Below are 57,671 nucleotides of genomic sequence, written 5' to 3'. Positions count from 1 at the left end.
ATTAAAATTCACTGAAATAGAATTTGAATATGGATATGGATCAGCTTCTGTCTCTACATCTGCGTCTGCATCAGCATCAACGTCTGCGACTGTTAAATAATGGGCTTCATCAATAATGGTCGCATTAGGAAATTGTTTTACAAACTCTCTTATTGGGGAACCAATAGGCCCACAAACAGCAATTACGTGCATAATTAAGCCTCTTAGACTAAAAGGATGGCAATTATACCGAGATATCAGGAAAAATAAACAACTGACTGCTTTCTGATCTAAACGGATCTGGGATTGATTTCCTCATTGTATAAGTATATCCTTTCGCGCTTGTAGGAGAGATGGCCGAGCGGCTGAAGGCGCACGCCTGGAAAGTGTGTATACGGCAACGTATCGAGGGTTCGAATCCCTCTCTCTCCGCCAACTTTAATTTAAATATCAAGTCTCGATGAAAAATGGCGAAATATTGCTGGGAAAAAGCGAGCCATTACCAACCCAAAACGTTCCTTAGGTCCTGCAACAATTAACTGTGGTTTCTCATGTTCAATAGCATAGATAATTTTCTGTGCGCAGAGCTGTGGAGCAATCCCCTTGATATGAAGGGCATCACTCTGACCATAAGATCTTCCATCTGCCACTAAGGCATTTTTGCTGATTTTGGTATTAATATATCCCGGATAAATCAACGTAATCTTGATCTTGGTTTTGAATAACTCATTACGCAGACTTTCAAAATATCCCCTAAGCGCGTGTTTACTGGCACTATAAGCAGCCCTTGTTTGTACGCCATAAAGCCCTAGCATGCTTGACGTTACTGCCAAATGTCCACTTTGTCTTTCCAGCATTTTTTTTAAAATTGGACGGGTAAGGGCAATTGTCCCCCAAAAATTGGTATCCATGATTTTTTCATCTAAATCCAGTTTGGATTCAACAACGAGATAACGCTGTGAAACACCGGCGTTGCAGATCAGTACGTCGATAGGCCCATGCTCTTCCCAAACCTTATTCGCAGTTGTTTCTAACAAATGATATTTTTCAAGATCAATAGGAACAATAGTATGACTTTCAGAAGCTAGGCAGGCTTCCTTAACTCTTTGCAGCTCCGCTTCATTGCGGGCTGATAAAATCAATCTTGCGCCTGCTTTGGCAAGTTCGTAAGCCAACGATTCGCCTATCCCTGAGGAAGCCCCAGTGATCCAAACGGTTTTATCCTTAAATGTCATCATCGCAGCTCCCTAAACTTCCAAATTGTAATAGGTCACCCCTTCTCCAGTATCGAATTCCCGCAGGTTGACCCATAGGTATCTACACAAGTGTCTGTAATAGGTCATGTCCCTCCTGGTCTCAACACTACGTCATCCTGAGCGCAGCGAAGGATCTCCTGAATGTGGCACCGTGCTAATCCCGAAGATCCTTCGCTGCGCTCAGGATGACGTGGCGTTGGGTAACAGGGCGTTCAATTACAGACACTTGTGTAGATACCTATGGGGGTGACCTATTACCCCAAATTTCATCCGAATCGGGCTTATCACCTAAACGACGGTTAGGCTGTTTCCTCTTTCATTATACTCCTCAGGCTCATCATCACTTGAGTCCTCGTTGGTGAGGTTATCAATAGTTGCCTGAATTGCATACCATACTCGTTTAACTAAGGGCTTCTGAGTATTCTCTTTATCTTCATCGTCCTCTGTAGGCATATCAACAATAATTGACCCAGGAGTCGCTTGATGTGACTGAAAAAAAGTATCCTTGCTGCCCTTGAGGCTCGATCTTTTTTCCACTGGAGGCTCTGCCTCGGTTCCTTCATTTAGAATTTTAGCAATCTGAAGAGCCTGAGATGGGTCATCAAATAATAAATTCAGATTAGTCTGATCAAGCTTGTCCCCTAACAAAGAGCATGCTTCAAATAGGGGTGTAAAAAACTCAGTGTGCACAGCAAATCGATCAAAAGTTTCCTGCTCAAAGAGACCTGCGGCCACCAAAGACCTTGTAAGAGTGACAAATTCAGTGCAAACAAAATAATTAGTATAAAGAAGTTTCAGATTAGCTAAACTCTTAGGATTACCTCGTTTAAACAGGTTGTGTTGGCTCATCTGCTCCAGAATTAAAGCAGCCTGTGCTGCATTTTCGGGCTGACTTAATAGTAATTCTCTGGTTTCAATGGTATTAAACCCAGCTAGTACCAATTGATTAAAGGCCAAGGCTAAGTCGTCCGCATGGTCTGGGTACCTGTCCATAAAGCTAGTAATACAATCTCTAGCTCCTTCATTAATCCCTGAGAAACTTCTTTGAATCACTATCGCTTTTGCCAACTTTTTAGCATAGCGAGGCGCTCGAAGTATGGCGCTATATTCATTATCTTCTATCCCCTCTCCCGCTAAAGTCTCAAAGGCCTCAGCAACGTCCTTAGAAAAGGCTGGCTGCGCGAAAAAATTGTTTAGCAGTTGCTGCACGCGATTGGGAGGAAACTCTAATTTTTTGACTCTTATGCAAGCGTCTAAGATTGCCGTTCCTCTAGATCCGCTGGCGAATATCACTGTAAGATTATTCTCAAGATCCCAGCCAGACTCTCTAAAATGAGCCAGCAGGCCAGCAATTGCTTTACCCTCTTCAAGTCTTGCAACCTGAGTAAAAAGCGAGGTGAGACTTGATTGTGTTAATTTTTTAGCAGCATCTAACTCACTAATAACCTCTGAAAACCTAGCTAGGAGGTTGGCGTTTCCTAAAAGAGCAGATACATTGCTTTGTAACATCAAAACCTGATCTTGTGTCGCATCAAAGATAACTAAAATTTTTCTTAATAATTGCAGTTGCTGGGCTGTAGCTGGCAACAGGGCTATATTGTTTTCTTTACAAAGACCATGACGTTTTAACAACAGCAGGATTTGTACCATTTCCTGCGAATCTTCAGCGACAAGGGTCGCAAAATAAGCTTCTCTTCTCTCAATTTTGCCAGCAGCAAGGCTCGCAATGTCTTCTCGTCTGTTTATTAATATTTGCCTATCTGTTTTATCAAAAAAACCTGAAGGGATAATTTCTGCTGCAGGTAAAGCAGCGCTTAACGACAGGATATAGTCTGCAATCAAATCACCATGAGCTTCTATTGCCTCTCGAGTTATCTGTTGTGGCAGTACCCTTTTCCTTTCCATTTGATGGTAGTAATCGAGTACAACTAAATTATCTGCATTGATTTGATTATTTTGCTTTAGGCGATCAAGTGCTTTTTTGCCACCCATTCGATTTGCCAACATGCTTAGGGTAATGCATGCTTCTGAGACTTCCCAGGTCGTTTTTGAGAGAATTATCTCAGCTACCCGCACTAATTCTGCGCCTGTTAGCTCTCTATCCTTTTCTGACTTCAATTCCGTATACAATGCGCGGAAAACTCGAATATGAGATTCATCAATCCAGGGACGCAGAAGAGATCCTTTATATGAATCATAGGAGTTAAGACAAACCTCAAGATCTGAAATTCTCATTTATACGCCCCATCCCTGTTTTAGATACAAAAATCTACCATTATCTTTTACAAGAGTAAATCTGGAATCAAAGTATAATTCTAAAACAGATAGACCCTTGAAAGCCCTCTTCCCTTGCAATAATAGTTTTGATATTATACAAAAATATCAAATTTAACCCATAAAGGCTGATCGCCATCATGAACAATTAATCTCAGTAAATTTTTAAGCTGCCGGAATTTTCCTGGCCTTTGCATTCAAATTTGAGATTAATATCATGCATAAACCCTTCCGTATTTCAAACCTAGCCTTAGGCTTTGCTCACAAACTCTGCTTTCAAGATTTCAATGCTGAAATAAGCTATGGTGAGCGAATTGCAATTATTGGCAATAATGGTAGTGGGAAATCAAGCTTGCTAAAACTATTAATGGGCAAGCTTGATTCCTTAGAGGGGCGAATAGTACAGCCTGCTGACTGTACTTTTGGTTATGTGCCACAAATTATTAATGACTTTGACAGCCAAAGTGGCGGTCAACGTTTCAATACAGCATTAACCAAGGCTCTGGCTCCTTCCCCCAATATTCTGCTACTTGATGAGCCTACAAATCATCTGGATCAGTATAATCGCAAAGCCTTATTCAGATTATTAGACGCTTATCCAGGAACGCTAATTATTGTTTCCCATGATCAAGAGCTATTACGTCGCTCTGTGAATACTTTATGGCATATAAAGAGCAATAAAATTAGTGTTTTCACAGGCAATTATGACGATTACTGCCAGGAATTAGCTATCCAATATCGTTCTGTGCATGAGGAATTAACCCGTCTAGCAACACAAAAGAAGGAAAGCCACAAAAAGCTGATGAAAGAGCAGGAACGAACGAAAAAACGCAAGACTTATGGGGAGAAAAAATATGGCGATGACAAGCTAGCGCTGCGTAGTGCGCAGGGGCGCGGTCAAGCCACAGCCAATAAAAACAGGAAAAATATTGCTGCAGAGAAAGAATCTATCCTAGAGCAACTCAAAGAACTGCAACAGCCTGAGATTATTAAAATTAAATTCTCTCTTAGCACCGGGCAATTAACAGCTAAAAACTTAATCACTATCAATAGTGGCCTTGCTGGCTACCACAACCCTATTCTAAGCCAGATTAATTTCTCACTCTCAGCAACTGAACGGCTTGCTATCGTCGGCTCCAATGGCTCAGGCAAAACGACTTTGATTAAGGCTATTCTGAGCCAGGCCTCATTAAGAATGGGTGGAGAATGGTTTACGCCAAAACCAGGTGATATTGGCTATCTTGATCAACATTATTCAACCCTGAGCAATGAGCAAACGGTCTTTGATGCAATTGCAGACTTAGGCCTCAATTGGCATCCTGCAGATATTCGCCGTCATTTAAATTATTTCTTATTTCGTAAAAATGAAGAAATTAACAAAAGGATTGCAGACTTATCTGGCGGAGAAAAAGCCCGGCTCTGTCTAGCGCAAATCGCTGCCAAGACACCGAGACTACTCATCTTGGATGAGATAACAAATAATCTTGATTTACAAACTAAAGAGCAGATCATTCAGGTTCTAAATGAATTTCCTGCGGCTATGATTGTTATTTCTCATGACAAAGATTTTTTAGAGGCAATAAAAATAAATAGACGTTACCTGATTGAGAAAGAATGCAAGCTGGCGTTATCATAATATTTTTTAACGTCAGTTATCGATAAGAGATATTTAAAATGAGCAATAAAGCTATTCAACCAGAAGATATTATCGCCGATGGCGCTGATTACATCTTGATTCAAGGCCAGAAAATCCGCAAAGGCAGTGTCGCGGCTTTTCTTGCGAATATCGCGATGCTTGAAAACCCCAAGTCAACCGCTGAGGAACGCGCAGATGCTTTACAGGCAATGAAAGAGCTCGCGCCCTCACTTGTTACAGTTGGTTTGCATCATCATGTGAACTTCAAAAACGAGGTAGCTGAGGAAATTATTCAACAAGCGGCTGAGGGTTGAGCTTCGAACTGCCCCCCTGATATTTGCCTTCAAAGACAAAATATAACCCATTGTTTTTCAATTAGAATTATTGAGTTATTAATCCAATCTGATTGGCTGAAAAAATAAATCTTGCCTTCTCGCGCTTTTTCTTATAAAAATCACTTCTTTGCTGAACGCCAGCATATAAAAATATGGACAAAATATAGAATTATTATACAATTTTACTAACCCATTAAATTATTTTTTAGAGAGACCAAACAGTTAGTGACTATTCATAAAAAAGACAGCAATGTGCCAATCAGCGATGGTGGCTACAGACGGGGATTAAAAGATCGCCATGTGCAACTGATCGCTTTGGGCGGAATTATCGGCTCCGGCTATTTCCTAGGTACAGGCGCGGTTGTTAATGATGTTGGCCCCTCCGTTTTTATTGCCTATATGTTCGGCGGATTGATCATCTATCTCACCATGCTATGTATGGGTGAGTTAGCAGTGGCAATTCCTATCTCTGGTTCCTTTATTACCTATACAGCAGATTTCATATCACCAACCGTTGCCTGTGGTGTGGGCTGGTCTTATTGGATAAGTTGGGTAGCCTATATTCCGGCGGAGTGTATAGCTGGTGGCATTATTATGCAGCATTTCACGGGCATTAATGGCTATGTCTGGGCTGTATGTTTTGGCTTGCTGATTACTTATATCAATATTGCCAAAGTGGGTACCTTCGGTGAGATTGAGTTTTGGTTAGCTATCGTTAAAATAGCCGCGCTTATGGGCTTTGTTGCGCTTGCTATCTTAATTTTCTTTGGGATAATCCATGGCCCGCAACCTAGCGGTATTATTGGTGCTCGCTTTATTTATGACCAAGGCGGCTTATTCCCAAATGGAGGGATGGCCTTGCTCACGGCCATGGTGCTGCTGCTAGTTAATTACCAGGGCTCGGAGATTATTGGACTAGCTGCCGGAGAGTCTATTAATCCAGCACGCATGATTCCACGCGCTGTTCGTAATGTTACTTTCAGGATTCTCTTTATATACATTATCCCAGTATTTTGTCTGGTTTTGATTTTCCCCTGGCAAAAAGCTGGCCTTGCAAACTCTGTCTTTGCCGATGCGCTTGATTTTTACGGTTTGCGCTGGGCAGGAGCTGCAACAAGTTTTGTGACGCTGACAGCGACCTTATCCTGTTCAAACTCTGGAGTATATGGCATCGTCAGATCGCTGAATGCTTTAGCACGTAATGGTATGGCTCCCCATGCTCTAAGTAAGCTTAACCGTAATGCAGTTCCACAAAACGCTGGAGTGGTTACTCTCGCTTCTATTTGGGTTTTGCTAGGAATATCCTATTTCTTTGGCCAATCCATGTTATATATCGCTCTCCTGCTTGTTTCTGGTTTTACTGGAGCAATTGCCTGGATTTCACTTTGCTGGGCGCAAATTAATTTTCGCAAGCGCCTCTACCAAGCCGGGTATACCACTGCTGATCTGAGTTATAAAACACCAGGATCACCCTATACAGGCATTCTCGCTATCACATTAATGGTTATTTGTTTGGTATTTCTTGCTTTCAACAAAGACCATAGTTATAAGGTCGCCTTTGTTATGGGCTTCCTGAGCCTTACCTTGCCAATGATCATCTATAAATTGGGTGGTTTTGTGAAAAATAGGCAAACGGCTATGGAGCTTAATAAGCATTTACGCTTCGATGATATATTTCCCGATCGGAATTCAAAATAAAGTAGCCTGGATCTCGCTTCGCTGCATCCAGGCTACGGTTCTATTTTTATTGATAATAACTATTGAGTATTGACTTTTTATTTTAATAATTGACTAATATTTAAGCTGTAAAATTATTCCAATTGTTCTTTAATTGGGTGTAAATTATGGCTGGTGATACTGATAAAGATAGCAAGGATTCGCTTGTAGATCCTTCAAGTGTTCGTCCCTCAAAAAGAAGTAGTTCTAGGAAAACTAATCAAAGACAGCGTTCATTTAGCGATCCAATTGTATTTTCACCTGCTTTTGCAGAGACAGTTTTATCTGCTGATATAAATTCAGGCGGCTCAAGTAGTTCGAGTAGTTCGAGTAGTTCGAGTAGCTCAAGCAGTTCAAGTAGTCCGTACCCTGTTGATGGCGAGATAATTCGGCCTAGATCACTTACTTTATTCAGCCATGTTCATCGTATGTCTAAAATGAAGCGCTTACTGACTCCCAGAGATCTTCGTTTAGTGCGGGAAGAGAAACAGCAATTAAAAGAATCTTTTTCAGTATTTGCAAGTAAAGCTTGCTGCGATCAAATCGTCAAAACCATTACCGGTGTTAATACTCATACATTTACTCAATACAGCAAAAAGCATTTAACCGCAGTCAATATTCATAACACAACTAGTGATTTATTAGATGAAATTGAGAAAATCATGCAAGTCTTAGAGCAATTAAAACACCCTGAGCCTCTATGGTCTTATAGCCGTTTAGAACCATCAATTCCAGGGGAAAAAGTTATTATAAAAATTGAACACAATGAGGAGCAGACCCCAGGGACAGCAATTATCGAGGATAAAAAGCGTTATTCTTTGGCTACAAGAAAATTAAGTGTTATCGCCGGAGTGCTTACTCTTCTTGACTCACCTTCATTTTTAACAACTGACCCAAGTGAAAAACAAGCTATCAGAGAGCATTTGGCCGCACTGACTAATCAGGTATTAGTTGATGCTGATTTGGCTAAGGGTCTGGATGATATAAATAAAAATATGAATAAATTTGTTGCAAAACTAAATCATGATATTGCCAAAATTACGGGTATTAAATCGAATAAAGTTTTTCACAAAAATATTGTTCGTCCAATTCGTGAAGCAGAGCGTTATTTCGTAGCTGAACATAATAAGAATAAGGTGCTAATCGTTATTACAAATCAACGAAATGGATCAAAAATAATTCAGGTTGACAATAGTTTAAATCATGAATTAACCGAGGAACAAAAATTAGAATACCTGAAAATTCACGGACCGGCGCAACCTTTATGGTTTATAAATCTTCATCAAGCTGAGCAAGAGTGGTATTTAGCCAGAATCCCTACAACAATTGATGCGCCTGAGTGGGAGAGTTTTACGAAACTCTTTAAGTCTTCTGCTATGCAACATACTCCTGGCTTAGCAAATGCCAGAGTCAATTATTTAATGACTCAATCAGCCGAAACTGGTTCCTTGCAACTAATATCCTCTAGTATTAAATCAGGGACTCCGGTCGCTTATGAAATGCAAAAATCCGATCGGGAGAACCAGACTGTTTTAAGCACATTCCAGGAAATTGAGAAACTACAAAAGGTTGCGGATCATCAGTTTAATAAAGTATGGGGAAACTTCTTTGAAGATCATGAACTCGCCCCACCACCTCGCCTAATTTTGATTCAATCGCTATTAAGCAGCAACGGCAGCCTATCCAGAGCCGATGAAGACTTAATCGAAGCTCAGAGAATAGCATTCGCAGAAGTACAAGGAAGTATTGACTCCTCATCTTACAGAGTTTTATATCATAACAATGCGACAAACTCTTTGAGGTATATAGAAGGGGGTGATGCCGAAAAACGAGCTGAAATCGAGCTAGCGGCATTACGTGCTATTGGTAATCATTTTTTAGGAACAGTTATCTCTTTATCAACGACTGAATCCCTATCCGATGTCTTTGACCCCTTGTTTAAAGGAGATAAACTAATATCTACATCACAAATGAGAGTGATAACTGATTTTATTGAGCGCTTAGAGCTAACAGATCCCCAAAAGTTAAATCTGCTAACTATGGTGAACATTGAGAATCAATTTAGAAATCACTATAAGGTTGCGTCAATGATGTTAGGTTCAGATAGACGTAACAAGGAAGAGTATCTCATTGCTTTGAAAAAAATGTATGTTGAAGCTATGGGTGGAGCTACTAAAAACAATTGTAAGAGTGGCAAAGACAGAACAGGCCAAAGTGAAGTATATCAACATGCACTCAGCATACACACAAATACACTTAATGGTAAAGTTCTCGCTTATGATGAGAATGGAATCAATCGCAAACAGTTCTGTTCAACAGCAGCAGTCTTGAATTGCTCAATGAAAATTCAAGAAGCAGCTGCCTTTAATACCCCAGGCTCTGCTGGTACAAAGGCACCCAAGATAGCAGATATTATTGATTCTCAGATTGTTGATAAGATGTCTGAACTGTTTAATGTAGGATGTACTATCTCTGAATTAAACAAATGTGAAGTGCATCAGGCTGATGAAAGAGATAAGCTAGAGACTATTAAAGATCAGGATCAAAAAATAAGCACGGTGGAAGATTATATTTATCAAGCTCCATAAGCCACTCCCCTTCTGTCATAGAGAAGGATCTCCGGGATTAGCACTGTGTCACATTCAGGAGATCCTTCGCTACGCTCTGGATGACGTACCCTAGGGGGGACAGAGCTGACCTATTACTCCCCATCATAAAACCTTATAAACTTTTCCTGTTTGCATGCCCTCAACACTTTTGCTGTAAGCAAGGGCAACTCGGTCTGCGCTAACTGATTCAAAGCCTCTAAAGTAATCCGCATAATTATCCATTGATTCAGTCAATACCGTAGGGCTCACACAGTTTATGCGCAAGCGCTTAGGCATCTCTATTGCTGCAGCGCCAACAAAGGCATTTAATGCACCATTTACCATTGAGGCAGCACTCCCATAACGTATTGGATCCTCGCTGAGAATACCGCTTGTCAGAGTGAAAGAACCACCTTCATTTAGATAGTTCCTACCAATCAAGACCGTATTGATTTGCCCCATTAGCTTATCCTGCAAGCCAACCTGATATTCTTTGTCATGCATTTGCAAGAAATCACCAAAATGCACTCTACCTGTTGTAAGAATCACGGCATCGATTTGCCCAGCTTTTTTAAACATCACCTCGACTGAATCTTGGTTAGTGATATCTACGTTGACATCCCCTGTGGTTAATCCCGCTTTAATAATTTCATGACGGCATTGTAGTTCCCTCACCACCGCTTGTCCGATAGTCCCTGTAGCTCCAATCACAATAATTCTCATCGTCCTATCCCTATAAATGTTTAAGAATAAAAAATATACCAATTTTCCTTAGTACCCTTTCCAAGGGGAAAAGAGTACTAGCACCTAAAAACCATTTTAACGACTCATTGTAGCCAACTCATGTTCACCAGTTTGAATATGCCAAAGATGGCGATAATAACTTGGGTAACTAATTAGCTCCTGATGCTTCCCACGCTCAATAATCTGGCCTTTATCAAGGACATAGATAAGATCTGCTCCAGTTACGGTTGATAAGCGATGAGCAATGATTATTGTCGTTTTGTTATGGGAAATAGTCGCCAAAGCCTGCTGAATGGCCAACTCTGTATCATTATCGACCGCCGAAGTTGCCTCATCCAATATAAGGATGGGAGCATTTTTTAAAACAGCACGAGCAATTGCTATGCGCTGCTTCTGTCCTCCTGATAAAAAGCCACCTCGTTGCCCAACTAGCGAATCATAGCCCTTGGGTAATTCATTAATAAATTTCTCAACCCCTGCAATTTTTGCGGCGTATTGGATTTCTTCCATACTAGCACCCAACTTTGCATAAGCGATATTTTCAGCAACTGTTCCTTCAAAGAGGAAAATATCCTGGCTAACTAGAGCAATTTGGCTTCGCCATTCTGAGAGCTCATAATGATTGATATTCGACTTATCCCAAGTAATTAAACCTGATTGGGGTTGATAAAACCGACAAAGTAATTTGATTAAGGAGCTTTTGCCCGAGCCGGATTCGCCCACAAAGGCTACAGTCTGATTTTTTCCAATAGAGGCATTAAAGTTCACAAATACCGGGTTTGCTGAGTTTGGATAGGCAAAGGATAAATCGACAAACTGAATTCCCTCTTCCAGCTTATCCGAGTCCCAGGAAGTCTCGGTAACAGCAAGCATGGACTCTTCTTTTTCCCAGGTTAATAAATTTAAAGCTCGCGTGGTTGATGCCATAGCTCTTTGGAAGTTGACTGTAACATCAGCTAAGGAACTAAAAGGCCATAATAATCTTTGTGACAAAAAGATAAGGAGGCTAAAAACCCCGACATTCATTTCGCTATGAATTGTTTGGTATCCCCCTATTAGCAAGGTGAATAAAAAGCCAGTCAGGATCAAGATACGAATCACTGGAGTAACCAGCGAACTAATTTTTATAGTCTCTTGATTTGCCTGTTGGTAATCAATGCTTAATTGCTCAATCCGCTTTGTTTCAAAGTCTTCTGCTGTATAACTTTTAATGGTCATCAAGCCGGTTAAATTATTCGCCAAGGCAGCTGCTATATCAGCCGCTTTTTCTCTGACTTTTAAAAATTTCGGCTCTAATTTATGTTGAAAATAAAAAGCGCCTAATAAAATAAAGGGCACAGGCAGAATGGCAAAAACAGTGATTAGGGGCGAGCAAAATAAAAAAATAATTCCGACTAAAATTGTCGAAGAAACAATTTGGATGATTTGGTTAATACCATCCTCCAGAAATCGCTCTAGCTGATTAATATCGTCATTAATCGTAGCAATTAGCTGGCCTAGGGCTGTTTTATCTATATCTTGCATACGAGCATCCTGAATATGCTGATAGGTATCCATACGCAAGCGATGCTCTACAGATTGCGCTAAATTACGCCATTTGACACTATAGAGATATTGAAACACTGACTCGAGACCCCAGGCAATAAAGGTCAGCATACCTAGCATAAAGAGCTGAAACAGCATATCAGGATTACCCAATAATTTAGCCAGCCAGGAATGTTTGCGATTGACTACCACATCCACTGCAGCACCAATCAATACTTCCGGAAAAATATCGAATAATTTATTGAGTACCGAATAGAGGGCGGCTGTTAAATAATCCTTCCGCTGCCCTTTCATATAACTTAACAAGCGCAATAAAGGGTAACGAGATTTTTCCAGATAGCTCTGTTCATTTATCATGATTACTTACCTTATAACGTCATTGCGAACGGAGTGAAGCAATGACGGCTGCTCTGTTTATCCACGCAACAACGACAAAGCCTTCAATTAGAAATCTAATGCAGTTTTTGCCCGTTTGGTATCTTAAATTCCGTTGTAATCAAACAAATTGCACCCGTCGCATCAGAAAAACCTACCAAAAGAAATTGCGAGACAAATCCAGCAATATTCTTTTCACCTAAGTTCACGCAACCGACCACAGTACGCCCTAATAATGATTCAGGCGTATAATGTGCCGTCACCTGTGCCGAAGTTTGTAGAACTCCAATTTCAGGGCCAAAATCAACCCAAATTTTATAGGCTGGCTTTTTTGCTTTAGGAAAGGGCTCCACCTTTGTGACAGTTCCTGAACGTAAATCGACTTGGGCGAAATCGTCGTAACTAATAATCATACTCTCCTCAATTAAGCGCTAATCAATCAACTCCAATTTCGTACTAAACTCTGGAACCAGATTTTTTAATATGAGATAAAGTTCGTCAATGCTATGCGAAGCACAAGCAGAATCTAATAAGCGAATCGCCTGGGTTAACTCAGACCATTCTAATTGGCGAAATTTAGCCTTAAACAACTTTTCATGCTCAGTAGGAGCTAACTGCTCCATATCATGAAAAAGCTCTTCATAAAGCTTTTCACCTGGTCTTAGGCCTATATATTCAATTGTCACATCCTTACCAGGCTCTTTACCCGCTAAACGAATCATTTGCTCGGCAAGATAACTGATCTTTATTGGTTCACCCATATCAAGAACAAAGATCTCTCCCCCGCTCCCAGTACTCATTGCTTGCAAGATTAACTGGCAAGCCTCTGGGATAGTCATAAAATAGCGCTGGATATCAGGATGAGTCACTGTGATAGGACCACCAGCTTGTAATTGCCTTTGAAATAAGGGCACAACCGAGCCAGCAGAATTTAAAACATTACCAAAACGCACTGTGATGAATTGAGTTTCTACCAATCTATCCATATTTTGACAGTAAATTTCAGCAACACGCTTTGTCGTTCCCATTACATTGGTAGGATTAACCGCTTTATCCGTTGAAATTAAAATAAATTTTTCAGCACCAATAGCAATACTCGCTTCAGCAACTATCTGTGTACCCAGTACATTATTCTGTACAGCACCTCTTACCTGCTCTTCAAGCATAGGTACATGTTTATAAGCAGCCGCGTGAAAGACAACTTGGGGTTGGAACTGATGGAAGAAATAATCAACAGCAACCTTGTCAGTTACTGACACTAAACCCAGTTCAAGAGTTATATCTGGAAATTTGCTTCTTAATTCCCCTTCAATTTTATATAAATTGAATTCACAATTTTCGATAATGAGTAATTTGCTTGGTTTAAGCGCCATAACCTGACGGCAAAGCTCGGAGCCAATAGACCCACCACCACCAGTTACTACAACTCGCTTTCCCTTAATAGATGCCGCAATCTTGTCCCATTCTAAACGAACCTGATCGCGCCCTAACAAATCCTCAATATTCACCTCCCTAAGCGCATTCACCTCCACACGCCCATCAGCTAATGCGGAGATGCTTGGCAAGGTACGGAAAGGGATATTGCAGCCCTCACATTGATCAACAATCCGCCGCATTAATGCTGAGCGTGCTGAAGGAATGGCAATTAAGATCAAATCGATCCGATGTCTTAAGGCAAGCTCGGTTAAATCATTGGTAGTCCCTAAAACCCTCACACCATGCACATCCATGCCTCGTTTGCTCAGACTATCATCAATGAGGCCAACGGGCAGATAAGATTGCGTTCGTTTTAAATCTCGGACCAGACTTTCACCCGCCTGACCAGCACCAATAATGAGTACTCGTTTTGAGGTTTTTAAAACACTTACCTTTGCGCGCTGTTCCCAGATTGATCGCATAACTAATCTTGCACTACAGAGCAAGATAATTAAAATCATCGCATAGAGAGGAAACACTGAACGCGGTATATGATGTAATAATGTACTGAGATAAAGCAGCGGAATAGCGATCATTGTTGCACTGAGCGTCGCTTTTATAATCCTCGCTACATCATTTAAGGATGAAAAACGCCAAAGGCCGCGATAAACCTTAAAATAATAATAAGAAACTATTTGTACTAGTGTTAGAACAGACAATGAGGCTAGAGAATAGCTAGTAACCAACATTGGCGGGAAGGGTTGCATGTTAAAACGTAGCCAATAGGCGCAATACCAAGCGAGAGGAATAGCAGCGAGATCATAGGCTAGAGCAGGCAATTTTTTATAAAATTTTTGAAAAAATGAATTAATCTTCAGCATAACTTTTTTGAAATCCTTTAAGAGGGTCCGGGTTGAAGCCAGCAAGTTGACTCATCCCCAAACTTCTTGGGCGTATATCTTACTACAGCTTTAATCCCTCGTATATCTGTGCTCAACACCGGCTGTTCTCCTAAATTCTAATAATCCTCCTTCAAGCCTAGCCTACTTGTACTCCTGTCCTACCTCTAAGCACATAAATCTCATACCTATATATAAACTCCACACTTTTTACTTCATAGGTTCGTTGGAACTTATAGATACTGTCATTTTTAAAGTGCTCTTTCAGGCAAGCATCTACAGGAGCATAGATGACATTACCATCGTTCTCTATCAACGAAGTCAAAATCACCACGGGTGGTTTTCTGACCATAACATCTGAGCAGAACCCCTGATACATATCGTTTTTGTAGATAGTGGTCATTGCTTTGTTATTTAAGCAGTAGGAATCAAGGTAAGGGAGCGGGCTAAGATAGGGAATTTGTCCACTATCTGCTAATACCACGGGACTATTCGCAGGTGCATTGTGATTCAACCAGGCTAATACCTTGTTGCGCAGCACATAACCATTTACTGGGTTAATTGTAAAATAGCGATAATTTTTTAGACTTGATGGTTTCAGGAATAGAAAGGCTATCCAGAACGCTAACATTAGGAGGCAGGCATAATAAAACAGATCCTTTTCTACTACAAAATAATCAAGGACTGTAGCCAATCCTGAAAAAGCCAAGGGTAAAAGCAGTACGAAAACAGGTAAAAACAAGCGATTATCAAGGGCAGAAACTGGATCAGCATGTGCTAATAGCGCCAAATACACTAATGATGGTAACCAAAAAAAATAATGTCGTTTATCTTCAGCTACATGCATTGCAACTAAGGAGAGAAAGAAAAACGGTAGGGCTAAAGTCAGATATGTTCTATTAAGCACCCAAAAGAAATCAGAAATGCCTTTGCAATAAACAGGGTTAGGAAACAAGCGACCATAATAGTGCCAACGCCAGAGAAAATAAGGTAAAAATATGGCGATACAGACTAAGCAGCCTGCCAAAAGCTTTTTGTAGTAATCCCCCTTCATTTCTTTAGGACTATCAAGTAAAGCCAAAGCAGCAAAAAGAATCATGAGAGCTGGTGCTTCTGGGCGAGTCAAACCGGCCATAGCAAGTAGAAACCCTGAAATTGCAAAAAAGGAGAGACTTGGTTTTTTTCTAGGTTCGGGATACAAACAGTAGCCCATACCGCGCAATAAAAAAAACAGGGAAAAGCAGATTAGGGCTTGATAAAAAATGGTTTCCAATCCACTAACAGACCAAATAATTTCTCCCCTATAAGCAAGCATCCACAAGCATGGGATGGTTGCTAGCCAACCTCTAAACCAGAAGCGCGACAGGCAATAGATTGCCAGAGAACTAAAAAGGAGGCTAATCACATTAACAGCCTTGAGTAAAACCACAGGATCTAAACCCATGCGAATCGCGAGAGCAGCTAAAACAACAAAGCTAAAATTGGAATAACCCTCAACAGGTTCATCACCAAGATTCCATATTAATCCATAGCCATCCACCCAATTCTTTGCATAGCGTAAGCTGATATACATATCATCGATTGTATAAGGCCAAACAGCGATAACCTGCAAAACTAACAAATAGAAAAAACATAGAAACAGGGCTAAAAACAGCCATTTTTTATTTGTGGTCATTTAAACAAAGCAATGAGAGTTAAGGTTAGAAAGCATAATAAATTAAATCGCGATAAATTATCAGCTGCAAAGATAGAAATTGGATCATCATTATCGCTACGATTTCGGGTCGTTAAGCGAGCAAAGCGCCATAGTCCAAAAGCCGCAAAAGGCAGGGTTAATAAAAAATAAAACGATTGGCCACGCGCAATAATGGTATAGAGTAGATAAATAATAAAACATCCAATTGCGACGCTATTAATCATCAAATCCAGAAAACGCGGAGAGTATTTTTTAAGTACAGCCCTAGTTGTAAATTGCAAGTCAAGCTGCTTTTCCAATCGGCGTTTACAAAGTGCAATAAATAAACTAATTAGGGTTGCCATGATGGTTAACCACCAGGAAATCGGTAAACCAATTCCTATTGTGCCTGCCAACACCCGCAGCATAAATCCACTGGCTATACAGAGCACATCGGCTACAGGTAAATTCTTTAAGTAATGGTTATAGGCAAGATTGACCAACAGATAGAGGCCTAAAAGCGCCGCAAGAGTACTCGAAATCGCCCATGCCAGCCCAAGCCCTCCAAGTAGTAATAATACAAGCATGCTCAGTGCAAAATCCAAAGAAATATCCCCTGAAGCTAAGGGTCTGCGACGTTTCTGAGGGTGTAGCCGGTCTTCTTCCCTATCCTGAAAATCGTTATAGATATAAACAGCACTAGCAATTAGACAGAAGGAGAAAGCAGCCAATAAAGCATCAGGCAGATAATCCAGATCTGAAGAATAGAAAACACCTAGAAGTACAAAAGCAGATTTAGTCCAATGTTTAAGTCTAAGAAGTAAAAAAAACTGTTTTATCGAGGAGGTCATAGCAACTGCTCAGGCTACATGTATCCACAAACTATATCATCAGCTTAGGCAAGAGCTCTAATAAAATTTCTCATATAATTATGAACATACTCAGCAAACCTTCTCCAACTTGGTCTTAATAAACTTAATTTTTGTAAATTTTGATCAAATAAGATTGCATTTAGGCAGTAAATCCCTGAGACTAATTTTAGGTAATAAGTCACGCCCTACATTCCGTCATCCAGAGCGCAGCGAAGGATCTCCGGAATTAGCACCGTGCCTCATTCAGGAGATCCTTCGCTGCGCTCCCAAAGACGTACGTCATGTCGAACGTAGAGAGACAGCTCCTGAGTGTGGCACGGTGCTAATCCCGGAAATCCGGGATGACGAGGTCTTTATCGATGTTTGCTCCAAAAGGGCTGGGGCGCTCTGGATGACGGGTTGCGTTAGAGAGCTGAACTATTACGTTTTTAGTCGATCTATAACATGGAAAGTGAGGATCTTATGGATTTTGTATTGTCTGACGAATTTATAATTAAACTAAAAAAAATCCGTGCTAGCTATGAGGCCCTAGCCAAGATCAATCTCAGCGAAGCTTCCCAGCCTTATGCCATCAGCATTTTCTTCGGGGCGAAAGATATCAAAATGCGTAATAGGCAAATTTCTTTTATTGAATCTATGCTTGCCTACTTAGAAAAAGACCTTCCTCAGACTCCTGATGATTCCTTTGATTCACAACGTTATTTAGCCGCCTTACAAATTCTTGTTTGTGTTTCATTCTATGTCAAATCACAGATCGATAAGACCTATACCCTTCCCCTGCGCTCTTCAGCCTCGGCAACCTTGGGTCAGTTACTTGATGATGCTATGGGATTAACTTACACCAACCCTCTTGACCTTGAAACACAAACCTATTGTTTACTTGCAGCAAAACGTCTCATCCAAACACCAGGTTGTTATGAGACCATCAATTCATGCCTTAAAGATTCTATTCCACCAAAGCTGTGGAATGATTTTACAGAATTTGTCTATCATGAATCGAAGCCCCTCAATCAAAATCTATTAGCAAATTTCCCTGCCACATCGATAATGATACCTATCTTCGCAAAGCCTTTAGAACTTGCCGGCTATGCAACTGGCTTTGTTCTTGGCGATATTGTTAGCAAATCAACTAAATTGATGCCTGCTCAATATGCCTTAACTACTGTCGTAGGCAGCGGACTAGTCTTGTTTGTTGGCTCCGGTGGCAGTCTGGCAGCTGTATTTATAGCCCCGACCCTTGCAAGCCGCCTGCTCGATGCTTATTGTGGTATTACACTGGCCTGGGTTATGGGTAATTCAATGAAGCTGGTTGGCAAAGGTCTAGGCTTTGGTGTTGGCATGACCCTCGATCTTAGTTGGAAAATGCTTTATTCAATTTGCTCGCAAATCGCCAGCCTCAATAATCAGAAAAGCTTAAAGCTAACTGGCGTTTCTCTACATGACGGCCAACGCATAATCGATGGGGTTCCCTTTAAATTTATAAAATTAGAAGAATGCCCTCCAGACCATAGTTTAGCTACTGTGAATATCAATCTTGCTGAGTCCTCTCTGAGTCTTCAAATTGATGAAAAACAGACAACAATACCGCTTACTGTATTGGATATTGAAGCTCAAGAAGAGGTGGATACAAGCTTATTAGCGGAAGAAGAGGAACAGAATAGAATGGCAGCTTATGGCGCATAAAAATGTAGCCTTGATGCAGCGCAGCAAGACTACTCTTGCTTAGTCTTCACAAAATTTGCAGCAACAAAAATGAGAAGCAATCCTGCAAACGCTCCCAAGACTGTACCTATACCAGGAAGCCTCATACTACCAATAGTAGCACCCAATCCCATTCCTAGAGCGGCCTCAGCACTATAACCGATAGAGCACCATATCGTTTCTGAAATGTTGTCTGAAGAAAGACTAGTTTGCATTTTGGTTTTTTTGTAAACCCTGTAAATTGTAATTAGAACAAAGAGCCAACAGCCAATTATTACACCAACAATCAGTCCACTAAAAATACCAAAAACAATTGAAGGGTCTATTCCAGGCCAAACGATGCTACAGTTATTGCAGAATTTATAACTATAACCAATAAAACCACCGGCAATAATTCCAAGTAAGCCACCTATAAAAGAGCCAATTAGCATCCCAATGGCTGCTGCAACATAAGTATTAGGGTTTTTAATAATCGATTCTAACCAGTTAATAAGATAATTCCCTGTATTTTTTATATTCATCAGACCTTATTCCTTTAATCAAAATCAGGAGTAATAGGTCACCCCCGTTACCCTAGGATAGTCGGTCATCCAGAGCGCAGCGAAGGATCTCCTGAATGAGGCACAGTGCCAATTCCTGAGATCCTTCGCTACGGAATATAGGGGATCAATCTATAGTTTTTCTAACCTATAATCTAGACTATGATAATAAAAAATTAATATATCCCTTCGAGCGATGACCAATAAGATAAAGCACGTTAACTCTAATCATTTTATTTTGATCCTTCCTATAACGGCCCTTCTAAGCACACCTTTTTTTTTATTTATTGATAGCCCCTATGCTGCTAAGTATTTTTCACAGGGCCAAGATATTGCCAATATTATTATGGTGTCGCTGTATTGTTTGTTTCTATTTACAGTGGATCGAAAACTATATTGGTTAATTTTTTTAATGACTCTGAGCAGCCTTTATGCAGAAATTCTTGGCTCTTTAATTCTTAGTTGGTATCAATACCGTTTAAAAAATATACCTATGTATATTCCTTTGGGGCATGCCGTGCTTTACGCAACGACCTATCAAATCTCTAGGCAACCAATTATATGGAAATACCATAAGGCTATAGAGAGCTCTTTAACAAAGTTGATATTTATTATCTCTTTTATGTCTTTGATATTACTGCGTGATATAGCTGGATTCCTTTGTTTCCTCATGTTTTTGCTAATTCTACGAACTCGAAAAAAACCACTGTTTTATTTATGCATGTTCATCCTTGTTTATAATCTAGAGTTTTTAGGTACTACTTTTTTAGTCTGGTCTTGGTATGGCACCTTAGGAAATCATCCTAATTACCCCTCGATTGGTCCCTTTCCTTCAGGTATTGCGGGTTTATATTTACTTATCGATTTGTGCAGCAATTCAATTTATTTTTATATTTTAAAGTCGTTTAAATTTATTCATAAAATAAGAATTAAAGGTAGAGCAGGAGCATTAACGACGCAGAATTATTTAATTAACTCACGCACTACCGATGTGGCATAACTTCCAGCAACCAGCCTGAATCGCAAATTTAGGGTTGCGTCATCTTGCCAATCCCATTGCAAATTTTCTACTTGCAACATGAACGGACGATAGGCACGCTCTAAACCTTGCTGTTCAAGAGCTTGGCACCAGTCTTTATAGCTGCTTAAGACCTCTTGCTGTATTGCCAAAGCATCCAAACCGGCTCTTTCCTGCCCTCGACCCCAAAGAGGTGCTGCGGGTGAAATATCAAATTCAACCAGACGTTTATAAATTACCTCATCGGGAACCTCTATAGAAAAAATACTATTTGTTCCTGCAAGTTGCATCACATCCCCTGCAAGAGCGTGATTCCAACTAGATCCTTTAACACGCTCAGCCAAGATCAGATTAAATAAATAGGATCGTGCAGCAGAATAATAGATTCCTCGTAAAAATCGATTTTTTATCTTTAGCCCTTGCAAAAGAACAGCCTCTGCCTTTATCAGGTTCTGTCCTTCATAACCAAAACGCTGAGGACCAAAATAATTGGGTACGCCTGTTGCTTGAATTTGTAACAAACGACTCTCTATTGCCAATTTGTCTGTCAGTTCACGCAGGGTCAATATGAAATCATTTGCTGCCAAGGCGCCTGTACGTAATTTTTTTAGATGTCGTTTTGATTCAAGAACGCGCCAGCCTTGGCCTTGTAATAATTCTGGCGAGGCAATCTCCTCTCCTGGGCAATGTACACAAAGCCATTGTGTAGTTAATGCCTGTCTGTCTTTTAATCCAGCATAAGAAATGTTTTTTTCCGATTTGCCTAGGGTGCGCGCGATAGCTTTGACTAATTCTTCGGTATTTAATCCCCGCTTTTCTACACGAAGAAATAGATGCTCTCCTTCCCCGGTTAACTCAAAATCAAGGACTTCATCAACTCTAAAATCTTCAGGGGCAGCTTTGAGAGTTCCAGTTGAATGAGGCTGTCCATAGGCATAAGGAAGTTCGGCAAAATTAAACATGGTTAGACTCTATTTTCAAACTGGGTTAGAACTATCGATAAAATGGTATTCAAGATCAAATTTTGTTGCGAGATGATTACCTAAAGCTTGGATACCATAACGCTCTGTCGCGTGATGGCCGCAAGCAAAATAATGAATGCCTAACTCCTTGGCCTGATAGAAAGTCCTCTCAGACACTTCACCACTAATATAGGCATCAACACCAAGATTATAGGCCTCTTCAATATAGTCTTGCGCAGCACCACTGCACCAGGCGACACGGTGAATTGGTTTCTCCGAGCCATGAATATATAGAGGTTCACGATCCAATTTTTCCTCTAACTGGCTTAGGAATTTCTTTGCTGAGATCGTTTTTGTTAAAGAACCCGACCAGAGCAAATCCCTGTTTTTACCAATTTTATGCTTTTTAATTGAATTAAAATTCAACAAGCGAGCTAAACAGGCGTTATTTCCTAGTTCTGCATGGCAGTCTAGCGGCAAATGATAAGCAAATAAGGAGATGTTATGCTTAATCAATCGGGCAATTCGCTCACGCTTCATTCCCGTTATAACAGGCGCTTCGCCCCGCCAAAAATAACCATGATGTACAAGTAAAACATCAGCTTCAAAAGCAACTGCTTGGTGAACAGCATCTAAGGATGCTGTTACCGCAGTACAAATTTTACGGATATGCTTTTCACCCTCAATTTGCATACCATTCGGTGCGTAATCATCATAGTCATTGCAAGCCAACAACTCATGAAGATAAGAGGCTAACTCATCGCGCGTTATCACGGTTCGAAGCTCGCTTAATATCTGCACCTAATACTGAAAGTTTTTCTTCAATACGCTCATATCCTCGATCAACATGGTAAACACGCTCAACGACCGTTTCACCCTCTGCTGCCAGACCAGCCAAAATAAGGCTAGCAGAAGCACGTAAATCTGTAGCCATAACTGGAGCACCTGTTAATCGTTCTACACCAGCTATCATCGCTGTATTACCATTCAAATGGATTTGAGCGCCCATACGTTGCAATTCCTGGACATGCATAAAGCGATTTTCGAAGATATTCTCAATGACAGAAGAAGAGCCTTCTGCAATGGTATTCAATGCCATAAACTGTGCCTGCATATCAGTAGGAAATGCGGGATAAGGTGCCGTTGATATGTTAACGGCTTGTGGACGCAACCCATGCATATTTAATGTAACCCAATCCTCTCCTATTGAAAGCTCAGCGCCAGCCTCTTCGAACTTACAAAGCAGAGATAATAAGTTATCCGGTTTTACTTTCCGTACAGTAACCTTACCACGAGTGATTGCGCCAGCAGTCAGATAAGTTCCTGCTTCAATGCGATCGGGCATAACGGTATAGCTACCGCCAGTTAAGGATTCAACACCAATTACTTCAATAGTTGGGGTACCTGCGCCGCTGATTTTTGCACCCATTTGGCTAAGGAAATTAGCCAAATCAACAATCTCTGGCTCACGCGCAGCGTTTTTAATGATTGTCTTTCCTTCAGCAAGCACAGCTGCCATCAGGATATTTTCAGTACCAGTTACGGTCACTGTATCAAATACTAAGGGCTTGCCTTCTAAACGGCCTCTTTTACAGCGAGCTTTAATAAAGCCATTTTTTACCGTAATATCAGCACCCATCATTTTGAGCGCCTTAAGATGTAAATCAACAGGACGTGTGCCGATTGCACATCCGCCCGGAAGGGAAACATCAGCTTGTCCAAATCGGGTCAGCAAGGGACCTAACACCAAGATTGAAGCCCGCATGGTTTTTACCAGCTCATAAGGAGCGACGTATTCGTTGACATGTGAAGAGTCCACCTGGACATTCATTTTTTCATCAACAGTTAACTGGGCGCCTAGCTGCCCCAGCAGTTCCATCATTGTTGTTACATCTTTGAGATGAGGAACATTCGAGATAGTTACATTATCAGTAGCTAGCAAGGTTGCTGCCATGATTGGTAAAGCAGAGTTTTTTGCTCCTGAAATCATGACTTCACCATTTAATGCCTTACCACCATTAATAATTAACTTATCCATGATTTTTCCCCCATTCTTCTTTTGTCAACGTCTTCATACTCAATGCATGAAGACTTCCACTGGTGATATATTCTTTTAGTTTAGCGTATACCCATTGCTGTCTTGCAACTTTTGATTTACCCAGGAAGGCCTCAGACACAATAGTGACTTGATAATGGTAGCCATCCCCTTCAACTTTGACGAAATCAACCTCTCCTGATTCTACAAGACGGCGTTCAATTTCTTCATTACTAATCATACAGCTTGCCTCATTTATACAACTTTCTAAAATAATCGCAGATCGGATTGTAGGCTGGGCTTGTCAGCCCAGCCTACAATTTTTTATAACTTTCTTAACATCCAGGCTACATTCTGTCATCTCATCACTACGGAAATGACAGCAAATTAACTCAATAACATTCCATCCACACCACAAAACTCTGCTAAAGCCAGGATCATCTTAGGCATTCCTGTAATTATGCAGGTCTTTTTTTGCGCGTTACAAAGCCTTCTTGCCTCAATTAATAAAGCCAGACCAGCACTATCACAGTGAGTGACCTCGCTTAAATCGACCCTCAAATCACTGTCTTTGCTCTTATGGCAAAACTTAATCAGGCGCTGGCAATCTGCCTGCACTGTCTCAAAGGTCATATCCTGTGATGGCTTAAATGATTGCACGTTAGGCTGCCTTACTTACGTTATGCTGGCGCATTTGTTTGATTAGTTCTTGCATGCTGGAATTTTGTAAGGCCTCAGCAAACTGTGAACGGAAACTCTGTAACAAGCTAACACCTTCTACACTCAGATCGTAGATTTTCCAGTCACCGCCGGTAAAAACCAGGCTATAGCTTAAAGGAATATTCTTTCCGTTTGAGCGGATTATGACGCTGTTTACCCGGATAAAACGGCTATCTAATGAACCCCTTATAGGCATAAATTTGATGGTTTCATCAGTATATTCAGCTAAAGGTGTTGCATAGGTACGAATTACTAATTGAGTAAAAGCCTTAGAAAATTGTTGCTTATCCGCTGCGGAAGCTGCTCCCCAAGCTTTACGGCCTAATACAGAGCGCGACATACCACTGACATCAACATTAGGCAATAAATAACGTTCTACTGCTTGGTAAATTACTTGCGAATTATCTTTTAAACTCCCTTTGTTTTGCTTAAGAGTCGTAAGAATTTGGTTAGCTGTTCCCTCGAGCATGGGTATCGGTGATGCTTGAGCCCATAGCAGTTGGGTAAATGTCCATACTACAGCAAAAACAATAGATTTTATTCCCTTCATGATTCACCTATTTTTTAATATTAAACAAAAGTTGACCAATCAAGTTCTCAAGAATAATCGCCTCTTGAGTCTTAGGTATCACATCCCCATCACGCAAATATGGATGATCTTTACTTTCTTCATCATCAAAACCCGGAACGATACTAATATAATTCGAACCAATCAATCCCTCAGTTAAAATACGAGCTGAAGAATCTTCATAAGGAATAGGCTTATCTTTGCGTAACAGCATAGTTACTTTGGCATTTAATTCACCAGGTTGTAACTCAATACGCGTTACTTCGCCAATTCTTACACCAGCTACAGTGACTGGCGCTCTAACTCTCAGACCACCGATATCAGTGAACTCTGCTGTCACGCGATAGCCTTTAGTTGGAACTAAGCTTGATACACCACTCACTTTCATTACCAAAATTAATAAGGCGCCCAGGCCCAATAACATAAAAATTCCGACGCTTAGATCAACATTTCGTTGCCTAGTATTCATTTACCAACCTCCAATCATCACTGCTGTCAAAAGAAAATCTAGCCCTAGCACAGCAAGCGACGAATAAACTACAGTTCGTGTAGTTGCTTGACTGATACCCTCCGCCGTAGCGATACAACTAAAGCCTTGATAGACCGCTATCCAGACTACAACAAAAGCAAATACAACACTTTTGATGATTCCGCTCAAAACATCGATACGGAAATTCACAGAGGCCTGCATATTAGACCAGAAAGTTCCATCATCAACGCCTAACCACTGTACACCAATAAAATAACCACCATAGATTGCAACAGCAGAAAATATCAAAGCCAGCACAGGCAAAGAGATAAGTCCGGCTAGAAAGCGTGGATAAACCACTCGGCCTAAGGGATCAACACCCATCATATCCATACTTGCTAATTGCTCTGTGGCTTTCATTAGCCCAATCTCAGCTGTCAAAGCAGAACCAGCACGACCTGCAAAGAGCAAGGCGCTAATTACTGGTCCTAACTCTCTAGCAATACTTAAAGCCAAAAGTTGGCCAAGCTGGCTGCTTGCTCCAAATTTTTGTAGGGTGTTATAACCTTGTAATCCAATCACCATACCAATAAACAAGGCTGAAACAACGATAATCAAACAAGATAAAACACCAACAAAATAAAGTTGAGAGCGTAATGCTGGCCAAAGCCTAGGCAAGTCAGGGTTTCTAGTAAATATTCTCAGTAGAAATACACCTGAACTCCCTACTGTCTGCAAGGAATTTACACCTCGCTGCCCTAAGCGCATTATCATATCAAGCATCGAGCAACTCCTCTGTATATGGGCGTGCTGGATAATGGAATGGCACTGCTCCATCAGCTTCACCATGCATAAATTGTTTTACCTGTGGATCGGTTGAGTTCTTCAACTCAGCAGGCGAACCTTGTCCAATCAGACGCCCACCAGCGATAAGGTAGATATGATCAGCAATGGAACAAGTCTCCTCAACATCATGAGAAACAATAATAGTGGTTGTTTGCAAGAGTTGGTTTAAGCGCTTTATTAACCGTACCAGAACACCCATAGAAATAGGATCCTGCCCAGTAAAAGGCTCGTCATACATCATTAATTCAGGATCAAGAGCAATAGTTCTAGCTAATGCGACCCGCCTTGCCATTCCACCCGATAGTTCATCGGGCATCAATTGCGCCGCGCCGCGAAGACCTACGGCCTCTAACTTCATTAGCACGATATCCCGCAACATTTCATCATTTAAGTTGGTATGTTCACGAAGGGGAAAGGCAACATTGTCAAAAACGGATAGATGGGTGAATAAAGCCGAACTTTGAAATAACAGCCCCATTTTTCGCCGGGCTAAATACAACTCTTTATGGGAGAGTTGATGGATATTGGCACCATTAACAAGTATTTCACCTGCCGCTGGCTCCAGCTGCGCTCCGATTAGCCGTAAAAGCGTGGTTTTACCGCTGCCGCTTGGGCCCATAATCGCAGTAATTTTGCCTCGTTTGACTTCCATATCAACGCCATCAAAGATATGGCGATTACCCCGCGCAAAAGTGAGGTTGGTGATGTGCACCAAATTATCCTGCATGTTCATTCATTCCGGGTTTTATAAATTTTCGAGATATCGATTATACCTGTAAAGAAAAAAAATACTATGCTAGAATTCCTCGCTGGTTTAAAGGGTGGCGCTATCTAAACAGAACGCATTAAATACCTAGCAGGACACAAAAATAGAGGTAGAAAAAAGCATATGAATTATTGCAAATTAGGCCTCGCGGTCATTGAAACGGAAGCACAAGCAGTTTTTAAATTGACCCAACGTATAGATCATCGTTTTGAAACCGCCTGTGAACTTTTGTTAGCCTGTAAAGGGCGCGTTGTAGTAACAGGTATGGGTAAGTCAGGCCACATAGGCAGCAAAATCGCAGCAACTTTTTCCAGCACCGGAACCCCCTCTTTTTTTATGCACCCAGGTGAGGCAAGCCATGGCGACCTAGGCATGATCACCAGGCAGGATACAGTACTCGCAATATCCAACTCAGGATTTACCGAAGAAATTATTACTCTGCTCCCACTGCTAAAACGTCTTGAAGTACCTTTGATCACCCTTACTGGGAATGAAGAATCAACCCTGGCAAAGGCAGCTGATGTTAACCTGGATATTAGTATCGAGCAGGAAGCTTGCCCCTTAGGGCTTGCACCAACAACCAGCACTACCGTATCGCTGGTGATGGGTGATGCACTAGCTATCGCCCTTCTTCAGGCACGTGGATTTAGCGCTGAAGACTTCGCTCTCGCCCATCCCGGTGGCGCACTTGGCAGACGGCTTTTACTCCGTATTGACGAACTCTGCCATCATAGTAATGAATTACCCTTGATTTCCGAACAGGCAACCATTAGCGAAGCACTCATTGAAGTGACTGAAAAAAAATTAGGAATGACCTGCGTGGTTGATTCGCATGGTTATCTTGCTGGCGTCTATACTGATGGCGATGTAAGACGGACGCTTACACGAAATTACGATATTAATACAACACCGATTTCCAGTGTTATGAGCCGCGACTGTAAAACCGTTACTAAAGGTCTTCTTGCAGCAGAGGCCTTAGCGATAATGCAAAAGCACAGTATTACCTCGCTAGTTGTTGTTGATGAGCAGAAAAGACCAACTGCTGTCATACATCTGCACGATTTGCTCCGTGCCGGCGTATTTTAATCTGTTTTTTGAGAGAAAAAATGAACGAGTTAGCCAAAGTAAAAAATATTAAGTGTTTAATTTGTGACGTTGATGGCGTTTTAACTGATGGCCTGCTCTACCTTGATAACTATGGTAATGAATTAAAGAGCTTTCATGTGCAAGATGGCATAGGGTTAAAATTGCTCATGGCAGCGGGCATAGAGGTCGCAGTGATTACTACTTCACAAAACGCTGTTATTGATCACCGAATGAAACAACTCGGCATCAAACATTACTTTAAAGGGCAACTTGAGAAGACCGATGCTTATAACCAGTTAAAAGCACGTTTAAACCTGAACGATGAAGAGTTTGCCTATATTGGTGATGACCTACCTGATTTGCCAATTATTAGACAGGTTGGCTTTGGCGTTGCAGTAGCTAATGCGGTGAGCCAGGTTAAAGAATTTGCTGCCTGGCAAACTGAGAAAACAGGCGGTCGCGGAGCTGTTCGCGAACTCTGTGAGCTAATTCTTAGATCGCAAAACTTGCAAGATCTTGCCCTAAATCGGTATTTAGCATCATGAACGCCGCAAAACAAGCTGCCTGGTTATGTTGTTTACTATTAGTTTTGGCTGGTTCAGGACTATACTTCGCCAGTGCTAAGCCAATTAAACGATTGGATGATACTGCTCTTTCCAAAACGGCAGATATGATTATTTCCAATTTAACTGTCATGCGTTTTGATGAGAAAGGTAAGCTTATTAACTACTTACATAGTCCCGAAGCACAACACATCCCTGAGAATAATACGCATTTTTTTAAGTCGCCCCGTTTATCCCTTGCGCAAGAAAATCAACCTGACTGGGAAATCAGTTCTCAAACAGCAAGGGCTATTAATGGCGGTGAGAAAATTACTTTTAGCCATAATGTGGTTGTGCATCAGGATAAGAACAAGCGTGGACAAGAAAGCACGTTAAAAACGGAAGAATTGCACTACTTTTCTAAAACAAAAATCGCTAACACTGACTTAGATGTCAGTTTCGAACAACCTGGTAATATTGTTCACTCAAAGGGCATGAAAGCTAACCTTGAGGAAAAACGAATACAATTACTGAGCCAAGCCCATGCAACCTTCGAGCCCACAAAACATGGTTAAAACAAAACGACTTCAGCTTTTCGCTTTGCTTGCGCTTACCCTAGCAAGTTCTGTTTGTTTAGGCTTGCCGGATGATCGGGAAAAGGTTTTAGAGTTATCAGCCGACCAAGCTGACTTGAATCAACAGACTCATCATGGCGAATATACGGGTAATATACAACTTGATCAGGGCTCATCCCATTTACGCGCTGCATTTGCGATTACTGAGGGTGATAAGCAAAATAAATTAGTGATGGCAGAGGCCATGGGTGATCAAAAAGATCCAGCCCATTTTTGGACACTAACTGCTGCAGATAAACCACCCTTGCATGCCTATGCAGATACCATTCGTTATTATCCAGATCGACATCTGATTGAGCTTATTGGACATGCGCTAGTAACCCAGGGGGATAACTCCTTCTCAGCGCCCAAAATCAGCTATGATACAGTCGAACAACATGTTATTTCCAAAAGTGATGGAAAAAATCGTACAACCATAATTATTCACCCAGAGAAAAAGGCATGAGTGAGCTGTCGGCCAGACATTTAAAAAAATCATTTAAAACACGCACTGTGGTTAACGATGTATCTATTAATATTCGCCGCGGTGAATGCGTTGGTCTATTAGGTCCCAATGGTGCTGGTAAAACAACCTGTTTCTATATGATTGTTGGCTTGCAATCCTGTGACGAAGGGCAAATTATTCTTGACAACCAGGATGTTACCAAAGAGCCGATGCATAAACGAGCACGCAGGGGAATTGGCTATTTGCCGCAAGAGGCCTCCGTTTTTCGCAAGATGACCGTTGCCGAAAACATCCTATCTATTTTGCAGTTACGCAAAGATCTCAGTGAGCAAGCACGAAATGAAAAACTGGATCTACTCATGCACGAATTCCATATCTCTCACCTACATAAAAGCCTAGGTATGAGCTTATCAGGCGGTGAACGCCGTCGCGTGGAAATTGCCCGTGCTCTAGCCATTGAGCCTCATTTTATCTTGCTTGATGAGCCTTTCGCCGGCGTTGACCCTATTTCTGTACTGGATATTAAGAGAATTATTTCTCATTTATGCGATAAAAATATTGGCGTCTTGATCACCGATCATAATGTGCGTGAAACGCTTGATATTTGCGAGCGTGCCTATATTGTAAGCCAGGGCAAGATCCTTTGTGAGGGGTCGCCGGAAATGATCCTCGCAAATAAGCAGGTACGAGCTGTCTATTTGGGCGAAGAGTTTTCCTTATAGTGGGCAAATGTTAGGAAAGAACTTCAAACCAGCTGCCCCTCATCCGCCCTACGGGCACCTTCTCCCCTTTGGGGAGTTTGAGGTTGCAAGAAATACAGACTTTTTGTGAATAGGCCCTTATAACATGATAGTTTTGATAGACAATTACGATTCATTCACTTATAACCTAGTGCAATATTTTCAAATGCTTGGCCAAGAGGTTCTCGTTTTTAAAAATGACCAAGTTTGTCTTAGCGAAATTGATCAACTGTCCCCCAGTCACTTGGTTATTTCTCCCGGCCCTAAAGGCCCAGAAGATGCTGGTATTTCACTTGCAGTGATTAAACATTTTTATCAACGCCTACCTATTTTAGGAATCTGCTTGGGTCATCAATGCCTAGCCTATTCCTTTGGTGCTTCGATTATTTCTGCCCCGGAAATAATCCATGGCAAAACCTCTGCAATCAGGCATCACAAACAAGGGCTTTTCCGTAATCTACCAAGTCCTTTCCAAGCAACCCGCTATCATTCCTTGGCTGTTGATGTTAAAACCTTAGCAGAGAGTTTTGCGATTGATGCCTGGGCTGGGGAGACAATTATGGCAATCTCCCATCGTCAATACCCCCTTTATGGTCTACAATTTCACCCAGAAGCAATTTTAAGTGAACATGGCCTACAACTTTTAACTCATTTTTTATGTACATGAAAATCAATAAATTATTAGAGCAATTGATTAACCATCAATCCTTATCAGCACAGCAAATGAAAGAGCTAATGCTCGCCTGTATGAGCGGCGAATTAACTGACGCACAAATTGCTGCTTTCTTAGTTTTGATGCGGATGAAGGGGGAAACCGTCGAAGAATTAACCAGCGCCGCGTCGGTCATGCTGAAGTTAGCTCACTGCATAGACTTGGGCGAAGAGCTTATTGATATTGTAGGTACTGGTGGTGATGGAAAAAATACCTTTAACATTTCAACTGTTAGTAGCTTTGTTGCCGCGGCTGCGGGCGCCAAGGTAGCCAAACATGGCGGGCGTTCTGTATCAAGCCGGAGTGGTAGCGCCGACTTATTAATGCATGCCGGTTTTGAACTGAATTTGACTGATGAGCAATTAAACCAATGCATGCAAAGCTGTGGCCTAAGCTTTTTATTTGCGCCACATTTTCACCAAGCAATGCAACATGCTAAAAATGCTCGCCAACAACTTGGTATAAGAACTCTCTTTAATTTTCTTGGCCCCTTGGTAAATCCTGCCCGAGTGAAAAAACAGGTCGTTGGTGTCTTTGCTAATAACTGGCAAGAACCCTTAGCTAAGGTGCTTGCTAATTTAGGATCTAAACGAGCCTTTGTGGTCAATTCGCGAGATGGCATGGATGAGGTCAGTATTTCAGCAATTACGGATGTCGTTGAGTATCATGAGGGACTCTATAAGCAATGGTCTATTGATCCCAAAGACTACAACTGCTTTCATGCTAGTCTTGATGCAATTGTTGTTGACTCCCCAGCACAGAGTCTTGCGATAGCCCAAGAAGTGCTGGATGGCAAATCAGGACCCGCTCGTGATATTGTCTTGCTAAACACAGCTCTAGCCCTTTTCTGTGCAGAATTAACAGCAACTTTTGGCGATGCTGTAGAAAAAGCAAGGTTGGCCATTGATAGCGGTGAAGCACTGAATCGCTTTAATCAACTCAAAGAATTAACCCATACTTTTAAGACTATCTAATTATGACCAGTATATTAAATCGCATTGGCGAGCATAAACGCCAGGAAGTAGAAGCAGCAAAACGTACTAACCCCCTAAGCAGCCTTAATCTGGCTGATGCCCTGCCCCCGCGTGATTTTGTAGTTGCCTTGCAAAAAAGAAATCCAGCCATCATTGCAGAAATTAAAAAAGCCTCCCCAAGCAAAGGCTTAATTCGTGAAGATTTTGAAGTGGCAACCATCGCCAAAATCTACGAACAACATGGAGCAAGCTGCCTTTCGGTCCTAACAGACATTGATTTTTTTCAGGGACATCCCAGCTATCTTGCCCAGGCAAAAACAGCAGTATCCTTACCAGTCTTACGCAAAGATTTCATCATTGACAGCTATCAGATTTATGAAAGCCGTGCCTTGGGCGCCGATTGTATATTACTGATCGCTGCTATGCTTGATGATCAGCAATTATATGATTATTGCCAATTAGCCCAAGAACTGAAAATGGCTGTGCTTGTAGAGAGCCACACACTTGAAGAATTCCAACGTTCCTTGCCTTTACCAACTCCGCTAATGGGTGTTAATAACCGTAGTTTACATAGCTTCATCACTAATTTAGAAACCAGTCTTAACCTGGTAAACCATCTCCCCGCAGATAAAATTCTAATTACAGAAAGCGGCATTAATACTCGCGGTGACATTGAGCTTATGCAAGAGCATGGGATCAACAGCTTTCTCATTGGGGAAAGTTTAATGCGCTGTGAAAATATTGGTGCAAAGCTGGATGAGTTCATGGGGGTATAAATCACGTTAATGTCATGGCGAAGATCTAAGGGATGGTGAACAAATCTTATTCTTTTGGGCTAGTTTAAGATTCCATTTAACAAAAAATTGTTTTACTGTGCTAAATTTAGCATAATGAAGCCCTTTTTTTATTTCTGAGAAACTATGTCACAAAAGAAAATAACAATCGATCTTCTCAAACAAATAGTAGCGACAGCTGAGAAAAATCAAGCAGGCGATACTGCAGATTACATTCCCGAATTAGCTAATGTTAACAAAGAGTTAACTGCTATGGCAGTTAGTACGCTTGAAGGTGAAACCCATTCTTACTCTAATATGCCTCTGGAACCAGTTACCTTGCAAAGCACGGGTAAGTTGGTTCCTCTTATAGGTTTACTTGAAGAGTTCGGAGCAGAACAGCTCTTTGAATGGGTGAAAGTTGAGCCTTCGGGAGATGATTTTGCTTCGATTACCCGCCTTGCACAATTTGGTCCAAAACCATCTAATCCTATGCTCAATGCGGGCGCAATTACTTTATGCTCCCATATCCCTGGTATTGGCGAAGAACAATTTGCCTGGCTCGAACATTGGGTACAAAAATTATTTAATCAGCGCTTAACTATAAATCCCTTAGTGTTTGCTTCTGAAAAAAGAACCGGTGATCGCAACCGTTCATTGGCCTATTTACTCAAAAGCCGTAAGAACTTAGGCGCGGGAGTCAATGAGACACTCGAATTGTATTTTGCTCTCTGCTCCTATGAAGCCTTGCTCGAACAAATGCTCTATTTGCCAACAATGCTTGCTAATGGCGGTAAAGACCCACTAAGTGGTAAACAAATTATTTCCTCAGAAACCTGCAAAATAACCTTGGCTATCATGGCTACCTGCGGCCTTTATGACGAAACAGGAACCCATATGGTCAAAACAGGCATCCCAGCGAAAAGCGGCGTTTCTGGATACACAATCGGCGTGGTTCCACGCAAGGCAGGAATCGTCGTTTTAAGCCCTAGAGTCAACCCCAAGGGTAATAGCATTCGCGGGGAAATTATGTTGGAAGAATTATCTCGTACCATGCATTGGCATTTTGCAGAGCTGTAGCCCCCCTTATATCCCCTCACTACCATTAAGTTAAGGGCATTTGTCATTCCCGCGAAGGCGGGAAACTATTTCTAGCTAAGCACAGTGCCAATGTAGAGATGGTTTCCCGCCTTCGCGGGAATGACAAAACCTTCCTAACTTAATGGCAGTAACTGTACCCTCTCCCCCACGCTAAACGCGGTGGAGAGGGAATCAAAGGGGAGCTGTAGCACAATGCAACTCAACCATCCTCATAAGGCTCAGGACTATCATAAGGCTCAGGCTCTGGATCATCATAGGGATTAGGCTCATCCGGTTCAGGAAGTTGAGGATCTTCCATAGGTGAGGCTGGTATTTCCTCGGGATGTTCAGCAAACAAAGGTTCCATATTCGTAAAAACTCGCTAAAATCTCCTGTATCTTAAATATAGTCTATCTACCATGCATAACGACCCTAAGGCTCTCACTGTTAGCCAACTCAACCGTCAGGTACGCTCCTGGTTGGAGATGGAGTTAGGTGAAATCACTGTGATTGGTGAAATATCGAATTTAGCCAAACCCAGCTCTGGCCACCTTTACTTCAGCCTTAAAGATCCTGGTGCGCAGATCCGCTGCGTTTATTTTCGCAATCATCATGACCTTAACAGCAAAAACTTTAAAGACGGCCAACAAGTTCTCGCTCAAGGACGTTTAAGCTTGTACGAGGCCAGAGGGGACTATCAGCTTATTGTGCATTCATTAAGCGAAGCTGGCTTAGGTGAGCTTTATCGTCAATTTGAATTGCTAAAGGCAAAATTGCAGGCTCAGGGTTTATTTGAGGAAGCAAGAAAAAGGAAATTACCCCTCTACCCCTCTGTCATCGCCGTAGTTACTTCAAGCTCAGGCGCTGCTCTTCGCGATATATTAACAACCTTAAAACAGCGCTATCCCCTGGCCGCAGTCAAAGTTTATGCCAGTGAGGTACAGGGAAAGGACGCGGCTCAACAGCTGGTTAATGCCCTTAACAGGGCAAACAAAGAGGCTGTAGCCGATGTGCTTATTCTGGCCAGAGGTGGCGGTAGTATTGAAGACTTATGGGCATTTAATGATGAGCGACTGGCTCTGACAATTAGTCAAAGTGCAATTCCCATTGTCTCTGGTGTTGGTCATGAAACTGACTTTACCATTGCTGATTTTGTCGCCGATTTGCGAGCAGCAACCCCCACTGCAGCAGCACAAGCAGTGACTCCAGACCAATTTGACTTAAAAAACAGGCTAGCAACTCTTGAGGAACGGATTTTCAGGGCTACAAAGCGCCTCATTCAGCATCAACAACTCCTGCTATCCCATCACATCGCTAAGTTTTTATCACCAGCCCAGCTTATTAACAAATATTGGCAAACTATTGATTATCAAGAACGACAGCTTAATCACCATATGCGAGGCCTGCTCTTTCAAAGGCAAAAGCAGCTGCATCTCTTAACTACCAAGCTCAATGCTAGAAATCCAATGGCGCTTGTACAACAGACCAAGGCCAAAGTACAAGGACTTGAGCAACGGTTATCCCAAGCGATGATGGAAAAATTTAATAAGCTAAAACATAAACTTAGTACGAATATGGCAACCTTGCATGCTGTTAGCCCCTTGGCTACTCTGGATAGGGGTTATGCCTTAGCTACCTATAAGAAATCAGTTTTATTTAATTCTGTTCAAGTCAATATCGGTGAGACTATTAATGTTCGCCTGGCGAAGGGTAATCTTTTGTGCCAGGTCATTAATAAAAACGAAGAGGTTTAAAAATGTTCGATCAGTTATCAGCCAGTCTCACCCAGATTGTCAGTCAAACTCAGGCAAATATGAAAACACTTGCTGTTATTCTAGCAATCCCCTGGGCTGTCTTTTTTCTTAACCAAATGATGGGCAAGCGCCTACTCTACTTAGGCATAATTCCTAGGCATCTTATCGGCCTCCCCGGTATTATTTTATCGCCCTTACTGCATGCCAATTTTAATCACCTTTTCTTTAACTCCATCCCCTTAGCAGTCTTAGCGAACTTCATTTTAATCAATGGGTTAACCTATTTTCTGTGGGCAACTCTAATTATTACCCTACTTAGCGGCATCTTAGTCTGGTGTTTTGCTAAGCCAGGAATCCATGTTGGTGCAAGCGGTGTTATTACCGGTTATTGGGGACTCTTGGTTAGCGATATTTTCAACCAAGGCTCAGCAACAGCAATAATCTTAGGTCTTATCAGTGTTTATTATTTCGCAGGTATTTTCTTTGGCATTTTTCCAGGGAAAAAAGGCGTGTCTTGGGAAGGGCATTTGTTTGGTTTATTGTCGGGCTTAGCTACTAGTTATCTTATTCGTTATGTTGGTCTGGTGAGTGCAGGTTAAGAACAGAACTTCGAACCAGCAGCCCCCTCATCCGCCCTGCGGGGAGAAGGTGCCAGCAGGGCGGATGAGGGGTGCTTCACCCACCAACCTACAATCAACTTAAAGCAAAATTAACACCCAATTGTTTTTGCAAAGCATTCTGATAAACAACCTGGGCGATGCTAATATCCTGAATTGCTAAACCGACAGATTTGAACACTGTTATTTCCTGTTTATCAGCTTCATTAGCAGTCAATATCACCTCACCTAACTCTCGAATTGCTGACTGCTCTAACATTTTATTTTTAATCGCGCTAACAATTTCACCTGATTCGGCAAGCACCGCTTCCAGCTGGTCAGCAACAACGATTGAATGGGCCATCACATCATTGGCAAGCTCACACATTTCAGTGGAGTGAGAACCTATTGCGTTGATATGTACGCCCGGTTTTAAATCTTTAAGATAGAGGAGCGGTTGAGTGCTCCCTGTTGCCGTGCAAATAATATCAGCCTCTTTAACCGCATCGCTAATGTCATCATAGGCCTTGCTTTCAAGACTGCTATCAAGTGATCTTGCAAAGGCCTGTGCATTTTCCTTATTGCGGGACCAGACTGAAACTCGTTTAATATCGCGAACTGCTCTGACCGCCTCAAGTTGTGTCAGGGCTTGGGTGCCTGAACCGATAATTGCCAAATGCTCAGCATCCTCTCTTGCAAGATATTTGCTAGCCAAACCCGACACAGCGCCTGTCCTCAAAGCAGTCAGATAAGCCGCTTCCATCATTGCCAGAGTTTCACCACTTTTAGCATCAAGCAGCACAATAGCGCCATTAATAGCGGGCTTAGCCTTATGCAAATTATTAGGAAAAATAGAGACAAGTTTTACCCCCAAAGCCTCTTGTCTTTCTAAATAACCAGGCATTGTTAAAGATAAAGCACCTTCTTTGGCAACAGCCACCGGAGTTCTTAAGGGTAAAACAACCTCTTTATTAATGAGTTGTTTAAAAGCAATTTCCATCACATCGATAGCCTGCTTCATGTTAATACATTGTTTGATCTCATTTAGCGTTAAAAGGGTAATATTCATAAATTCTCTCGTTATTAGGCTCAATGACCTGTATATCTGGGGGGCTTATAAATCTTTTCAAGGCCATTAGATGTCTATGATGAAGAGACAAGCTAGCCTCTTTTCCGAAATCCCGCGGCTTGACCGCGGGATTTCGGGGCTTTTTTTGGATTGCCACTTCTATCACCCTAAATTTTTGTCCACTGCCCAAAGGTATAGTATACTTCTGCGCCTTGTTCTAAAGGCTTTAATTCCAGTCATGGCAACAACAATACTTCAACATCCCGCGGTAGCTGCTAAGCAAGTTTGGGGACAGCTTTATGGCTGTAGTCTTCCCTTAGCGCTTGCTGAATACTGTCAACAAAAAAAAGGGATTAAATTATTAATCACTCCTGACAATTTAACAGCAGGACAGCTACTTGCCGAGCTCGAGTTTTTTCTTGATAGAAAAAACAATCCGCAAGAATTACTGTTTTTCCCCGACTGGGAAACCCTGCCCTACGATCAATTTTCACCTCACCAAGATATCATTTCCGAACGACTAGCAACCCTAAGCAGACTCCAGCAAAGCAGCAATGCGATAGTGATTAGTTCGGTGAGCACCTTAATGCACAGGCTTTGCCCGCCACAATTCCTGCATCACCATGCCCTAATGCTCAAAGAAGGACAAACCCTAAACTTAGAGCAATTCAGGCATCAGTTGCAGCAAGCGGGATATCACTCCGTCAATAAGGTTCTTGAACATGGCGAATATGCTATTCGTGGTGCCATATTTGACGTATTTCCCATGGGTAGTTCCTTCCCCTTTCGCATTGAATTATTTGATGAGGATATAGATAGCCTGCGTCAATTTGATCCTGAAACCCAACGAACCATTAGCAAACTCAGTGAGATCCATGTCTTACCAGCACGTGAATTTCCTTTAAATGAGCAGAGTATTACACTCTTTCGCCGAGCCTTTAGAGAGCAATTTACTGGAAACCCTAGCCAATGCCCTGTGTATGAAGCAGTTAGCGATGGCCAGTTCCCTTCTGGAATTGAATATTATCTTCCCCTATTTTTTGAGCAAACAGCGACTTTTTTTGATTATCTACCTGCCGATGCCGCTGTATGTTTGGTGGAAGCAATCCAGGAACAGGCCGAACAATTTTGGCAGGAATTATCAACGCGCTACGAGCAACGAAGTTATGATATTTCTCGCCCCATTTTAAAACCAAACGCCTGTTTTTTGACTCCAACCGAATTATTAACTGAAGCCAACAAATACCAACAACTACGCTGCTTCCATGAGACTGTAGAAAAGAAAGGTGCCCTATATAATTTCGAGATTGTGAAAGCCCCTTCTCTTCCCTTAGAACGGCAAAGTACCCAACCCTTAAGCAAGCTTGCTCACTATCTGGCAGCGGCTGACAAACGTTATCTCTTGGTGGTTGAAAGCGCTGGCCGACGTGAGGTCTTGTTGGATTTGCTGCGCCAAAATGAGTTAAGTGCAAAAACCCAAGACTCTTGGCAAGACTTTCTCAGCGATGATGCGAAGGTCAACATTACTACGGGGCCACTGACTCAGGGCGCTGAATTGCTTGAGCAAAATCTTGCAATCATTGTTGAGGCGCAACTTTTTGGCGAACAGGTTATTCCCCAACGACGCAGCAGCCAAAAGTCTGTTGATCCTGATTTAATCATTCGTGACCTGGCTGAGCTTCGCCTTGGCGCTCCTGTTGTGCATATCCAATTTGGTGTTGGGCGATATCAAGGGCTAAAAACTCTTGAAAGTAATGGCTCAGCCAATGAGTTCCTCATCTTAGCTTATGCAGGGGATGATAAAATCTATGTGCCAGTTACCTCCTTGCACCTCATCAGCCGTTACACCGGGGTCGATAGCGAACACGCGCCCTTGCATAAACTCGGTAGCGATCTCTGGCAAAAAGAGAAAAAACGAGCGGCGGAAAAAATTCATGATGTCGCCATTGAGCTTTTAGAAATCTATGCAAAACGAGAAGCTAAACCCGGTTATGTCTACGAGTTTAATGCTAGCGAATATCAACGCTTTGCCAGTGGTTTTCCCTTTGCTGAAACAACTGACCAGCTAAGATCAATTGAACAGATTATCAAGGACTTACAATCACCGCGCCCGATGGATCGCCTAATTTGCGGTGACGTAGGCTTTGGTAAAACTGAGGTTGCCATGCGCGCCGCTTTCTTGGCCGTTCAAAATGGCAAACAAGTCTGTGTGCTTGTGCCCACCACACTTTTAGCGGGTCAGCATTTTGAAACCTTCCGCGACCGTTTTGCTGAATTCCCAGTCAATATTGAATTACTATCTCGTTTCCGCAGTGCTAAAGAAGCGGAAAAAATTGTTGAATCACTTAAAGACGGACGAGTTGATATTGTCATCGGGACACATAAGCTCTTTTCCAAGGACATCCAATTTAAAAATCTTGGCCTGCTGATTATTGATGAAGAACATCGCTTTGGGGTTAAACAAAAAGAACATATCAAAGCTCTACGTACCAATGTTGATATTTTATCAATGACTGCCACCCCTATTCCGCGAACCTTGAATATGGCGATGGCCAATATCCGTGATATTTCACTAATTGCTACTCCACCGGCGAAACGTCTAGCAGTCAAAACCTTCTGGCAGGAAAGGAATGAGCCCATTTTAAGAGAAGCTCTGCTGCGTGAAATTCTACGTGGCGGTCAGGTATTTTTCTTACATAACAATGTACAAACCATCGAGCGCATCTGTCAGGATTTACAAACGCTGGTACCCGAAGCCAAGGTTCGCTTTGCCCACGGCCAGCTGCGCGAACGAGAGCTTGAGCGGATCATGTCCGACTTTTATCATCACCGTTTTAATGTTCTGGTTAGTACAACCATTATCGAAACAGGGATCGATATTCCCACAGCTAATACCATCATTATCGATAGAGCAGATAAATTTGGTTTGGCACAGTTACACCAATTACGTGGGCGCGTAGGCCGCTCTCACCATCAGGCTTATGCCTATTTATTAACCCCTAATGAGAAATTATTAACCCCTGATGCGGTCAAACGCCTTGAAGCGATAGTCTCACTCGAAGACTTAGGCGCAGGCTTCACACTCGCCACCCATGATTTGGAAATTCGCGGTGCAGGTGAACTCTTGGGCGAAGAGCAAAGCGGCAATATGCATGCAATCGGCTTTACTCTCTTCATGGAAATGCTGGAGAGGGCTGTTAGTGATTTGAAAGCGGGTAAAACGCCAGAATTAGCAACCCCTATGCAACAAGGGCCAGAGATCGATTTACGCCTAAGTGCAATCCTGCCTGAGGACTACATCGCTGACATCCATACTCGCCTCATTATGTATAAGCGTATAGCCAATGCCGCCCATAAAGAACAGTTGCGCGACTTGCAAATCGAGATGATTGACCGTTTCGGCCTGTTACCGCAACCTGCTAAAAATCTTCTTTTGGTGACTGAACTTAAATTATTAGCTAGCCAATTAGGCATCAACAAAATCAATGCGGCTCAGCAGGCAGGAAAAATTGAATTCAGCGAACAACCAGAAATTGATCCCGCCGTTCTAATTAGCCTGATTCAACTCCAAGCCAAACGCTACCAGCTAGAGGGCCCTACTCGCCTACGCTTTACTCTGGATAGCACCTCAGCTGAAGAGCGTATTCATGAGATAAAGGCCTTGCTGATAAAGCTGGCAAAGAAGCCATTGGAATAGTACTTTTTAGCAAGATGAACCAACAGGGGCTGAGCACTTGCCTCACTGTCATTAAGTGAAGGACTACACCCTTGCCTACGTCCCGCGACTTGTTCGCGGGACGTGGGGATTTTCTTCACTTAATAATGAGCACTTCCTTCAATTAAATCTAAATAATCACTATCAAAATATTCTTTCAAGCGCTCAGGTTAACTTAATATAAATATTGAATAATTCGTGATTCTCTTTACTGGATATTTTTTGCCTTTTACGCTGGAAATCAACATGTATATTCATCTCACTGGACTTTACAGTTTATCTATCAAAGCAATCCGCGATAAATTTAATACTCTACCTAAAGATCTAATAACTCTCGATTTATCAGGGAACAATCTAGGGAAAATGAATATTCTAGATTTAATGGGAGCATTTGAGTATTTACCCCCAAACGTTAGTCGTATTTATTTACACAACAATTTCTTTAGCGAAACCGATATTCACACTAATTTAGCAACCTATTTTAAGCTGAAAGGTTTTAAGACAACTCGTGAAATGTTTTTGGAGAAGCCTTTACCCGCATCTAGTTCTAAATCGCCTCTCCCTGTCCGTCAACCAGCGAAACGTCGCGATTACCATGAACAATCCAGAGGCCATAGCCTGACAAAAACCACTCCTCCCCCACTGCGCCTTAAGTTGAATGAAATCATAGACACTTCCTTGATTAGATTCAATTTAACTCGAGAATACTATCAAACTGTGAGCGAGCAATTAATGAGCAAAGGCTATAGGCTTGAACAAACTAACAAGCTGCTTTTACAAGATGATAAAGCTCCTCATCTCAATTTACTGAGAATGCATGATGCTCTTATGCGTTTGATTGGCAAGGATGAGATAGGACACAGCGACCTAATTCAAATGTTTGGCGAACCTAAGCGTACAGAACACTTAAACAGTTTTATGCAAAATTATCAGAGGCTGAGACAGCTAGGTTTTAGCGCCTTTGAAATTTCCAGAATATACACCTTCGATAGTGCGGTAGAGAGCGTAAAGCTAATCCTACAAGAACTTAATACCCTCCAAATGGGAGGGCATAGTTATGCAGTTATCACGCAATTTGCTTGTCGAAAAAATGGGGACCTTAAGCTTAAAGAAAAGATTAAAAATATAGGAGCATCCTTGAATTATTCTGCTGAAGACGAGTCTTCAAGCAAATTACCTCCGAATGGTCCTGAGCAAGAGGCTTATCCCAGTTCATCTCCCCAGCCACCTGTGGCTGATGAAGCTGAAGATAACCCCGCGCCTGTCAACCCCAAAATCGAGCCAAACCCTCATTCCTTTTTTAGTGAAATGGCTGATGCTGAACCAGCTCCTCTATGCTCATCTGACCAGGAAGATGGGCAATGGACGTCTTTGTTTCCTAAGGGGAAAACATTATTTGCTGAAACAGAAGAAGACAATGGTTCCTATATCAGCATGCTCTCAGGAAGTAATTGCTAAGATCTGGGTTGGGGTTAATAACCCCTGGTCCTTTCATCCCCTGAGGTCTGTGCGTAAGCACAAGTCTCGAAGCCTCACTCTGTGCAAGGCTTCGAGACGGCCTAAAGGCCTCCTCTCAAAGAACGGTTTTCATTACTTCCTTCACTTAAGCGTGGAGAAAAGGTGTCCGAAGGATAGATGAGGGTTAGTGCTAGAACCGCCCCTCATCAGCCACCACCTTCTCCCCAAAGGGGCGAAGGGAGAAAAAAGAGTCTCTTCTCCTCGTGAACGGGGAGAAGGTGCCCGAAGGGCGGATGAGGGGTTGCTGGTTCGAAGTTCCTTCCTGATATTTGCCCCAAAGGGACTGAGTTGCTCAGCTCGAACGGTTTGGGGTAGCATCCTTAACTGCCCCCTGAGATATCCCCCTGGAGCATAGACGCACTCATTCGCAGCAACCTAGCGCGTCCCTCCAATTGTGAGAGCATCGATTTTTAAGGTTGGCTGGCCAACACCCACAGGTACAGATTGACCATCCTTACCGCAAACACCAATGCCACTATCGAGAGCCAGATCATTACCTATCATCGAAATTTTCTTCATAACTTCAGGCCCATTACCGATCAGAGTAGCTCCTTTCACCGGCTTGGTAACCTTGCCATCTTCAATCAGATAAGCCTCGCTCGCTGAAAACACAAACTGTCCCGAGGTAATATCAACCTGACCACCACTGAAGCTCACCGCATAGAGACCGCGTTTAACTGAGCGAATGATTTCTTCCGGTGAATGATTGCCGGCCAGCATGTAGGTATTAGTCATCCGCGGCATTGGCAGATGTGCATAAGACTCCCGACGGCAATTACCTGTAGGTTTCATATTCATCAGCTTAGCATTAAGTTTATCTTGCATATAATTAACCAGCACACCGTCTTCTATGAGAGTTGTGCATTGTGAGGGTGTTCCCTCATCATCAATACTTAACGAACCTCTTCTATCTTTGAGAGTACCATCATCGACAACTGTCACTCCCTTTGCCGCAACCTGCTGACCAATACGGCCAGAAAAAGCAGATAAACCCTTGCGATTAAAATCGCCTTCCAACCCATGGCCTACAGCCTCATGCAAGAGTACACCTGGCCAACCAGGACCAACGACCACAGGCATAGTTCCTGCTGGCGCATCTTCTGCGTCCAAATTTATCAGCGCCTCACGGACAGCCAGGCGCGCGTAGTCCAAGGCTCTTTCCTGCTCAGTAAAATAGGAATAGGCAACACGTCCCCCCCCGCCTGAACGACCTGATTCGCGACGGCCATTTTTATCCTCAACAATAACGCTCACATTAACGCTGACAAGGGGACGAATATCTGCAGTCAACTCACCATGAAGGCCTGCTACCATCACTACCTCATAGCATCCGCTTAGGGAGGCATTGACCTGAATAACCCTTGGATCAATTCGTCTTGCTTCCTTATCAATCGCTTCCAATAAAGCAATTTTTTCCTGTTTGGACATGCCCTCGATGGGGTTTATGGCCGCATAACGGCTAATCGGATTAGTAGCAATTTGGATTGCCTGCGCGGATTTAGTGCTGGAAAAGGCTATTGACCTTGCCGCATCAGCTGCACGTTGCATTGCGGGCAATAAGATATCATCACAGTAAGCATAACCTGTTTTATCACCACTTACCGCGCGAACCCCAACTCCACGATCAATTGAATAACTTCCGCTTTTTACCTCTGAATCCTCCAAATACCAGGATTCATAGCTGCTCGATTGAAAATAAAGATCAGCATCATCCACATGATGGCTCAGCATAGAGCGAATTAACCTGTCTAACGCTGATTCATCCAGCGAGGCGGGTTTTAATAATAGATCTTTAGCGATGGCCAGTGCCTGAGTCATAATTCTACCTTCTAAGAATGTCATTTATTGATGAGCACATGATGCTCATTACTGGGAAACTGTAGGCGCAATTGCTCCAAACGATGTAAATCAATGTCAGCAGTTATCATACCTATGCCTGCTTCATGGCAAGAAATAACCTTTCCCCAAGGTTCGACAATCATACTATGTCCGTAGGTTTGCCGGCCATTCTCATGTTGTCCACCCTGGTTAGGCGCAGCTACATAGCATAAATTCTCTATCGCCCTCGCCCTTAATAAAACCTCCCAATGCGCAGCACCAGTCACTGCCGTAAAAGCTGAAGGCACAGCCAAGATTTGAGCTCCCCTTACTACTAATTGTCGATGTAATTCTGGAAAACGCAAGTCGTAGCAAACAGTCAAGCCCACTCTGCCAATTGGAGTATCAACCACCACGACTTCATCGCCTCGTTCAACAGTTGACGACTCCTGGTGCGCCTCATTATCAGCAACCCGCACATCAAAAAGATGGATTTTGTCATAACGAGCTGCACATAAGCCTTTGTTATCAAAGACAAGAGAACTGGCTCTGACTCTGTTATTCAGGCCTTTTAAGGGTAAGGTACCTGCAATAACCCATAAACCATAAGATTTAGCCCAATGGCTGATTTTCTCCTGGATTTCGCCGACACCATATTTTTCAGCAATGCTCAATTTATCGCTTTCGTGCATCCCCATAAACGCAAAATTCTCAGGAAGCATCAATAAATCAGCCTCTTCCTCTTTTGCATTAATAAAAAATTGTTCAATCTGTTTCAAGTTATCACTGACCGAAGCAGAGGAAACCATTTGCGCTGCAGCTAATTTAGGCATAAACCCGTCCAAAGATGTTGAATTTTCATTATCTGTGATTCATCTATAATTTTTCAACCGTCACCCAAAGATTATCTCCGTTTACCTATATATTATAGTTACCCCAAATTCTTGCTGCTTGACCACGGGAGCTATGTGACTTACACCAGAGCTAGATCCCGCGGTCAAGCCGCGGGAATTCGAAATAGGTTAGAGTTTGTCAGATTACTTTTTATATTAAAAGGATTCGAATCCCCGCGGCTTGAGCCATAGGTATCAACACAAATGTCCCTCCTTGTCTCAACATTAGGTCATCCAGAGCGTAGCGAAGGATCTCCTGAATGTGGCACCGTGCTAATCCCGGAGATCCTTCGCTGCGCTCTGGATAACGTGCGTCCATTACAGTCACTTGTGTAGATACCTATGGGCATTGACCGCGGGGGCTGACAGTGGCACAGGATATGTAGTCCCGTATTCAAGCCGCGGAAACCCAACACGCCACATGAAAAAATAGCGCTTGCCAGTGATCAAGCATGACTATACACTTGAAAGTCAGCAAACAACCCCCAACTATGCTAAACTAGTACATAATAATCTGGAGTTATCGCATGAACAGAAATGACGTATCCATCTTAAGCCAGCGTAATGCATCAGTGCTTGCGACCAATAAAGTTCTCCGCAATACCTATTTGTTACTCGGTATGACTTTCCTATTCAGCGCATTCATGGCCTACATAGCGTTTACACTCGCTGTCAGACCTATGAACCCCATACTTATGATTGTCGGTGTTTATGGCTTGATGTTTTTAACACAGTCATTGAGAAATAGTCCTCTCGGCTTAGTAGCAGTCTTCGCTTTTACAGGTTTTCTTGGTTATACCTTAGGCCCAATCCTTAACTACTATGTTGCCAGCTTCTCAAATGGCCATCAGTTAATTGGCACTGCTCTGGGCGGTACTGGTGTCATTTTCTTTGGTTTATCCGGCTACGCTTTAACAACACGCAAAGATTTCAGCTACTTAAGCGGCTTCCTCTTTGTTGGTGTAATGGTCGCCTTCTTAGCAATGATTGCAGGTCTTTTCTTCCATATACCTGCCTTACAATTGGCTATTTCTGGAGCCTTCGTATTGATCTCCTCTGGTTTAATCCTCTTTCAAACCAGTGAAATTATTCATGGTGGCGAAACCAATTATATTTCAGCAACCGTTACGCTCTTTGTTTCTATCTATAACCTCTTTGTAAGCCTTCTTAACTTACTGAGTGCTTTCTCAGGACGTGATTAACGCTCTCCTCAACTTGAATCCCGGTGAGTTTGCCGGGATTTTTTTTGTCTAAGAGAACCTACAGTTTCCTTAGACAAAAAAAACCAAATTCGCTATCATGCACAGCCTTGTTTGTCTTAGGGAGTGTAAATCATGCACTATGCATTGGCGGATATTATTAAGTTCAGCGCAGATGTTGAAAGAGAATGTAATACAGGAATTCCAGCACGATATAGTCAAGAGCTGTGGGAAACTAACATTGATTATGTCGTTCAATGTCAAACACAGCTTACCAGTCAAGCAACTAAGAAAAATCTTGAGTATTATGCCCAAGCCATTAACCTGGCCGCACAATACCTCCGTTGGGAAGAAGAATCTATACGGAAAACATCAAATGAAATCTTAGTGCTTCTCAGCGAACATCTGAGTGAATTAAACCGATTTAGTCAGACGCTACTTCCAGAATCACAACTAACGCTGCCTAAACCAATCGATGAAGAGACTTATTACATTTCCAAAGAAGAGTTTTTCGAAAAAATAAAAGACATCTATATTGAACCAGCAAGCAAAAAGCCTGACGAAGAAGAACCCTTAGAAGGAAAAAGTTGTATACCTACACAATTTTCCTCCGCCCTTAGCTTCCAAGTTTTAGGTGGTTTTATAGCAGTATTTGGAGTGGTTGCTGTTGCCGTCGCCTTCGCTGCTCTAAGTGGAGCAACCTTGGGCATCGCTGCTGCAGTAGGAATTACGGTAACTCTGGCTGGAATAGGCCTATTCGGCGCCGGAACTTACAAACACTACAAAGAAAACTGCACTATAGATGAACTGAGCGTTGATGAAGCTCCATATAGCCAGACACTTGGCGCTTCTTAAAATGTAGCCTGGATGCAGCGCAGCGAAATCCGGGAGCAGTGATCCCGCTTCCCTAATTTCGCTGCGCTGCATCCAGGCTAAGGGCTATCATATCCAGCTAATAATGCATTACTATACTCTTCACAAAAAACATCTCAATTTGGCAAGACTAGGAAAAACGATGAATTCAAAAGTATTTGTTAACCGCATTTTAAATATGAAAAAGATTAAGCTGATTGGCTTGGATATGGACCATACGCTAATTCGCTACAACACAAAAAACTTTGAATCCTTAGTCTATAAACTGGTTATACAGCAGCTCATTGAGAAAAAGCACTATCCCGAAGCAATTCAGAAATTTCAATTTGACTTTCAAGATGCCATACGCGGTCTCATTGTTGATAGTAAAAATGGCAATATCTTAAAACTTAGCCGCTATGGCGCCATCCGCCATAGTTTTCATGGAACAAAACAGATTAACTATATCGAACAGAAAAAAATCTACCGCAGTATCTATGTTGACTTAAATGACAGCAATTACTTTGCAATAGATACCTCCTTTTCCATTGCTTTTTGTGCCTTATTCAGCCAACTCATTGATTTAAAGGATGAACGCCCTGCCGATCTCCCAAGCTATGCCACAATTGCCTTGGATGTACTCAATACAGTAGACAAAATCCACTCTGATGGCAGTATAAAATCGGTTATTAGCCAAAACCTTGATGAGTATGTTCTTAAGGAGCCTGAGGTTGTTGAGGGGTTGAAGCGTTATATTCGCTACGGCAAGAAAATTTTTATCCTTACCAATTCCGAGTTTTTCTATACCAAACTTTTATTAGATTATGCGATTAATCCCTTTCTCAAAGAGGGTGAAACTTGGCACGACCTGTTTGAATATGTAATTACTTTAGCTAATAAGCCTCGATTTTTTTATGACAAACTTAGATTTTTATCGATCAATCCCGACAACGGCACAATGACCAATTTGCAGGGAAGAATTTCACCCGGTGTTTATCAAGGTGGCTGTGCAACAAAATTCACCGAAGATCTGGATATTAACGGCGATGAAATTTTATATATTGGCGACCATATTTATGGTGATATTGTCCGCTTGAAAAAGGATTGCAACTGGCGAACTGCCCTCGTTGTTGAAGAACTTGGTCAAGAGATTAACTCACAGAAAAACGCGCTGCCTGTAGAACGTAAAATTGTTAGCTCTATGGATGTAAAAAAGGTTTTAGAAGAGAAATATCTGGAGCGTCATACCCAAGATATTGAAGAGCAATCACATGTCCATGAAGCAGAACTACAAGAATTGCAAAAGCAAATTGCTTCAATTGATGCAGAAATCTCAAAGTTATTACAGGAAGAGCAAGGTTTTTATAATCGCAGATGGGGTCGTGTATTTAGAGCTGGCGCAGAAGAAAGCTACTTCGCCTATCAGGTTGATCGCTTTGCTTGTATTTATATGGAAAAACTTGCTGATTTACTTGAGCAATCGCCTCTGACATATTTCCGCGCGAATAGGCGGTTATTGGCGCATGATGTTGAGATTTAGTTGGGTGGTAATAGGTTAGCCCTATCACCCTAATGCAACGTCATACAGAGCGCAGCGAAGGATCTCCTGAATGTGGCACAGTGTTAATCCCGGAGATCCTTCGCTGCGCTCTGGATGACGTAGCGCTGAGACAAAGAGAGACTTGACCTATTACGTTAGGTGGCGATAAGCCCTTAAGGATGAGGGGCGCCCTCTACCGCCCCTCCTGCTGCCAACTTGCTCTCGCACGAAACAAGGCAGGAAGATCATCAACCGACTTTTTAGCAGGCTTATTCAAACTAAAAATCTCACGCTCTTGCTGATAATAAACCCCTAAAGGAACCGGAAACTCGGGAAAATGAAGACGAGATAGGCGCATTGCTGCAATATAATTAGAGGAATCATGCTGATACAAGGCCTTAGCTTGCTGACTAGCAACTTTTTGCAGGCTTTCGTTTTCAAGGCTAAGCGCCCATTCTTTCTCAGCGCCAAATAACAAGGGTTGCCCATCCTCTAATACAATCGTTTTATCGGCACGATTTGTTTTAACAGCAAAGGCATCAAAGGCGCCATGATTGAAAATATTGCAATCCTGATAAATTTCTACAAATGAACAACCCCGATGCTCGTATGCTTGTTTAAGGATTGCACTCAGATGATTAGGATCTTTGTCTACAGCGCGAGCAACAAAGCTAGCTCCTGAAGCCAGTGCAATTGTTAAGGGATTAATGGGTTCATTAGAGACCCCCTGCGGTGAGGTTTTAGTCACCTGCCCTTTTTGCGACGTTGGGGAAAACTGCCCCTTAGTTAGGCCATAAACCTGATTATTAAACAATAAAATATTCACGTTGACATTACGTCTCAGGCAGTGAATCAGATGATTACCGCCAATACTCAGAGCATCACCATCGCCAGTTATCACCCAGACAGTCAGATCATCGCGCATCGCTTTGAGGCCTGTTGCTACTGCTGTAGCCCGACCGTGTATAGTATGGAAACCATAGGTATTCATATAGTAGGGTAAACGCCCAGCACAGCCAATTCCTGATACAAAAACATGCTTTTCAGGTGCTAAACCCAGCTCAGGTAATAGGCGTTGCAATGCGGCTAAAATAGCGTAATCGCCACAACCAGGGCACCAACGCACCTCTGTTGAATTTGTGAAATCTTCACGTTTATAGCTGCTGTTCATAGTTAGCTTCCAATTTAATGGCTGTAACAAGATGGCTCACAGTAAAAGGCTGGCCATTACATTGATTAATTGATTTAGCATCAACCAAATAAGTTGCTCGTAAGAGCTGACACAATTGCCCTGAATTGAGTTCAGCGACCAAAATCCTATCAAATTTAGTCAGAAGCCTGGCCAAATCTGCTGGCAAAGGATTTAAATGACGTAGATGCACCAAGGCAAGTGCTAAGCCTTCAGCATGACATTGATTCACCGCGGATTTCAAACTGCCATAGGTGCTTCCCCAGCCTATCACCAAGGTCTTAGCATTTTCATCGCCTTCGATTGTCAATTCAGCATAATCACGTGAAATGCCAGCAACTTTATCGGCTCTTAATTTGACCATTTTTTGATGATTTTCCGCATCATAACTAACACGCCCTTCTTCCCCCTGCTTTTCCAAGCCACCAATTTGATGAATAAACCCAGCAGTTCCTGGCACATTCCAGCTACGAGTTAATAGCTCATCGCGCTGATAGGGTTTGGGAAAACGGTTAAAGTTAATTTCAGGGATCTTGATAGACTCTACAGCAGGAATCTTCCAGGGTTCTGCCGCATTAGCTAAATAGGCATCGAGCAACACAATCACAGGGGTCATGTATTTGGTTGCCAGAGTGAAGGCTTCAATAATCGTGTTAAAACAATCCGCTGAGGATTTAGCTGCTAGAACCGGCAAGGGTGCCTCACCATGGCGTCCGTATAAGGCTTGCCTTAGATCACTTTGCCCTGTTTTGGTCGGCAAACCTGTTGATGCGCCTGCTCTCTGAATATCCAGCAAGACGAGCGGTAGCTCAGTCATTACCGCTAAACCGAGGCTTTCACTTTTCAAATCTAGTCCTGGTCCTGAAGTACAGGTCAAGGCTAAACAGCCGCCATAGGCTGCACCAATGCAAGAGCAAATTGCTGCAATCTCATCTTCAGCCTGTAACAGTTGCACGCCATAATCAGCTAATTTTGCGCTTTCGTGCAAAATGGCGGAGGCCGGTGTAATTGGATATCCAGAAACGAATAAGGGTATTTTGGTGCTGACCGCAAGGGTAGCCAAGGCCAAAGCCACGGCCTCAACCCCAGTAATTTGCCGGTATTCGCCATTGTCACGACTTACCTGTCCAAGCATAAATTGCCGGCGGCTTAGTTCCAGCGTCATAGCGTAGTTATAACCAGCTAATAAGGTTAACTCATTCGCTTTGGCAATCTGTTGATTTGCTTTAAATTTTTTAGTGATAAAGGCCAGGCAACTGTCTGTAGGTAAATCAAAAAGCCACAAGACCAAGCCTAGCACATAAAAGTTCTTTGCCTTCTTAGCCTGAGCATGACTGATATCAAGACTTTCAACCGCCTTGAGAGTCTGAGTGACTAAAGGTAGGGCAACCAAATGATAGTGTTCAGCTGCCTTATCCAAAACGTCGGGATTAAGGCCTGCTTTTTGCCAGTCTTTTTCGGAAAAACTGTCTTCATTGATAATCAATAAGCCGCCAGGATTTAAATGCTCTAGCGAATGCTTTAAGGCTGCGGGATTCAATGCGACCAAAACATCCAGCTCTTCCCCGGCCGTAAAAATTGCTTGTTCTGCCATTGCCAACTGAAATCCAGATACACCGGCAACGGTTCCGGCAGGTGCCCTGATTTCCGCTGGGAAATCAGGCAGGGTCCTAACATCACGTCCTGTTAGAGCAGCAGTAATCGTTAATTGCTCTCCAACAAGTTGCACTCCATCGCCGGAATCACCGGTTAATCGGATAACAATTGAATCTCTATTTGGCATAATTTCTTGCTTCCAGCATAAGTTGACGCATGTCCCTCACCGCCTCTTTCATACCACAGAACAATGCCTGAGCGATAATTGCATGGCCAATGTTTAGTTCATGTAACTCTTTAATAGCCGCAATTGCCTGAACATTATGATAATTTAAACCATGTCCGGCATTAACAATCAAATTTAAGGACGCTGCAAATTCAGCAGCCTCTTTAATGCGCTGCAATTCATGTTGCCGTTCAACAGGATTTGTCGCATCAGCATAGCAACCAGTATGGATCTCAATCACTGGTGCACCAATAGCGGCTGCAGCCTCAATTTGTTTTTTATCGGCATCGATAAACAAGGAAACTTCCGAACCAATTCGCTGTAAGCGCTTAACTGCATTAGCAACCACATTATAGTGACCAACAACATCCAGCCCCCCCTCTGTCGTTAATTCCTCACGCTTTTCAGGTACCAGGCAGCTACATTCGGGTTTAATCTCTTCGGCAAAATCCAACATTGCATCTGTGACAGCCAGCTCTAAATTCATTTTGGTTTGCAAAACCTCTTTAATTAAGCGCACATCACGAGCCTGGATATGGCGTAAATCTTCACGCATGTGCAAGGTAATGCCATCTGCTCCCGCCTCTTCCGCATCCATAGCCGCCTTTACAGGATCAGGATAACGTGTACCACGCGCCTGCCGGACTGTTGCAATATGATCTATATTAACGCCAAGAAAAATTTGTTTAGACATCGTTATTCACCTTTTATTAAAACTACTGCTACAAATTATGACGCTAATTAAGTAAGGACGACAAGGGGACGTCTGGTAATTGTGGATTTTCATGCGATTTATGTGCCAACTTATGCCTCCCGTCTTAGGTGAAGGGAATAATGAGAAAAGCACTGCGGGCTGATCTGCTCAGGCCGAACGGAGCCCTAAGAACAAAGATCTTAGAAAATAGAACAAGCTGGAAGTGTCATACCCGATTCGCTCAGATCATCATAGTCAGCTACCTCCTCTGTTCTAAGAGGATTGGGCTTTAAGCAGGACCAACGATAGGGATTTGCGGTTTGATAGTTTGGTTCCTCAACCTGTTTTATCTCAGTATTAAAGCAAAGTTGAACCTTTCTTTTATTCTCAGCACCAGGCAAACCAGCCAGATCATTTAAAAGTCTTTCTCTCGCATTGCCGCTATAAATGCCTTTACGAACTAATTCATTGATTTGCCTGCATTCTTCCTCAGTGAGTGATGCGAAAATTACTGATTGCAGCCCTAGAAAAATCTCTACATAAGGCGAGTCATTTAACAACTGAGTTGTTGAGTGATCACAAAGGAAGTAAAGCTCATTAGCACAAGACAAAAGCCCCCAATATTTAGAATGATAATCTGTCAGAGGTAAGAAGCGGCTAAAAAAGCGCGTTGGCTCACAGCCTGAAAAACCAACCTGTCTTACACAAATTGCGAAGGGGTTTTCAAACAGCCCACTCAGTTCATTGCCAACCGTAGCGCCCTGCTGCAATAAATGATCGAGCGTTTGAAAATAGTTCTCAGTAAATTGTTCAGGAGGATTGCTAAAAATATGCTGCCTTGAGCAAGACAGATCGCGTATAAGCATGGGTCGTTGTGAAAGAAGAAAATCCGTATTCTTAAATTCGCCCGCCCGGAATGCAAAGAAAATAGGGGTAGCAAGATTTTCATTCTGCACAAGCAAGTCATAGCGTTGCGGATAAAATCCATAGACCGCTTCTAAAATGTCAATCGATGAAAAGGAGGCCGCAACTTGCAAGGGGCATCCCATAGGCCAATCCAGTGTTGCAAAACTGCTAGGCTCTAGTCGGCTTAAACAAATTTTTACCTTTTCTAAATTTTGGTTTCTAACATAATGCAACAATTTTTCCTTGAGTGTGTACTCATCCATTGCATCCCAGCATTCTTCTTTGTAAGTGTAAATCAAAGTTAATTCACCCTTTTTCTCAGCACCCACGGTTTGCAGAATAGCTTCCAGCTCTTCAATGCTAGCTAAGGGATAATCCTCTTGCTTAAGCAACAGCTCTAATTTTTTATAGACTGGCTGCACTAAATAACTATTTTCAGAATAGATATCAATTAATCGAACCAGCAGAGCAGCCAAACGTTTAGCCCCTGTAGCCTCGCTCTGTTGAATCTGGGCTAGCCATGTTTGAATTTTTTGAATTTTTAATTGCCTGAATTTATTCTTAAACTCTAAAAAAACCTGTTCAGTAGCATGAGCGATATCTTCATTTTGATAACTATCAGTAAAAATTGAAAATACGATTTGATCCGCGGTAAAAGCCCTAGTTCCACATTTGCCTAGTGGATAAGTACTACCAAAATCATAAGGAATACGTGCCTCATCCCCGCGTGACATTAAATGAAAGGCTGCATCTTGATAACGATAACTGGAACGGTGAAAACACTTGAATGATTGGAAAATAAAATTTTCAATTTCTTTTTGCAAGGTTATGCAATTTTCATCAGTAACTAGGTGGCGAAAAGAAGAATATTTTTCATTTAGACCATAATTTGCCAAACTAACAGCGTCGCCTCTATCTGAGCCATTTTGTTGCTCATCCAAGCCTTTTGCTAATTCAACATGTCTTAGCCCTAAACCATTCGTTCTTAGGAATTCTAGGTCATCAAGATCAAAAATAGAGTGCATGTTTTTACACAGCCAGATATAAAATTATGCAATACTATAGGATTGCCTAAAAAAACACCAATAATAATTTCCAATGCCTTATATATCATTTTTGCATTGGCCTTCCTTTGCCTGGATACAAAGATCGTGACTTCAGTATTCGCCCTTCGAGAAAATGATCAATTGCCTGCCGCATGATGAATTTTGCGCTTTTCAAGACCTCCAGGCGTAAATGCCCTGCAGCAATAGCAAGAATATCCTGTCCAGGAATACCTGTATCAGCCAGAATAAAACCCTGGCCGGCGACAAATTGATAGTAAGATTCGGCAAGAATTGGAGCAGAATGGTCTGCCGTGTGGGTGAAGGAAATAGCGTAGCCACAAGTTTCTAATAAAGCCCATTCAAAACGTCTTAGTACTATTTCAATAGCCAAACGCTCGCTGACGGCTGCTAAACCCTCGATGGTAGAGAGGTAGATATCATACAATTCCGGCTGAGAATCCATGGGCTTCAGTGCGTAGTACAATAATTCATTGACATAAAGACCGGCAAAAAGTGAGTTTCCCTTCAGTTCCGGCACACCTACCAACATTTCCATATTACGTACAAAATGCCAATCTCTGCGAACATCAAGGGCAAGCCACAATGGTGCAAAAGGTTGTAAGAGAGCTTGCTTCTTGGGTGTGCGGCCTCCTTTGCACAGGCAGTTCAAAAGACCTTTCTCGCGGGTAAAGAAAGTTACCCGCGCCGAACTATCACCCGAGGGTGTCTTATGTAAAACCCAGGCTTCTAAGGCCTCAGCTGTCATAGCCTAATTGTTTTAATAGGCGTTCATCGTCAGCCCAGCCTGATTTGACCTTACACCAACATTGCAGAAAAACCTTTTTATCCAAAAGCTTTTCCATATCTATACGAGCGCTAGTTGCCATTTCTTTTAATTTTCTTCCTTTATCGCCAATGATAATGCGCTTGTGATTATCTTTATCCACCATAATCAGGGCATGGATACGCACAAGCTCGCCCTCATCTTTATAAGATTCAATTTCAACAGTAGTGGAATACGGTAATTCTTGGCCGCAGAGACGAAAAATTTTCTCACGCAGTAGTTCTGCGCACAAAAAGCGAGTGGAGCGGTCAGTAAACTGATCATCAGCAAACAAATGCGGTCCCTCAGGAAGAAAGGCTTGTAGCTGCTGTTGCAAATTATCGACCTGCACTCCCGTTTTGGCCGAAAGCGGAATAATCGCCGCAAAATCATGGCGCTGGCTCATTGTTTCCAACCAGGGTAAAAGCTGAGTCTTATCAACAATTTTATCCACCTTATTAACCACCAAAACACAGGGAACCTTGGCTTTTTTAATTAGGCTAAGGACATATTCATCCTCATCCTGCCAATGTGTGCCATCAACGATAAAGGCGATAACGTCAACATCACGCAAGGCTGCATTGGCCGTTTTATTCATCATGCGATTCATCGCTTTCTTTGACCCCTGATGAATCCCTGGCGTATCCACATAAACAAACTGATATTCATCATGAGTTTGTATACCCAAGATGCTGTGTCTGGTTGTTTGAGGTTTGCGTGAGGTAATTGATAATTTTTGCTGTAAGATACGATTCAACAACGTTGATTTACCAACATTAGGCCGTCCAACCAAAGCAATATAGCCGCAATAATCTGTCATTAATTTTTAATCCTGTCTATTTTTAGCACATTTTATCAGTCCACCCTGCTAATTGCCAGCAGGGTTTTTGCCCTACTGCCATTAAGTTAAGGAAGGTTTTGTCATTCCCGCGAAGGCGGGAAACTATTTCTAGCTAAGCACAGTGCCAATGTAGAGATGGTTTCCCGCCTTCGCGGGAATGACAAATGCCCTTAACTTAATGGCAGTGGGCGTTTGCTCTATGATAATACGCAAAAAACTTATTTTTAATAATTTCGCAATTTAATTTAACTTGCCTTCGTCCGGTAAAAATCTATACTGTCGCTCATTAACTAAGCCTTTCTTAGATTTGACCATGGCCATTGTTCAGTTAATTAACGGTCGATTACAAACAGTAATTCAATTACAAGTCCACCCCTATCAACATACTCCAACACCTACAATTACTGGTTCAGCGACCAGCGGGCAGGCTGGAACCGTTTTATATGGCTCCTACAACACAGATTATCTCTTACCTGGTGGAGATCGCCTGCGCCTTATTGCTAATCATGACAAAAATACCGTCCAAATACTTCTTTTATCTCATGCTCCAGAAAAACTGAAGCAATTACCAGGAACACGTTGCGCCTCAATTGTGGCCAATGCGATTAGCCTTCTTAATCGTTATCGGATTCGTTCGGACTTCTATGCTCAACCACGTTCTATAGAGCAGCTCGCAAAATACCAATTAACCACAACCTGTATAAAGAGGTTGCAATCCTTATTAGCAAAGGAACGTGCGCTGAATCCTCACGATTGGGAAGGGCAAGAGAAATTACGTCAAGACCTTATCAATATTCTTGAAGACTGTCGTGATGGTAATCGTCTAATAGCTAATAATCCTGTTGTTTCTGAAGGTGATTTAGGCTCTATTTTATATGACATCTGTAAATTTGCTCATCACTATGAATTTAATCGAGTCCACCCTGTTTCAAGGCTTGATCAACTTGACTTCAGTCAACATGTGACTGACAACTCAGAGCTCCCACCCTGCTATGTTTGGGACAGTGAATTACATATTGGCAATGATGAAGCAGCGATAGAGGATACTCTCCGGGTAATCTGCCAACTTTATGGTCTGGAAGCCGGTTCACAATTATCTAATATTCCTGCAAATCGTTTTAAACGCGTGCAAGTATTTTTTTCTAAGCTTTGGCAAAATTGCCAAGACTTAGTGAATCATTTGGCTTCCCCCAAAAAACCCGAGCATGCCAGTGAGACGATTATCCAGACTGGCGGTATTTCAATCACTAAAATTAAGCCCTATTACCACTTAAAAGGGCTCCAACAAAACGGTTACCCTGATCTCAATACCATGGTTAAGGCCCTGACTAAGGCAAGATATTTACCCCTAGAGGCAGAGACCGCCGAAGAGGCAATACGTCTGCTCGGCACGCGTGCTGATGGCAACTGGGTAAAATTACCGCATAATCAGCTTGTTGTGCGCTTGCACAATGAAATGTTGAAAATTAATTATT

General features: G+C 42.2%; 52 protein-coding genes and 1 tRNA gene (2 of these 53 cut by a window edge). 24 read left to right on the top strand and 29 right to left on the bottom strand.

Going from position 1 to position 57,671, the window contains the following annotated elements:
* Nucleotides 1–192, bottom strand: partial view of a nucleoside/nucleotide kinase family protein gene (locus BN1094_RS18955; RefSeq protein ID WP_052403318.1) — the start only. 375 nt of this gene lie to the left of the window's left edge; the window shows 192 of its 567 coding nt (coding positions 1–192); its start codon is at nt 190–192; the stop codon falls past the left edge of the window.
* A gap of 134 nt (nt 193–326) precedes the next feature.
* On the opposite strand from BN1094_RS18955, the gene BN1094_RS14715 reads away from it, so the two are divergent.
* Nucleotides 327–414 (top strand) — tRNA-Ser (locus BN1094_RS14715).
* 8 nt (nt 415–422) lie between these two features.
* Here the strand turns inward: BN1094_RS14715 and BN1094_RS14710 are convergent.
* Both BN1094_RS14710 and BN1094_RS14705 read right to left on the bottom strand, forming a co-directional pair.
* A complete protein-coding gene (locus BN1094_RS14710; protein WP_044011834.1) occupies nt 423–1,217 on the bottom strand; it encodes an SDR family oxidoreductase in 795 nt (264 codons plus the stop codon).
* A 306-nt stretch (nt 1,218–1,523) separates the two neighbouring features.
* Entirely contained in the window at nt 1,524–3,470 is a 1,947-nt protein-coding gene (locus BN1094_RS14705; RefSeq protein WP_044011833.1) for a hypothetical protein, read from the bottom strand.
* A 256-nt stretch (nt 3,471–3,726) separates the two neighbouring features.
* Here BN1094_RS14705 and BN1094_RS14700 point away from each other — a divergent pair, with 256 nt between their 5' ends.
* The 4 genes from BN1094_RS14700 (at nt 3,727) to BN1094_RS14685 (ending at nt 9,784) form a co-directional block, all read left to right on the top strand.
* Nucleotides 3,727–5,145 (top strand): ABC-F family ATP-binding cassette domain-containing protein, encoded by a 1,419-nt coding sequence (locus BN1094_RS14700; RefSeq protein ID WP_245614342.1) that lies wholly within the window; start codon nt 3,727–3,729, stop codon nt 5,143–5,145.
* Nucleotides 5,146–5,183: 38 nt separating this feature from the next.
* Nucleotides 5,184–5,459, top strand: coding sequence for a hypothetical protein (locus tag BN1094_RS14695; protein ID WP_044011831.1), 276 nt, complete (start codon nt 5,184–5,186; stop codon nt 5,457–5,459).
* Nucleotides 5,460–5,705: 246 nt separating this feature from the next.
* A complete protein-coding gene (locus BN1094_RS14690) occupies nt 5,706–7,178 on the top strand; it encodes an amino acid permease (RefSeq protein WP_044011830.1) in 1,473 nt (490 codons plus the stop codon).
* Nucleotides 7,179–7,324: 146 nt separating this feature from the next.
* The gene (locus BN1094_RS14685; RefSeq protein ID WP_052403316.1) at nt 7,325–9,784 is read left to right on the top strand and encodes a hypothetical protein; all 2,460 of its coding nucleotides are present in this window, start codon (nt 7,325–7,327) and stop codon (nt 9,782–9,784) included.
* Nucleotides 9,785–9,907: 123 nt separating this feature from the next.
* On the opposite strand, the gene BN1094_RS14680 is transcribed toward BN1094_RS14685, so the two are convergent.
* The 6 genes from BN1094_RS14680 to BN1094_RS14655 form a co-directional block, all read right to left on the bottom strand.
* A complete protein-coding gene (locus BN1094_RS14680; RefSeq protein ID WP_044011829.1) occupies nt 9,908–10,507 on the bottom strand; it encodes a short chain dehydrogenase in 600 nt (199 codons plus the stop codon).
* A gap of 96 nt (nt 10,508–10,603) precedes the next feature.
* On the bottom strand, nt 10,604–12,430 hold the full coding sequence (locus BN1094_RS14675; RefSeq protein ID WP_081935167.1) for an ABC transporter ATP-binding protein: 1,827 nt from the start codon (nt 12,428–12,430) through the stop codon (nt 10,604–10,606).
* A gap of 95 nt (nt 12,431–12,525) precedes the next feature.
* The gene (locus BN1094_RS14670; RefSeq protein ID WP_044011828.1) at nt 12,526–12,861 is read right to left on the bottom strand and encodes a tRNA-binding protein; all 336 of its coding nucleotides are present in this window, start codon (nt 12,859–12,861) and stop codon (nt 12,526–12,528) included.
* Nucleotides 12,862–12,879: 18 nt separating this feature from the next.
* Nucleotides 12,880–14,745: a polysaccharide biosynthesis protein gene (locus BN1094_RS14665; RefSeq protein ID WP_044011827.1), complete on the bottom strand. Its 1,866-nt coding sequence runs from the start codon at nt 14,743–14,745 to the stop codon at nt 12,880–12,882.
* Between the two features lie 157 nt (nt 14,746–14,902).
* Nucleotides 14,903–16,438: a hypothetical protein gene (locus BN1094_RS14660; protein ID WP_044011826.1), complete on the bottom strand. Its 1,536-nt coding sequence runs from the start codon at nt 16,436–16,438 to the stop codon at nt 14,903–14,905.
* A complete protein-coding gene (locus tag BN1094_RS14655; RefSeq protein ID WP_044011825.1) occupies nt 16,435–17,289 on the bottom strand; it encodes a decaprenyl-phosphate phosphoribosyltransferase in 855 nt (284 codons plus the stop codon). The genes BN1094_RS14660 and BN1094_RS14655 overlap by 4 nt, the downstream gene beginning before the upstream one ends.
* A 483-nt stretch (nt 17,290–17,772) precedes the next feature.
* Here BN1094_RS14655 and BN1094_RS14650 point away from each other — a divergent pair, with 483 nt between their 5' ends.
* Nucleotides 17,773–18,993 carry a hypothetical protein gene (locus BN1094_RS14650; RefSeq protein WP_141650492.1) on the top strand — a complete coding sequence of 407 codons (1,221 nt, stop codon included), beginning with the start codon at nt 17,773–17,775 and terminating at the stop codon, nt 18,991–18,993.
* 29 nt (nt 18,994–19,022) lie between these two features.
* On the opposite strand, the gene BN1094_RS14645 is transcribed toward BN1094_RS14650, so the two are convergent.
* The gene (locus BN1094_RS14645; protein WP_044011823.1) at nt 19,023–19,532 is read right to left on the bottom strand and encodes a hypothetical protein; all 510 of its coding nucleotides are present in this window, start codon (nt 19,530–19,532) and stop codon (nt 19,023–19,025) included.
* A gap of 214 nt (nt 19,533–19,746) precedes the next feature.
* On the opposite strand from BN1094_RS14645, the gene BN1094_RS14640 reads away from it, so the two are divergent.
* Nucleotides 19,747–20,550, top strand: coding sequence for a hypothetical protein (locus BN1094_RS14640; protein WP_176695309.1), 804 nt, complete (start codon nt 19,747–19,749; stop codon nt 20,548–20,550).
* On the opposite strand, the gene truD is transcribed toward BN1094_RS14640, so the two are convergent.
* From truD to BN1094_RS14595, 9 genes are all read right to left on the bottom strand, one after another.
* Complete coding sequence (gene truD, locus BN1094_RS14635; protein WP_044011822.1) at nt 20,514–21,530, bottom strand: tRNA pseudouridine(13) synthase TruD; 1,017 nt, start codon at nt 21,528–21,530, stop codon at nt 20,514–20,516. The genes BN1094_RS14640 and truD overlap by 37 nt on opposite strands.
* 15 nt (nt 21,531–21,545) lie before the next feature.
* The gene (locus tag BN1094_RS14630) at nt 21,546–22,304 is read right to left on the bottom strand and encodes a Nif3-like dinuclear metal center hexameric protein (RefSeq protein WP_044011821.1); all 759 of its coding nucleotides are present in this window, start codon (nt 22,302–22,304) and stop codon (nt 21,546–21,548) included.
* Nucleotides 22,288–23,568, bottom strand: a complete 1,281-nt coding sequence (gene murA, locus BN1094_RS14625) for a UDP-N-acetylglucosamine 1-carboxyvinyltransferase (RefSeq protein WP_044011820.1) — start codon at nt 23,566–23,568, stop codon at nt 22,288–22,290. The genes BN1094_RS14630 and murA overlap by 17 nt, the downstream gene beginning before the upstream one ends.
* Entirely contained in the window at nt 23,561–23,806 is a 246-nt protein-coding gene (locus tag BN1094_RS14620) for a BolA family protein (protein WP_044011819.1), read from the bottom strand. Before BN1094_RS14620 ends, murA begins: the two co-directional genes overlap by 8 nt.
* Before the next feature lie 146 nt (nt 23,807–23,952).
* Complete coding sequence (locus BN1094_RS14615; protein ID WP_245614340.1) at nt 23,953–24,225, bottom strand: STAS domain-containing protein; 273 nt, start codon at nt 24,223–24,225, stop codon at nt 23,953–23,955.
* Nucleotide 24,226: 1 nt separating this feature from the next.
* Entirely contained in the window at nt 24,227–24,835 is a 609-nt protein-coding gene (locus BN1094_RS14610; protein ID WP_044011818.1) for an MlaC/ttg2D family ABC transporter substrate-binding protein, read from the bottom strand.
* 7 nt (nt 24,836–24,842) lie between these two features.
* Nucleotides 24,843–25,322, bottom strand: coding sequence for an outer membrane lipid asymmetry maintenance protein MlaD (gene mlaD, locus BN1094_RS14605; RefSeq protein ID WP_044011817.1), 480 nt, complete (start codon nt 25,320–25,322; stop codon nt 24,843–24,845).
* Nucleotides 25,323–26,105, bottom strand: a complete 783-nt coding sequence (mlaE, locus tag BN1094_RS14600; RefSeq protein WP_044011816.1) for a lipid asymmetry maintenance ABC transporter permease subunit MlaE — start codon at nt 26,103–26,105, stop codon at nt 25,323–25,325.
* Nucleotides 26,098–26,895 (bottom strand): ABC transporter ATP-binding protein, encoded by a 798-nt coding sequence (locus tag BN1094_RS14595; RefSeq protein WP_044011815.1) that lies wholly within the window; start codon nt 26,893–26,895, stop codon nt 26,098–26,100. The genes mlaE and BN1094_RS14595 overlap by 8 nt, the downstream gene beginning before the upstream one ends.
* Nucleotides 26,896–27,057: 162 nt before the next feature.
* Here BN1094_RS14595 and BN1094_RS14590 point away from each other — a divergent pair, with 162 nt between their 5' ends.
* The 9 genes from BN1094_RS14590 (at nt 27,058) to glsA (ending at nt 33,921) form a co-directional block, all read left to right on the top strand.
* Nucleotides 27,058–28,020 (top strand): KpsF/GutQ family sugar-phosphate isomerase, encoded by a 963-nt coding sequence (locus tag BN1094_RS14590; protein WP_044011814.1) that lies wholly within the window; start codon nt 27,058–27,060, stop codon nt 28,018–28,020.
* A 20-nt stretch (nt 28,021–28,040) separates the two neighbouring features.
* Complete coding sequence (locus tag BN1094_RS14585; RefSeq protein WP_044011813.1) at nt 28,041–28,565, top strand: KdsC family phosphatase; 525 nt, start codon at nt 28,041–28,043, stop codon at nt 28,563–28,565.
* Entirely contained in the window at nt 28,562–29,137 is a 576-nt protein-coding gene (lptC, locus tag BN1094_RS14580; RefSeq protein ID WP_044011812.1) for an LPS export ABC transporter periplasmic protein LptC, read from the top strand. Before BN1094_RS14585 ends, lptC begins: the two co-directional genes overlap by 4 nt.
* Entirely contained in the window at nt 29,106–29,642 is a 537-nt protein-coding gene (lptA, locus tag BN1094_RS14575; RefSeq protein ID WP_245614338.1) for a lipopolysaccharide transport periplasmic protein LptA, read from the top strand. Before lptC ends, lptA begins: the two co-directional genes overlap by 32 nt.
* Complete coding sequence (gene lptB / locus BN1094_RS14570; protein WP_044011810.1) at nt 29,639–30,364, top strand: LPS export ABC transporter ATP-binding protein; 726 nt, start codon at nt 29,639–29,641, stop codon at nt 30,362–30,364. Before lptA ends, lptB begins: the two co-directional genes overlap by 4 nt.
* Before the next feature lie 124 nt (nt 30,365–30,488).
* Nucleotides 30,489–31,049, top strand: a complete 561-nt coding sequence (locus tag BN1094_RS14565) for an anthranilate synthase component II (protein ID WP_044011809.1) — start codon at nt 30,489–30,491, stop codon at nt 31,047–31,049.
* Nucleotides 31,046–32,068, top strand: a complete 1,023-nt coding sequence (trpD, locus tag BN1094_RS14560; RefSeq protein WP_044011808.1) for an anthranilate phosphoribosyltransferase — start codon at nt 31,046–31,048, stop codon at nt 32,066–32,068. The genes BN1094_RS14565 and trpD overlap by 4 nt, the downstream gene beginning before the upstream one ends.
* Before the next feature lie 2 nt (nt 32,069–32,070).
* Nucleotides 32,071–32,844, top strand: a complete 774-nt coding sequence (gene trpC / locus BN1094_RS14555; RefSeq protein WP_044011807.1) for an indole-3-glycerol phosphate synthase TrpC — start codon at nt 32,071–32,073, stop codon at nt 32,842–32,844.
* Between the two features lie 144 nt (nt 32,845–32,988).
* Nucleotides 32,989–33,921: a glutaminase A gene (glsA, locus tag BN1094_RS14550; RefSeq protein WP_044011806.1), complete on the top strand. Its 933-nt coding sequence runs from the start codon at nt 32,989–32,991 to the stop codon at nt 33,919–33,921.
* Nucleotides 33,922–34,141: 220 nt separating this feature from the next.
* Here the strand turns inward: glsA and BN1094_RS19905 are convergent, their stop codons facing one another.
* Nucleotides 34,142–34,288, bottom strand: coding sequence for a hypothetical protein (locus BN1094_RS19905; RefSeq protein ID WP_176695308.1), 147 nt, complete (start codon nt 34,286–34,288; stop codon nt 34,142–34,144).
* A gap of 52 nt (nt 34,289–34,340) precedes the next feature.
* On the opposite strand from BN1094_RS19905, the gene xseA reads away from it, so the two are divergent.
* Nucleotides 34,341–35,675, top strand: a complete 1,335-nt coding sequence (xseA, locus tag BN1094_RS14545) for an exodeoxyribonuclease VII large subunit (RefSeq protein ID WP_044011805.1) — start codon at nt 34,341–34,343, stop codon at nt 35,673–35,675.
* A gap of 2 nt (nt 35,676–35,677) precedes the next feature.
* Complete coding sequence (locus BN1094_RS14540; protein ID WP_044011804.1) at nt 35,678–36,274, top strand: rhomboid family intramembrane serine protease; 597 nt, start codon at nt 35,678–35,680, stop codon at nt 36,272–36,274.
* A 94-nt stretch (nt 36,275–36,368) separates the two neighbouring features.
* Here BN1094_RS14540 and BN1094_RS14535 read toward each other — a convergent pair whose 3' ends face one another.
* The gene (locus BN1094_RS14535; protein WP_044011803.1) at nt 36,369–37,340 is read right to left on the bottom strand and encodes an ornithine cyclodeaminase family protein; all 972 of its coding nucleotides are present in this window, start codon (nt 37,338–37,340) and stop codon (nt 36,369–36,371) included.
* Nucleotides 37,341–37,578: 238 nt separating this feature from the next.
* On the opposite strand from BN1094_RS14535, the gene mfd reads away from it, so the two are divergent.
* Both mfd and BN1094_RS14525 read left to right on the top strand, forming a co-directional pair.
* The gene (gene mfd, locus BN1094_RS14530; protein ID WP_044011923.1) at nt 37,579–41,037 is read left to right on the top strand and encodes a transcription-repair coupling factor; all 3,459 of its coding nucleotides are present in this window, start codon (nt 37,579–37,581) and stop codon (nt 41,035–41,037) included.
* A gap of 264 nt (nt 41,038–41,301) precedes the next feature.
* Nucleotides 41,302–42,513, top strand: a complete 1,212-nt coding sequence (locus BN1094_RS14525) for a hypothetical protein (protein ID WP_044011802.1) — start codon at nt 41,302–41,304, stop codon at nt 42,511–42,513.
* A 435-nt stretch (nt 42,514–42,948) separates the two neighbouring features.
* Here BN1094_RS14525 and tldD read toward each other — a convergent pair whose 3' ends face one another.
* Nucleotides 42,949–44,391, bottom strand: a complete 1,443-nt coding sequence (tldD, locus tag BN1094_RS14520) for a metalloprotease TldD (RefSeq protein WP_044011922.1) — start codon at nt 44,389–44,391, stop codon at nt 42,949–42,951.
* Nucleotides 44,392–44,411: 20 nt separating this feature from the next.
* Nucleotides 44,412–45,224: a carbon-nitrogen hydrolase family protein gene (locus BN1094_RS14515; protein WP_044011801.1), complete on the bottom strand. Its 813-nt coding sequence runs from the start codon at nt 45,222–45,224 to the stop codon at nt 44,412–44,414.
* 587 nt (nt 45,225–45,811) lie between these two features.
* Here BN1094_RS14515 and BN1094_RS14510 point away from each other — a divergent pair.
* The 3 genes from BN1094_RS14510 (at nt 45,812) to BN1094_RS14500 (ending at nt 48,875) form a co-directional block, all read left to right on the top strand.
* Complete coding sequence (locus BN1094_RS14510) at nt 45,812–46,486, top strand: Bax inhibitor-1/YccA family protein (RefSeq protein ID WP_044011800.1); 675 nt, start codon at nt 45,812–45,814, stop codon at nt 46,484–46,486.
* A gap of 132 nt (nt 46,487–46,618) precedes the next feature.
* Entirely contained in the window at nt 46,619–47,338 is a 720-nt protein-coding gene (locus BN1094_RS14505; RefSeq protein ID WP_044011799.1) for a hypothetical protein, read from the top strand.
* 160 nt (nt 47,339–47,498) lie between these two features.
* Nucleotides 47,499–48,875 (top strand): HAD-IG family 5'-nucleotidase, encoded by a 1,377-nt coding sequence (locus BN1094_RS14500; protein ID WP_044011798.1) that lies wholly within the window; start codon nt 47,499–47,501, stop codon nt 48,873–48,875.
* Between the two features lie 193 nt (nt 48,876–49,068).
* Here the strand turns inward: BN1094_RS14500 and BN1094_RS14495 are convergent, their stop codons facing one another.
* The 6 genes from BN1094_RS14495 to era form a co-directional block, all read right to left on the bottom strand.
* Nucleotides 49,069–50,046, bottom strand: a complete 978-nt coding sequence (locus BN1094_RS14495) for a 2-oxoacid:ferredoxin oxidoreductase subunit beta (protein WP_044011797.1) — start codon at nt 50,044–50,046, stop codon at nt 49,069–49,071.
* Nucleotides 50,030–51,847 carry a 2-oxoacid:acceptor oxidoreductase subunit alpha gene (locus BN1094_RS14490; RefSeq protein ID WP_044011796.1) on the bottom strand — a complete coding sequence of 606 codons (1,818 nt, stop codon included), beginning with the start codon at nt 51,845–51,847 and terminating at the stop codon, nt 50,030–50,032. Before BN1094_RS14490 ends, BN1094_RS14495 begins: the two co-directional genes overlap by 17 nt.
* Nucleotides 51,837–52,580, bottom strand: coding sequence for a pyridoxine 5'-phosphate synthase (gene pdxJ, locus BN1094_RS14485; protein WP_044011795.1), 744 nt, complete (start codon nt 52,578–52,580; stop codon nt 51,837–51,839). Before pdxJ ends, BN1094_RS14490 begins: the two co-directional genes overlap by 11 nt.
* A 200-nt stretch (nt 52,581–52,780) precedes the next feature.
* Nucleotides 52,781–54,511: a hypothetical protein gene (locus BN1094_RS14480; RefSeq protein WP_044011794.1), complete on the bottom strand. Its 1,731-nt coding sequence runs from the start codon at nt 54,509–54,511 to the stop codon at nt 52,781–52,783.
* Nucleotides 54,512–54,596: 85 nt separating this feature from the next.
* Nucleotides 54,597–55,298 carry a DNA repair protein RecO gene (gene recO / locus BN1094_RS14475; RefSeq protein WP_044011793.1) on the bottom strand — a complete coding sequence of 234 codons (702 nt, stop codon included), beginning with the start codon at nt 55,296–55,298 and terminating at the stop codon, nt 54,597–54,599.
* Entirely contained in the window at nt 55,288–56,175 is an 888-nt protein-coding gene (gene era, locus BN1094_RS14470) for a GTPase Era (protein ID WP_044011792.1), read from the bottom strand. Before era ends, recO begins: the two co-directional genes overlap by 11 nt.
* 334 nt (nt 56,176–56,509) lie before the next feature.
* Between era and BN1094_RS14465 the strand changes: the two genes are divergently transcribed.
* Nucleotides 56,510–57,671, top strand: the 5' end (the start) of a protein-coding gene (locus BN1094_RS14465) for a hypothetical protein (RefSeq protein ID WP_044011791.1). Its footprint extends 2,030 nt past the window's final position; only the first 1,162 of its 3,192 coding nucleotides appear in the window; it begins with the start codon at nt 56,510–56,512; its stop codon lies beyond the right edge, outside the window.

The organism is Legionella massiliensis (genome assembly GCF_000756815.1).
In the GTDB taxonomy this organism is placed as follows: domain Bacteria; phylum Pseudomonadota; class Gammaproteobacteria; order Legionellales; family Legionellaceae; genus Tatlockia; species Tatlockia massiliensis.
The sequence above is the reverse complement of the archived record's forward strand: the minus strand, read 5'-3'. Positions and strand labels throughout refer to the sequence as shown.

Bases quoted from the DNA above. Each gene is read 5' to 3' on its own strand.
- BN1094_RS14710 (WP_044011834.1), bottom strand. From the start codon at position 1,217: ATGATGACATTTAAGGATAAAACCGTTTGGATCACTGGGGCTTCCTCA.
- BN1094_RS14705 (WP_044011833.1), bottom strand. From the start codon at position 3,470: ATGAGAATTTCAGATCTTGAGGTTTGTCTTAACTCCTATGATTCATAT.
- BN1094_RS14700 (WP_245614342.1), top strand. From the start codon at position 3,727: ATGCATAAACCCTTCCGTATTTCAAACCTAGCCTTAGGCTTTGCTCAC.
- BN1094_RS14695 (WP_044011831.1), top strand. From the start codon at position 5,184: ATGAGCAATAAAGCTATTCAACCAGAAGATATTATCGCCGATGGCGCT.
- BN1094_RS14685 (WP_052403316.1), top strand. From the start codon at position 7,325: ATGGCTGGTGATACTGATAAAGATAGCAAGGATTCGCTTGTAGATCCT.
- BN1094_RS14680 (WP_044011829.1), bottom strand. From the start codon at position 10,507: ATGAGAATTATTGTGATTGGAGCTACAGGGACTATCGGACAAGCGGTG.
- BN1094_RS14675 (WP_081935167.1), bottom strand. From the start codon at position 12,430: ATGATAAATGAACAGAGCTATCTGGAAAAATCTCGTTACCCTTTATTG.
- BN1094_RS14670 (WP_044011828.1), bottom strand. From the start codon at position 12,861: ATGATTATTAGTTACGACGATTTCGCCCAAGTCGATTTACGTTCAGGA.
- BN1094_RS14665 (WP_044011827.1), bottom strand. From the start codon at position 14,745: ATGCTGAAGATTAATTCATTTTTTCAAAAATTTTATAAAAAATTGCCT.
- BN1094_RS14660 (WP_044011826.1), bottom strand. From the start codon at position 16,438: ATGACCACAAATAAAAAATGGCTGTTTTTAGCCCTGTTTCTATGTTTT.
- BN1094_RS14655 (WP_044011825.1), bottom strand. From the start codon at position 17,289: ATGACCTCCTCGATAAAACAGTTTTTTTTACTTCTTAGACTTAAACAT.
- BN1094_RS14650 (WP_141650492.1), top strand. From the start codon at position 17,773: ATGGATTTTGTATTGTCTGACGAATTTATAATTAAACTAAAAAAAATC.
- BN1094_RS14645 (WP_044011823.1), bottom strand. From the start codon at position 19,532: ATGAATATAAAAAATACAGGGAATTATCTTATTAACTGGTTAGAATCG.
- BN1094_RS14640 (WP_176695309.1), top strand. From the start codon at position 19,747: ATGACCAATAAGATAAAGCACGTTAACTCTAATCATTTTATTTTGATC.
- truD (WP_044011822.1), bottom strand. From the start codon at position 21,530: ATGTTTAATTTTGCCGAACTTCCTTATGCCTATGGACAGCCTCATTCA.
- murA (WP_044011820.1), bottom strand. From the start codon at position 23,568: ATGGATAAGTTAATTATTAATGGTGGTAAGGCATTAAATGGTGAAGTC.
- BN1094_RS14620 (WP_044011819.1), bottom strand. From the start codon at position 23,806: ATGATTAGTAATGAAGAAATTGAACGCCGTCTTGTAGAATCAGGAGAG.
- BN1094_RS14610 (WP_044011818.1), bottom strand. From the start codon at position 24,835: ATGAAGGGAATAAAATCTATTGTTTTTGCTGTAGTATGGACATTTACC.
- mlaD (WP_044011817.1), bottom strand. From the start codon at position 25,322: ATGAATACTAGGCAACGAAATGTTGATCTAAGCGTCGGAATTTTTATG.
- mlaE (WP_044011816.1), bottom strand. From the start codon at position 26,105: ATGCTTGATATGATAATGCGCTTAGGGCAGCGAGGTGTAAATTCCTTG.
- BN1094_RS14595 (WP_044011815.1), bottom strand. From the start codon at position 26,895: ATGCAGGATAATTTGGTGCACATCACCAACCTCACTTTTGCGCGGGGT.
- BN1094_RS14590 (WP_044011814.1), top strand. From the start codon at position 27,058: ATGAATTATTGCAAATTAGGCCTCGCGGTCATTGAAACGGAAGCACAA.
- BN1094_RS14585 (WP_044011813.1), top strand. From the start codon at position 28,041: ATGAACGAGTTAGCCAAAGTAAAAAATATTAAGTGTTTAATTTGTGAC.
- lptC (WP_044011812.1), top strand. From the start codon at position 28,562: ATGAACGCCGCAAAACAAGCTGCCTGGTTATGTTGTTTACTATTAGTT.
- lptA (WP_245614338.1), top strand. From the start codon at position 29,106: ATGCAACCTTCGAGCCCACAAAACATGGTTAAAACAAAACGACTTCAG.
- lptB (WP_044011810.1), top strand. From the start codon at position 29,639: ATGAGTGAGCTGTCGGCCAGACATTTAAAAAAATCATTTAAAACACGC.
- BN1094_RS14565 (WP_044011809.1), top strand. From the start codon at position 30,489: ATGATAGTTTTGATAGACAATTACGATTCATTCACTTATAACCTAGTG.
- trpD (WP_044011808.1), top strand. From the start codon at position 31,046: ATGAAAATCAATAAATTATTAGAGCAATTGATTAACCATCAATCCTTA.
- trpC (WP_044011807.1), top strand. From the start codon at position 32,071: ATGACCAGTATATTAAATCGCATTGGCGAGCATAAACGCCAGGAAGTA.
- glsA (WP_044011806.1), top strand. From the start codon at position 32,989: ATGTCACAAAAGAAAATAACAATCGATCTTCTCAAACAAATAGTAGCG.
- BN1094_RS19905 (WP_176695308.1), bottom strand. From the start codon at position 34,288: ATGGAACCTTTGTTTGCTGAACATCCCGAGGAAATACCAGCCTCACCT.
- xseA (WP_044011805.1), top strand. From the start codon at position 34,341: ATGCATAACGACCCTAAGGCTCTCACTGTTAGCCAACTCAACCGTCAG.
- BN1094_RS14540 (WP_044011804.1), top strand. From the start codon at position 35,678: ATGTTCGATCAGTTATCAGCCAGTCTCACCCAGATTGTCAGTCAAACT.
- BN1094_RS14535 (WP_044011803.1), bottom strand. From the start codon at position 37,340: ATGAATATTACCCTTTTAACGCTAAATGAGATCAAACAATGTATTAAC.
- mfd (WP_044011923.1), top strand. From the start codon at position 37,579: ATGGCAACAACAATACTTCAACATCCCGCGGTAGCTGCTAAGCAAGTT.
- BN1094_RS14525 (WP_044011802.1), top strand. From the start codon at position 41,302: ATGTATATTCATCTCACTGGACTTTACAGTTTATCTATCAAAGCAATC.
- tldD (WP_044011922.1), bottom strand. From the start codon at position 44,391: ATGACTCAGGCACTGGCCATCGCTAAAGATCTATTATTAAAACCCGCC.
- BN1094_RS14515 (WP_044011801.1), bottom strand. From the start codon at position 45,224: ATGCCTAAATTAGCTGCAGCGCAAATGGTTTCCTCTGCTTCGGTCAGT.
- BN1094_RS14510 (WP_044011800.1), top strand. From the start codon at position 45,812: ATGAACAGAAATGACGTATCCATCTTAAGCCAGCGTAATGCATCAGTG.
- BN1094_RS14505 (WP_044011799.1), top strand. From the start codon at position 46,619: ATGCACTATGCATTGGCGGATATTATTAAGTTCAGCGCAGATGTTGAA.
- BN1094_RS14500 (WP_044011798.1), top strand. From the start codon at position 47,499: ATGAATTCAAAAGTATTTGTTAACCGCATTTTAAATATGAAAAAGATT.
- BN1094_RS14495 (WP_044011797.1), bottom strand. From the start codon at position 50,046: ATGAACAGCAGCTATAAACGTGAAGATTTCACAAATTCAACAGAGGTG.
- BN1094_RS14490 (WP_044011796.1), bottom strand. From the start codon at position 51,847: ATGCCAAATAGAGATTCAATTGTTATCCGATTAACCGGTGATTCCGGC.
- pdxJ (WP_044011795.1), bottom strand. From the start codon at position 52,580: ATGTCTAAACAAATTTTTCTTGGCGTTAATATAGATCATATTGCAACA.
- BN1094_RS14480 (WP_044011794.1), bottom strand. From the start codon at position 54,511: ATGCACTCTATTTTTGATCTTGATGACCTAGAATTCCTAAGAACGAAT.
- recO (WP_044011793.1), bottom strand. From the start codon at position 55,298: ATGACAGCTGAGGCCTTAGAAGCCTGGGTTTTACATAAGACACCCTCG.
- era (WP_044011792.1), bottom strand. From the start codon at position 56,175: ATGACAGATTATTGCGGCTATATTGCTTTGGTTGGACGGCCTAATGTT.